The following is a 55,227-nucleotide window of genomic DNA, read 5'->3' on the forward strand; positions in this document are numbered from 1 at the left end:
GGCACGCCATGGGGGACGGCGTCCGGCTCGTACGGGTCCTGCTCACCGCGACGGACGCCACGGCGGGGGAGCGGCTGACCGCACGGGAGATCGGCTCGGGGCTCACCCCGGAAGCCCGGGTGACCGTGCGGCGGACGGCGCCGCCCACCCCGTCGCCCCCACGACCTCCCGCGCGAGATCGACCACGGTGCGTCCGTCCGTCGCCAGCCGCACGGTGTCGTCGGGCGCCCGCGCGTCCAGCAGGCGTGCCTTGCGTGCGCTGCCCGCCAGTTCGGCGGTGAGCTCCGAGCCGATCTCCCGTGCGGTCAGCCGCTCCCCCGCCGTGGCGTCCGTCGCGGTGAGCAGGACCCGTACGAGCCGGACGCCGTCCCCCATGGCGTGCCGGTCGGCGTAGTTCGACCAGACGGCCGCGAGATTGCGTGTGGTGAGCGCGGTGCGGTGCGGGTCCCCGTCCGGCGCGGGGTGGGCCTGTCCCAGGTAGTCGCCGTCGATGACGCAGTGCCGGACCGCCGCGGCCCGCAGCTGCGCCGAGACCTCCCAGCCCACCGTGGTCTTCCCCACGCCCGCGCGCCCGCCGATGAGCAGTACCTCTGCCGTGTCCATGGCGGGCACCCTGCCACGGTCGGACGGACCGACGCAGGCGGATTTCCCCGCGGCGCGCGCCCCGGTACGGCCGAGGGCCGGAGACCGCGCGACGGACGCAGCGCGTCCCGTCACCGGCCCCGGCCCTCGGTATCCGGCTGTCGGCTCCCGGCCCTCGGATTCCGCCCCTCGGCGGGGTCCGCTACGCCGCGCCGTTCGCGGAGGTGCGGCAGTCCGGGTGGCCCCAGCCGTCCGGGTTCTTGGCGATGGACTCACCCGCGGCGTACGAGCGGCCGCAGCGGCAGCGGCCGGGGAACTTCGCCTTCAGCGTCCGGGACGAGCCGCCCCCGGCACTGCGCGTACGGGAGGCGCCGCCGCTGCGGACCGGCTTGGCGCGGGCGGCGGTGGGCGAGGAGGGCGGCGGTTCCGGGGAGCCCTGGGCGCTGCCCGCGGCTTCCTGGTCGACGGCGGCGCGGCTCGCGGCGCGGTCGGCGAAGTCGTTGAGCCGGTCACCGTCCACCTGGTGCGCGGGGACGTACCGGAACGTGACGGAGCGGTCGGTCAGCAGCGCGTCGATGCGCACCACCAGCTCCTGGTTGGCGACCGGCTTGCCCGCGGCGGTCTTCCAGCCCTTGCGCTTCCAGCCGGGCAGCCAGGTCGTGACCGCCTTCATCGCGTACTGCGAGTCCATCCGGATTTCCATCGGGATCTGCGGGTCGGCGTGGGTCAGCAGCCGCTCCAGCGCGGTCAGCTCGGCGACGTTGTTGGTCGCCGTGCCCAGCGGTCCCGCCTCCCAGACGGCCGGTTCACCGGCCTCGTCGGCGATGACCCAGGCCCAGCCCGCCGGTCCCGGATTTCCCTTCGACGCCCCGTCACACGCGGCGATTACGCGTTCAGCCATGCCCCGATCATCCCAGGCCGACGGGGTGCCGGACGCCACGCCCCCGTTCCCGGCGCCCGCCGTGACTCAGCGCGGCGGGGCGGTGGCGGGACGCCAGGACGTCAGCCCGTCGGTGGCGGTGCGGGCGCGCCAGGCGGTGAAGGCGGGATAGCCGCGTACCCCGTCGGCGACGACCGCGCGGTAGACCCAGACGCCCGGCAGCGGCTCGCCCTCGGCTGCCGCCGCCTCCTTGATCGTGAGGATCGCGTCCCGCATCTCCTCGGTGAGCGCCGCGCGCAGCGGTGCGACGAGGTCGGCGGCGCGGGGGCCCGGATGGTCGTCGGCCAGCCACCACATGTCGATCTGCCAGGTGTCGCCGGACGCCGCCTCGTAGTCCAGGCGCCAGTACAGCCCCTGGTCGGGCAGGTCGAGGGCGTGGGTGAACCGCAACCGGCGGACGCCCGGCAGCTCGGTGCAGGGCACGAGGGCGGCGAAGCCCCGGGCGGCGGACGGGGCCGGGGAGTAGATCTCCAGGTCGATGTCCGGTTCGACGACGAGGTCCAGCGCCACCGACCCGACGACCACCGGCCGCCCGAGGGGACGCCAGCGGTCGACCAGACCGAGCGTGCCGAGGATGTCGAGGGCGGTGGCCCGGCGGTGGGCGGCGCGGTCACGGCGGGCGGCGGCTTCCGGAGCGGGCATACGCCGACCCTATGCGGACGCGCCGCCCGCCACCTCGGAGACCGGCGGGAAGCAACGGGTGCGGCCCGGATCCCGGCCCCGGACCCGCCGCTGCCGCCTACGGGGCCGGGGCACGGAGCCGCCACACCACCCCGCTGCGGCCACGACCGGGGCCCGCCCGGAGCGGGGTCCGCTACGGATGGAAGGTGTCCAACAGGCGGGGCGGGGCGGCCTGTTGCCAGGAGTCGGTCAGGATGTCGCGGAGTTCCGTCTCGTCGTCCAGGGCGGCGAGGCGGACGCGCACCCAGTTCGAGCCGGCCTCGTGCGGCGGGACCCAGAACTTCTCCGGCTCCGCCGCGATCAGCTCCGCGCGCTCGTGCATCGGGCAGCGGACGGCGAACGACGTCTCGTCGTCCGGCACGGTCACGAACATCTTCCCGGCGACCCGGAAGGTCGGCATCCCCCACGCCAACCGCTCCTCCGTCCCGGGGAACGAGAGCGCGATACGGCGTACGTCGTCGGAGTCGGGCGGAGCCGGGGTATCGGTCATGCCCCGAGAGTACGAGGGCGGCGCGGGAATCCGCACGGCGAGCAGCCACCGCCCGCGCGGAGGGCGTACGAGCCGCGGAATTGGAAGGCGTACGGCCCCCGGAATCGGTCCAGTTGTGCGCAGGTGGACCGGGCCGTGGCCGCGCGCACCGCCCTAGCGTGACGGCGAACCCGAGAATGGAGACCCCATGCACCCTCGTCTCGCCGACGACCTCGCCGACCTGCCCGCCCTGCTGGAGGCCGCCCGCGAACGCGCCGTGACCTTCCTGGACGGCGTGGCCGAGCGGCCGGTGATCCCGGCCTGGCAGCCGCCGCCGGAGGTGCCGCTGCCGGAGTCCGGGGCGGGGCTGCGGGCGGCGCTGGCGGAGTTCGGCGAACACTGGGAGCCGGGCCTGTCGGGGAGCGCGGGCCCCCGGTACCTGGGGTTCGTGACGGGCGGGGCGACGCCCGCGGCGCTGGCCGGTGACTGGCTGACCGCCACCGCCGACCAGAACTCCAACACCTCGCTGGACGCCACCGGCCAGGTGCTGGAGCGGCGGACCGTGGCCTGGCTGCGGGAGCTGTTCGGCCTGTCGGACGCGCACGCGGGGACGTTCGTGAGCGGGGCGACGATGTCGAACACCGTCGGCCTGGCGGTGGCCCGCGAATGGCTCGGTGAGCGGCGCGGGGTCTCCCCGGCGCGCAGCGGTGTGGCGGCGCTCGGTCCCGTACGGGTGCTGTCGGGGGCCGCGCACGCGAGCGTGACCAAGGGGCTGTCGGTGCTGGGGCTCGGGCACGACGCGCTGGTGGCGGTGGGGACGCTGCCGGGGCGGGAGTCGGTCGATCTCGTGGCGCTGGAGCGGGAGTTGGCGGCGCAGGACGGGCCGTGCGTCGTGGTGGCGAACGCCGGGACGGTCAACACCGTCGACTTCGACGATCTGACGGCCCTCGCCGCGCTGCGCGACCGCTACGGCTTCTGGCTGCACGTCGATGCCGCGTTCGGCGCGTTCGCCGCCCTCTCCCCCGCGTCGGCGCATCTGGTGGCCGGGTTGGATCTGGCGGACTCGATCTGTGTGGACCTGCACAAGTGGCTCAATGTGCCGTACGACAGCGCGGTGCAGTTCACCCGGCGGCCGGATCTGCAGGCGGAGGTGTTCCGCAGCGCCGCGGCGTACCTGGGGCCCCTGGGCGCGAACCCGGACCTCGTCCATCTGACGCCGGAGAACTCGCACCGGCTGCGGGCGCTCGCCGCGTGGTTCACCCTGCGGGCCTACGGGCGGGAGGGGTACCGGGAGATCGTCGAACGGTGCGTGGCCGGTGCCCGGGCCCTGGGACGGGCGGTGGAGGCGGCGCCGGAGCTGCGGCTGCTGGCGCCGGTGCGGCTGAACGTCGTCTGCTTCACGCTGGCCGACGAGCCGACGGAGCAGTCGCTGCGCGCGCTCGCGGACGCGGTCTCCACCGAGGCGTTCATGACGCCGACGGTCTACGACGGCACCCCGGCGCTGCGGGCGGCGTTCAGCAACTGGCGTACCGGCGAGGCGGATGTGGCCCGGATCGCGGCGGCGCTGGAGGCGGCGGCGCGGAAGGTGACGGCCGAGCAGGCGTGACCACACGCTCCCGGGCCCCGGGCGGGCGCCCGGGAGAAGACGTCCGCCCGGGGGGAGGCGCCGGGCCGGACGGAGCCGGATGACGAGGCGGGGGCCCACGGACCGACGGGCCCCCGCCTCGCGGCACTTCCCCGCCTCGCGGCGTACCGCCGGGCCCGCGCCGCCCGTCCGCCGCGCCCCACGTCGGCGCACGGCCGCGCGAAACCGCCGGGCGGCGCCGGGCGACCGGCGGCCACGGCGGGCCCGGCCCGTCGCCTCGAAGTCCGCTTCGTCAGTCATGCTCCCGACCGTAACGCCGGGGTCTGACAACGGCGTTCGGCCCGGCGAGGTGGCGGAACGGTGATCGGTGGGCGCCGCGAGAGGCTAGACTTGCTGGATACAAGCAATATGCCGGGTCGGCCGACGTGCGCCGACGCACTTTCGCAAGGATTCATCATGAGCAAGGGGACGGTCCCCCCTGTCGGCCACACGGACCAGCGGGTCACCGCCGCCTCCGGGCTGGACGAGGCGGCCGCCGGACTGGGGTCGGAGATCGTGCGGTTCACGCGGCTGATCGCGGCGTGGAAACAGCGCGCGAAGAACGACGCGAGCGCCGCCGACCGGGTGCTGCTGGCCCGACTGGTGATCGGCGGCGACCGCCGGGCGACCGATCTGGCCGCCGACGCGTTCCTGGACCTGTCGACGGTCAGCCGTCAGGTGCGGGCACTGGTCGACCGGGGTCTGGTCGAGCGGCGCCCCGATCCGGACGACGGGCGGGTCACCCTGCTGAGCGCCACCCCGTCCGGCCGGGACACCTTCGAGCACTACCGGCGTCAGCGCGACGCCGAACTGGCCGGGCTGCTGGAGCCATGGACGCCGCAGGACCGGGCGGACCTGATCCGGCTGCTGGGCCGCCTCAACAACGACTTGGTGAAACACCAACACGCGCGACCGTGCTCCGGGGGAGACCAGGGCGGCGCCGCGCAACAGGGAGAGCACAGCGCATGAGCACATCCACCTCCCCACCCACGGCGGGGGCCAAGGCGATACCGGGGACCGGTGTCCTCACCCACCGTCAGATATTGACCATCCTCAGCGGTCTCATGCTGGGGATGTTCCTGGCGGCGCTCGACCAGACCATTGTCAGTACCTCGATCCGGACCATCGCCGACGACCTGCACGGGCTGAGCCAGCAGGCGTGGGCGACCACCGCCTATCTGATCACCTCGACGATCTCGACCCCGCTGTACGGCAAGCTGTCCGACCTGCACGGCCGGAAGCCGTACTACCTGACGGCGATCAGCGTCTTCGTCGTCGGCTCGGTGGCCTGCACCTTCTCCACCTCGATGACCGAACTCGCGGCATTCCGCGCGGTGCAGGGGCTGGGCGCCGGCGGTCTGATGTCGCTGGCGCTGGCCATCATCGGTGACGTCGTCCCGCCCCGCGAACGGGCCCGCTACCAGGGCTACATGCTGGGCACCTTCGCGACCTCCAGCGTGGCGGGCCCGCTGATCGGCGGCGCGCTGGCCGGTCAGGAGCATCTGCTGGGGATCACCGGCTGGCGCTGGGTGTTCCTGGTGAACGTGCCGATCGGCATCATCGCGCTCTTCGTCGTCGCGCGGGTCTTGAACATCCCGCACACCCGGCGCGACCACCGCATCGACTGGTGGGGCGCGCTGACCATCGCGATCGGTGTCGTCCCGCTGCTGCTCGTCGCCGAACAGGGCCGCGAGTGGGGCTGGGGGTCGAACACCTCGATCGCCTGTTATGTCATCGGCGGCCTCGGCATCATCGCGTGGATCTTCGTCGAGCGGTGGATCGGGGACGACGCGCTGATCCCGATGCGGCTCTTCCGCAACAGCACGTTCAGCATGACGAGCCTGCTGTCCGTGCTGATCGGCATGGGGATGTTCGGCGGGATGCTGATGATCCCGCAGTACCTCCAGATCGTGAAGGGCGCGAGCCCCACCCGCTCGGGCCTGGAGATGCTGCCGCTGATGGCGGGCATGCTGATCGCCTCCGTGGCCTGCGGCCAGATCACCGCGAAGACCGGCCGCTACAAGATCTTCCCGATCTTCGGTACGGCGCTGATGGTCGCGGCGATGCTGCTCTTCCACTTCCGGGTCCAGTGGGACACCCCGCTGTGGGAGACCATGATCTACATGCTCGTCTTCGGCCTGGGGCTGGGCGGTTGCATGCAGACGCTGGTGCTGGCGGTGCAGAACGCCGTACCGCCGCGGGACATGGGCGTGGCGACCGCGTCGTCGACGTTCTTCCGGCAGATGGGCGCCACCGCCGGTACCGCGATCTTCCTGTCGGTGCTGTTCAGCACCGTCGGCGACAAGATCGCGGACGCGTTCGGCTCGGCCGTGCACACCGAGCGGTTCCAGGCGGCGCTGCACGACCCGAAGGTCCTCCAGGACCCGGCCAACAAGCCGGTCCTGGACATGCTCAAGGCGCCCGGGGGCGGCGGGAACTCCTCCGGTGTGCTCAGCGACTCGTCGTTCATCCAGCACCTGGACCCGCGGCTGGCCGAGCCGTTCAAGCGCGGGTTCGCCGACTCGATGCACACGGTCTTCCTGATGGGCGCGATCGTCGTCGCGGTGGCGTTCCTGCTGGTGCTGTTCGTCAAGGAGGTGCCGCTGCGGCAGATCTCCGGTCTGCAGGCGCGCGCCCAGGCCGATGCGGAGGCCGCCGGTGCGGCCGGTGCGGGCGAGGGCGCCGCGGCGCAGGCCGAGGTCACCGCCGCGGCGGTGGCGCCCGCCGCGCCGGTGCCGACCGCGCCCGTGGAGCTGTCGGGCCCCGGCGTCACGGGCACCGTGCACGACGGCGGCGGCACCCCGGTGGCGCAGGCCGTGGTCACGATGATCGATGTCGGCGGGCGGCAGTTGGGCCGGACCGCCACCGGCGACGACGGCCGCTATGCGCTGGCCGCGCCGGGCGCCGGGACGTATGTCCTGATCGGCTCGGCGGGCGCCCGGCAACCGCAGGCGGCGACGGTCGTGGTGGCGGACGAGCCGGTGCGGTTCGACATGGCGCTCGGCGGCGCGGCCGGACTCTCCGGCGAGGTCGTCGCGGATCTGGACAGCGCTCCGCTGCCGGGTGCGCTGGTCGTCGCCACGGATGTCCGCGGTGAGGTCGTGGCGTCCGGGGTCGCCGGTGCGGACGGCGGCTTCGCCTTCGGGGAGCTGGCGCAGGGCGGCTACACCCTCGCGGTCAGCGCCGAGGGTCACCGCCCGGCCGCCCTCCCGGTGGAGGTCGCCTCCGGCGGCCGCAACCACTACGAGGTCCGGCTGACACCCGGCGCCCGCATCCGGGGCACCGTACGGTCCGCGCACCACGGGCCGCTGGGCGACGCCCGGGTGACGCTGCTCGACCCGGCGGGCAACGTCGTGGGCACGGCGACGACCGGCGGTGACGGCGCGTATGTCTTCACCGACCTCGACCAGGGCACCTACACGGTGATCGCCAGCGGCTATCCGCCGGTCGCCACGCCGCTGCGGGTGGACACCGACGGACACACCGAGTTGGACATCGACCTCGGTCACGACACGGTCGGCTGACCGGTCGCCGACGGGACTTCGGGCCCGGCCCCTGCTCCAGGGGTCGGGCCCGCTCCTTTCCCCGGCCCGCCGCCCGGACCGCGCCACGCGGCACCACCCCTCCGACGCCTCTTCACGCTCCGTACGGCTCCATCGACACGCAGAACACACGAAACCCACCCCAAAAGCCCACCCTTTGTGGCCATCAAGTCACTCTCTGTGTAACGTCGAAGGGTGGCCGCCGAGTTCCGCATCCGGTCCGGTCGGTCACCACTTGTCAGTCATCCATCGTCTGTCGCGGCCTCCCGCACGGTGCGGGAGGTCTTACGAGTTCCCGTGGAGGGCATATGAAGAGCGGCATCGTGAAGTGGTTCAACGCGGAGAAGGGGTACGGCTTCATCCAGCAGGACGGCGGCGGACCCGACGTCTTCGCCCATTACTCCCACATCAACGCCACCGGTTTCCGGGAGCTGCGGGAGGGCCAGCTGGTCTCCTTCGACGTCACCGAGGGCCACAAGGGCCCGCAGGCCGAGAACATCGTGGTCAACACCGTCGACGCCTGAGCCGCCGCCCGGCCCCCCTTTCCAGGGCCCGTCGCCGCCCCGCTCCCTGAAGGAGCGGGGCGGTCCGCGTCGGGGGACGCGCCGATCCGGCCGTCAACCGCCCGTGCACCGCGCGACGTACTTCTCGTACGCCTCGCTTTCTGCCCCGGCGCCGCGCGTCGCCCCGGTCGGGCTCCGTACCGGGCCACGGCCCCTGATCCACCTCGGCGCGCTCGCCCGGTGTCGGGCGATGGAAGAATGCGGCTCCACGGCCCAGGGAAAGGTGAGCAGGGTGGAATCTCCAGTTCCGAGCGTGCTGTGCGATGTCGGCGCGCTTGCCGCGGACGCCTCGGAGGGCGCCGCGGTGCGGTGGAAGCTGGCCGAGTCCGGGCGCCAGCTCGACGCCAATGTCGTCCGTCTGACGGCCGGGCAGCGCGTGGACGCGCACACCGAACCGGACCTGGACGTTCTCCTCCTCGTCCTGACCGGGGACGGCACCCTGGAGTCCGCCGGTCCGGACGAACCGCTGGCCGCGGGCGGGCTGGTGTGGCTGCCGCACGGCTCCACCCGCGCCCTCGTGGCGGGCGCGGCGGGCCTGTCGTATCTCACCGTGCACCGCCGCCGCCCCGGTATGCGGATCGGCAGCCGTCCCCCGGGTACGGCGGGCCCGGTCACCGGCTGACGGCGGCGCCGGGTCAGGGCGCGGCGGTGTGGTCGGGGTGGCCGTGGGTGCGGCGGCTCTCCTTCAGCTCCGCCTCGTTGAGGTGTTCGCGGCCCGCGACCAGTTCGCCGCGTACCTGCGCCTCGACGGCGGCGAAGGGCCGGTAGTAGGTGGCGTTGTACTCCTCGACCACCTGGAACGTCCAGCGGCCCGGGAGGACGTTCCGCCCGACGATCTCGCGCTCGACGAGATCCGCCAGATCGAGGTGACCGGCGGCCCGCAACTGGTGGACGCTCTCCCCCACCGTGCGGTCGGCGCCCCCGGTGAGCTGGTGGAAGGCGTAGAGGTGGCCGCGGGCCCGTTCGACGGTCTCCAGCGCTTCCGAGAGGGTGCCCAGCGCCCGGACCGTGGCGTCGCTGACCCCCTCGGGCCTGCGGTGGGCGGCGTCCGGGCCGGGCCGGTCGGCGTCGTGCGGTACGGAGTGACTGCTCATGCCCCTCCTGTGCCCCGGAATCCGGCCGCTGTCCGCACAGGTACGGCCAGCGGAGTGAACGTGGCCGTCCCCGGGGGCGAAGGGCCGCCCTGCGGCGACCGGCGGCCGGTGCCAGACTTGAGGAACTGCGCCCGGCCGCCGGCCGGTGCCCCCGTCACCCGAGGGGGAATTCATGACCTGGGCTTCCTGGACCACCGTCGGCATCCACGCACGGCCGGGCACCGTCCACACCGTGGAGGGGCGGGACCTCAACGGCGATGTGACCATCCATACGACCTGGTCGGAGAAGCAGGCGGATGTGACGGTGCAGTACACCGGCTCCGCGGACTGGTTCACGATGGTCGGCAGTCCCGTCCCCTGCTTCTCCGAGGAGGACAGCCGCAGCTTCCACCAGGCGGTGGTGGAGGCGGTACGCGGCGGCGAGGACACGGAGCGGGAGCTGGAGCGGCTCTTCGAACGGCAGCGGTAGCGTCCGCGCGGTGCCGCCCGGTCGGTGGGTCCGGCCGGGCGGCCCGCCGCGTCCGGGTCCGGTGACCGCCCGCCCGCGCCGCCCGGTTCCCGCCGCGTACGGTGCGCGCCGCCGCCGTTCCCGGCCGTCCTCGGCGTTCCGTCCCCGTGGGGCGCGCGCGGCCTCTACCGTCCCTGGGGAGCGACGACTTCGGGCCCGCCGGGCCGGTCGCGGGACGAGAGAGGGCCGCCATGGCGCAGATGCGTACGGAGCACGACTTCCTTGTGGTGGGAGCCGGTTCGGCCGGGAGTGTGCTGACCCGCAGACTGCTGGACCAGGGGTACTCCGTGCAGGTGCTGGAGGCCGGGCCGCCGGACGACGACGCGCTGGTGCACAGCCCGCAGGGGTGGCCCGCGCTGCTCGGGTCGGCGCTGGACTGGGCGGCCGTGTCCGTCCCGCAGCGGCACGCCAACCACCGGCGGTTGGCCTGGCCGCGCGGGAAGGTGCTCGGCGGTTCCAGCTCCCTCAACGGCATGATCTACATGCGCGGACACCGCAGCGACTACGACGGCTGGGCCGCCGACGGCTGCCCGGGGTGGGACTGGGACAGCGTGCTGCCGCTGTTCAAACGGTCCGAGGACCATGTGGACGGCGCCGGTGACTGGCACGGCGCGGGCGGGCCGCTGCCGGTCGGCCGGATCACCGCACCGCATCCGACGGCCGCCGCGTTCGTCGAGGCGGCGACCGCGCTCGGCCACCCCCTCACCGACGACTTCAACGGCGCGCGGATGACCGGCGTCGGCTACAACCACGTCACGGTCCGCGGCGGGCTGCGGATGAGCGCCTGGCAGAGCTTTGTCGCGCCCGTCCTGGGCAACCCGGCGCTGACGGTGACGACCGGTGCGCGGGTGCACCGGGTGGTGCTGGAGAAGGGCCGGGCCGTCGGGGTGGAGTACGCGGCCGACGGGCGGCTGCACCGGGTGCGCGCCGCGCGGGAGGTGCTGCTCTGCGGCGGGGTGCTCGGCTCGCCGCAGACGCTGCTGCACTCCGGCATCGGCCCGGCGGACGCGCTGGGCGCGGTCGGGGTGGAGACGGTGGTGGACCTGCCGGGCGTGGGCGCCAACCTCCACGACCATCTGCTGGTGAGCAACGTCTACGAGGCCACCGCGCCGCTGCCCGCCGGTACCGCGAACCTGCTGGAGGCGCAGCTGTTCGCCGCGTCCGACGCGACGTTGCCGGGGCCCGACCTCCAGCCGCTCTTCCTGCACCTGGTGTATCCGGCGGAGTCCTATCCGGTGCCCGAGCACGGCTACACCATCGCGCCGGGGCTCGTGCGGCCCCGGTCGCGCGGCACGCTGCGGCTCGCCTCCGCGGACCCGGAGGCGGCGCCGCTGATCGACCCGAACGTGCTGGCCGACCCGTACGACCTGGAGGCGCTGGTCGACGCGGTGGAGCTGAGCCGGGAGATCGGCGGGCAGCGGGCGTTCGACGTCTGGCGCAAGGCGGAGGTGGCGCCGGGCCCGGAGGCCCGCACCCGAAACGACCTGCGGGCCTATGTGCGGCGGGCGGTGGGGACGTACCACCATCAGGTGGGCACCTGCCGGATGGGGCGGGGCCCGGAGGCGGTGGTCGATCCGTCGCTGCGGGTGTACGGCGTGGCCGGGCTGCGGGTGGTGGACGCGTCGGTGATGCCGTCGGTGCCGTCCGGGAACACCAACGCGCCGACGATCATGGTCGGCGAGAAGGCGGCGGACATGATCCTCGCGGACGCGGGCTGAGGCGGCGGTCCGGGGCCGCGCGGTCCGGCCCGCCGGGCGCGGGCGGCCCCGGGCCCGCCGGGGAGGCGCGGGTCCGGTGCGCCGCGGCGTGCCGGACCGGCCCGTACGGTGCTCCGGTCGGTGCGTCCGCCCGGCACCGTGCGGCCATGGTGCCGGGCGGGCGGGGCTCAGCCCTCGCGGTCCCGGAGGTCCTTGATGCGGCGGATCTTGCCGACCGAGCGCTCCAGGGTCTCCGGGTCGACGACGGTCACCTCGACCGTGACGCCGACGCCGTCCTTGACGCCCTTGGCGATCCGCGCGGCGGCCGCGGCGCGCGCCTCGGGGGCGGCGTCCGGCCTGGCCTCGACGAGGACGGCCATGTGGTCCATCCGGCCGCGGCGGCTCAGCCGTATCTGGAAGTGCGGGGCGACGCCGGGGGCGGCGAGGACGATCTCCTCGATCTGGCTGGGGAAGACATTGACCCCGCGCAGGATGATCATGTCGTCGCAGCGGCCGGTGATCTTCTCGATCCGGCGGAAGGCCGGGCGGGCGGTGCCGGGCAGCAGGCGGGTCAGGTCGTGGGTGCGGTAGCGGATGATCGGCAGCGCCTCCTTGGTGAGGGAGGTGAAGGTCAGCTCGCCGTCGCCGCCGTCGGGCACCGGATCGCCGGTGACCGGGTCGACGATCTCGGGGTAGAAGTGGTCCTCCCAGACGTGCAGCCCGTCCTTGGTGTCGACGCACTCCTGGGCGATGCCGGGGCCGCAGACCTCGGAGAGGCCGTAGATGTCGACGGCGTGGAGGTCCATCCGCTCCTCGATCTCGCGCCGCATGCCCTCCGTCCACGGCTCGGCGCCGAAGACACCGACGCGCAGCGAGGTGGTACGCGGATCGATGCCCTGCCGCTCGAACTCGTCGAGGAGGGTGAGCATGTAGGACGGCGTGACCATGATGATCTCGGGGCGGAAGTCCTGGATGATCTGCACCTGGCGGGCGGTCATCCCGCCGGACGCCGGGATGACCGTGCACCCGGCCCGCTCGGCGCCGTAGTGGGCGCCGAGGCCACCGGTGAAGAGGCCGTAGCCGTACGAGATGTGCACCTTGTCGCCGGGGCGGGCGCCCGCGGCGCGCAGTGAGCGGGCGACGACGTCGGCCCACATGGAGAGGTCGTTGTCGGTGTAGCCGACGACGGTGGGGCGGCCGGTGGTGCCGCTGGAGGCGTGGACGCGGCGCACCCGGTCCATCGGGACGGCGAACATCCCGAAGGGGTAGGTGTCCCGCAGGTCCGCCTTGGTGGTGAAGGGGAAGCGGGTCAGGTCCTCCAGGGTGCGGCAGTCCTCGGGGCGGACCCCGGCGCGGTCGAACTTGGTGCGGTACAGCTCGACGTGGTCGTACGCGTGGCGCAGCGTCGCGCGCAGCCGCCGGAGCTGGACGGCGCGCAGCTCCTCGCGGGTCATCCGCTCGCCGTCGTCCAGCAGGGCGTCCGGCAGGGGCTCCCCGAGACGGGGGCTGTCGGTGGCCCGGGCCGTCGGTTCGCTGCTCATCGCGGCTCCTTCGTCGTCGTTCTGCGGATGCTGCGGCTGCGGCCGCGGAATTCCGCGATCAGCTCGTCGCCACGGCGGATGGTCACGTCGTAGAGGCCGCTGCGTCCGAAGCGGGTGCGTTCGACCGCGATCGCGTGCAGGACGTCGCCTTCGTGCGCGGGGGCGATGAAGTCGATGTCGGCGGCGGCCGCGACGGTGACCGGGCCGTGGCTGTTGCAGGCGCAGGCGAACGCGGTGTCGGCGAGCAGGAAGAGGCAGCCGCCGTGGGCGGTGCCGTGGCCGTTGACCATCGTCGCGGTCACCGTCATCCGCAGCCGGGCGTGTCCCTCGCCGTGTGTCAGCAACTCGATACCCATGGCGCGGGACGCCTGGTCCGCGGCGAGCATGCGCTCGACCGGGCCGGGGGCGGCGTCAGCGGTCTGGCTCACCTGTCCACAGCTCCTCTCCGCGTCTTGTGCACCGACCGAACATTCGGTTAGCGTGCGGCCCAGTCAAGTAATCAAGCATCAGCACTGCCTGTCAAGAGGTGGAACGCATGCCCCAGTACGCCCCGGGAAGCCCCGGCTCCCCCGCCCGCCGCCGACCGCCGCGGTCGGCCCCGACCGCCGCGTACCGCGCGCCGGGAGCGGTGTGCCTCCCGGGCGGCGCCCGCCGCGCGAAGGAGACCGGCCGTGGCTGACGAGGTCTATCTCATCGACGGTGCCCGCACCCCGCAGGGCCGCTTCCGCGGCGCGCTGGCCTCCGTACGCCCGGACGACCTCGCGGCCCTGGTGGTCGGCGAGGCGGTGCGGCGCGCGGGGATACCGGGCGAGGCGGTGGACGAGGTGATCCTCGGCGCCGCCAACCAGGCGGGCGAGGACAACCGCAACGTGGCGCGGATGGCGGTGCTGCTGGCGGGCCTGCCGCACACAGTGCCCGGCCACACCGTCAACCGGCTGTGCGCCTCGGGGCTGACCGCGGTCGCCTCCGCGGCCCAGGCGGTGCGGGCGGGCGAGGCCGACGTGGTGGTGGCGGGCGGCGTGGAGTCGATGACCCGCGCCCCGTGGGTCATGGAGAAGCCGGGCACGCCGTGGGCGAAGCCCGGCGAGATCCAGGACACCTCCCTGGGCTGGCGGTTCACCAATCCGCGCTTCGCGGCGGCCGATCGCGCGGTGGCGGCGGACGCGGGGCCCGAGGAGCCGCGGGTGACGCTGTCGATGGGCGAGACGGCGGAGCAGGTCGCGGCGCTCGACGCCGTCGACCGCACCGCGTCCGACGCGTTCGCGCTCCGCAGCCACCGGCGGGCGGTCGCCGCCCAGGAGGCGGGCCGCTTCGACCGGGAGATCGTGCCGGTGGAGACGGCGGACGGCGTGGTGACTCGGGACGAGGGGCCGCGCCCGTCCACGACGGCGGAGAAGCTCGCGGCGCTGCGCCCGCTCTTCCGCGCCGGGGGCGTGGTGACGGCGGGCTCCGCCTCGCCGCTCTCGGACGGCGCGGCCGCGCTGGTGGTGGCGGGCGCCGCCGCGGTCGAGCGGTACGGGCTGACGCCGCGCGCCCGGATCGTCACCTCGGCGGCGGCCGGGGTGGCGCCGCAGCTGATGGGGCTCGGCCCGGTGCCCGCCACCGAGAAGGCACTGGCCCGGGTCGGCTGGCGGACCGCGCAGCTGGACGCGGTCGAGCTGAACGAGGCGTTCGCCGCGCAGGCGCTGGCGGTGATCCGGCGGCTGGAGCTGGACGAGGAGAGGGTCAACGCGGACGGCGGCGCGCTGGCGCTGGGCCATCCGCTGGGGTGCTCGGGCGCCCGGATCCTGCTGACGCTGCTGGGGCGGCTGGAGCGGGAGGACGCCCGGCGCGGGCTCGCCACGCTGTGCGTGGGCGTCGGGCAGGGCGTGGCGATGCTCGTGGAGCGGGTGTGAGCGGCGTACGGACAGGCCCCGGGAAGGTCCGGGCGACACAGGGTGCGAGCAGAGGAGTCGGGCATGACCAGCACATCTGAGGCGTCGGCGCCGGAGGTCGTCGGGGTGATCGGCGGCGGCCGGATGGGCGCGGGCATCGCGCAGTCGTTCGCGGCCGCCGGGGCGTCGGTGACGGTCGTGGAGAGCGACGAGCGGGCGGCGACGGCCGCCGTGGAGCGGGTCGCCACGGGGCTGCGGCGCGCCGCCGAGCGCGGCAAGCTCGCGGAGCCGGTCGAGGAGGTGCTCGGCCGGGTGGCCACGGTGGCGTCGATCGGCGCACTGCCGTCGGCGGCCGGGCTGGTCGTCGAAGCGGTGCCGGAGGACGCGCGGCTCAAGGCCGAGGTGCTGGCCGCCGCGGAGCGGGCGGTCGGCGCGGGGACGGTGTTGGCCACCAACACCTCGTCCCTGCCGGTCACCGAGCTGGCGGCGGCGCTCGACCGCCCCGGCCGCTTCCTGGGGATGCACTTCTTCAACCCGGTACCGGCCTCCGCGCTGGTGGAGATCGTCGTCGGTCCGGCCACCGAGGAGGCGACGGTCGAGCGGGCGCTGGGCTGGACGCGGGCGCTGGGCAAGAAGGATGTCGTGGTCAAGGACTCCCCCGGGTTCGCCAGCAGCCGCCTGGGCGTGGCGCTGGGTCTGGAGGCGATCCGGATGGTGGAGGAGGGCGTGGCCGCCCCGGAGGCCATCGACGACGCGATGACGCTCGGCTACCGCCACCCGATGGGCCCGCTGCGCCTGACGGACCTGGTCGGGCTGGATGTCCGGCTGGCCATCGCCGAGCATCTGCACACCACGCTCGGCGACCGCTTCGCCCCGCCGGAGCTGCTGCGCGCCAAGGTGGCGCGGGGCGAGCTGGGGCGCAAGGCGGGCCAGGGGTTCTACCGCTGGGAGTGAGGGCCGGACGCGGGCGCCGGAGCCGTCCGGCCGTGCGCGGCCCCGGGGACGCCGGGCACCCGGCCCGCCGGTCCCCGTCCGGCCCGTACGGCGCGGAGGCTCCTCGCCATCGACAGGGGCTTGCCCGCGCCGGGGAAACTCGTCAGAATATGAACCGAACGAATGGTCGGTAGGGAAGTTGGTAGCGATGACCACGACAGACTCCGCCCCGTCGGCCACCGGCGGCGCCGAGCAGGAGCTGCAGGAGCGGTTCGACACCTCGATCGCCAAGGACAGGCGCATCGAGCCGCGCGACTGGATGCCCGACGGTTACCGCAAGACCCTGGTCCGGCAGATCGCGCAGCACGCGCACTCCGAGATCATCGGGATGCAGCCCGAGGGCGAGTGGATCACCCGGGCGCCCTCGCTGCGCCGTAAGGCGATCCTCTTCGCCAAGGTCCAGGACGAGGCGGGGCACGGTCTGTATCTGTACTCCGCGGCCGAGACGCTGGGCGCCGAGCGCACCGAGCTGACCGAGCGGTTGATCTCCGGCCGCCAGAAGTACTCCTCGATCTTCAACTACCCCACGCCGACCTTCGCCGACGTCGGCGTCATCGGCTGGTTCGTGGACGGCGCCGCGATCTGCAACCAGGTCCCGCTGTGCCGCAGTTCGTACGGCCCCTACGCCCGCGCGATGGTGCGGATCTGCAAGGAGGAGTCGTTCCACCAGCGGCAGGGCTACGAGCTGCTGATGACGATGGTGCGCGGCACCGAGGAGCAGCGGCGGATGGTGCAGGACGCGGTGGACCGCTGGTGGTGGCCGTCGCTGATGATGTTCGGCCCGCCCGACGGCGACTCCCCCAACTCCGCCGCCTCGATGGCCTGGAAGATCAAGCGGCACACCAACGACGAGCTGCGCAGCCGGTTCGTCGACATGACCGTCCCGCAGGCGGAGCGGCTCGGCGTGACCCTGCCCGACCCGGAGCTGCGCTGGAACCCCGAGCGCGGACGCCATGACTTCGGCACCCCCGACTGGTCCGAACTCCAGCGCGTCATCAAGGGCGACGGGCCCTGCAACGCCGAGCGGATGACACGCCGCCGCACGGCACACGAGGACGGCGCCTGGGTGCGCGAGGCGGCCACCGCCCACGCGGCCAAGCAGGCGGCCCGCGGACCGCGCGGGTCCCACACCGAGGAAGGAACGGCGGCATGAGCGACACCGACGACCCGAAGGCCGGCTGGCCGCTGTACGAGGTGTTCATCCGCGGCAAGCGCGGTCTCAACCACGTCCACGTCGGCTCGCTGCACGCCGCCGACGACCGGATGGCCCTCACCCACGCCCGCGATCTGTACACCCGGCGCAACGAGGGCGTCAGCATCTGGGTGGTCCTCTCCGGCCACATCACGGCCTCCACCCGCGACGAGAAGGACCCGTTCTTCGCCCCCAGCGCCGACAAGATCTACCGCCATCCCACCTTCTACGACATACCCGATGACGTCCCGCACATCTGAGGCCGGAGAGGAGCAGGACATGGCCGACACCGACGACGACCACATCTATCTGTCCCTGGCCGAGGAGCACGGCGACGGCGACGCCCGCTGGGCGTTCGGCACCGGCTTCGAGGACCCGCTGCACGGCGTGGAGACGGCCGTGCCCGCCGGGGTGGACGCGGTACGGCTCGCCGCCGACTGCGCGGCCCTCGCCGATGACGCGCTGGTCGGCGCGCAGCGGCTGGCCGAGTGGTGCACCCGCGCCCCGGAGCTGGAGGAGGAGGTGGCGCTCGCCAACATCGGCCTCGACCTGCTGGGTCAGGCCCGGCTGCTGTACACCCGCGCCGGACAAGCCGACGGCTCCGGGCGGGGCGAGGACGCCTTCGCCTACTTCCGCGACGCCGACGCCTTCCGCAGCCTCCGGCTGGCCGAACTCCCCAACGGCGACTTCGCGTTCTCCGTCGTACGGCTGCTGTGGCTGTCGAGCTGGCGGCTCGCGCTCTTCACCCGGCTCGCGCACGGTGCGCCGGACCCGGTGCTGGCCGCCGTCGCCGAGAAGGGCGTCAAGGAGCTGACGTACCACCGTCAGTACGCCGCCGACTGGGTGGTGCGGCTGGGCGACGGCACCGAGGAGTCGCACCGCCGGACGGTCGCGGCGCTCGCCGGGATCGCCCCGTACACCGGGGAGCTGTTCACCGGCGCCCCCGTGTGCGGGGTCGCCCCGGCGGACCTGCGGGACGAGGTGACCGGCGTGGTGCGGCAGGTCTGTGCCGCGGCCGGACTGGAGCTGCCGGAGGCGGAGCCGCTGCCCGGCAGCGGACGCGACGGGGACCGTACCGACCATCTGGCGCCGCTGCTGGCGGAGTTGCAGAGCGTGGCGCGGGCCCATCCGGAGGGGGTGTGGTGACCATGGCGACCGTCACCGGTCCCGACGCCGCGCTGGCCCGGCGGGTCGCGGCGGAGGTGCCCGACCCGGAGCTGCCGATGCTGACCCTCGCCGACCTCGGGGTGCTGCGGGGTGTGGAGGTCGCCGCGGACGGCGCGGTCACGGCCACGCTCACGCCGACGTACTCGGGGTGCCCGGCGATGGCGGAGATGCGCGCCGCGGTCGCGGCACGGCTGCGGGCCGCCGGGTTCCCGCGGGTCACGATCCGTACGGCGCTGGAACCGGCGTGGACCACCGACTGGATCACCGCCGAGGGCCGCCGCAAGCTCGCCGAGCACGGCATCGCCCCGCCGCATCCCGCGCCCCGGCGCACCTCGGGCCCGGTTCCGCTGGAGCTGTCCGGGGTGCGGCGCGCGGTGCGGTGCCCGCACTGTGGGTCGGCGGAGACCCGGGAGACCTCCCGCTTCGGCGCGACCTCCTGCAAGTCCCTGTGGCGGTGCGGGAGTTGCCGCGAGCCTTTCGAGTACGTCAAGGAGATCTGATGGCCCCGACCTCGTCCGAGCTGACCGCGGCGACGCCGCCGGAGGCGTCCGCGGCCGACCGGTCCGGCGCCCGCCCGCGGCGGCGGCGTCCCGTCTTCCACCGGCTGCGGGTCGCGGAGGTCGAGCCGCTGTGCGACGACGCCGCGGCGATCGGCTTCGAGGTGCCCGAGGAGCTGGCGGCGGAGTTCGCGTTCCGTCCCGGTCAGTCGCTGACGCTGCGCCGGGAGGTCGAGGGGCGCGACGAACGGCGCTCGTACTCCATCTGCGCGCCGGTGGGCTCCCGTCCGCGGATCGGGGTGCGGGTGGTGCCCGGCGGACTGTTCTCCTCGTGGCTGGTGCACGAGGTCCGGCCCGGGGACACCGTCGAGGTGATGGCACCGACGGGCGCGTTCACCCCGGATCTGTCGCACCCCGGCCACCATGTGCTGATCGCGGCGGGCTCCGGTATCACCCCGATGGTCTCGATCGCGGAGTCGGTGCTCGCCGCCGACGACCGCTCGCAGGTCACCCTCTTCTACGGCAACCGCCGGACGGATTCGGTGATGTTCGCCGACGAGCTGGCCGATCTGAAGGATCTGCATCCGGCCCGCTTCCAGCTGGGCCATGTGCTCTCCCGGGAGCCCCGCGAGGCGGAGCTGCTGTCCGGCCGACTGGACGCGGAGCGGCTGGCGGCGCTGATCGACGGGCTGGTGGACGTCGCGTCGGCCGACCACTGGTGGCTGTGCGGTCCGCACGGCATGGTCCGCGACGCCCAGCGGGTGCTGGCGGATCTCGGGGTGCCCGGGGAGCGGGTCCACCAGGAGCTGTTCTTCGCCGACGACGAGCCGGTCCGCGCGGTGCGCCACGAGGACGCGCCCGCCGAGGGGCCGGTCAGCCGGGTCACGCTGGTCCTGGACGGCCGCTCCACCACCGCCCCGCTCCCCCGCGACACCACGATCCTGGACGGCGCCGCGCGGGTCCGCCCGGACACCCCGTTCGCCTGCAAGGGCGGCGTCTGCGGCACCTGCCGGGCGCTGGTCACCGACGGTAGGGCGGACATGCGGCGCAACTATGCGCTGGAGGAGGCCGAGGTGTCCGCCGGATACGTCCTGACCTGCCAGACCTTCCCGGTGTCCGAGGAGCTGACGGTCGACTTCGACAGCTGACGCGGGGGGGCGCGGGCGCGCTCCGACGGGCCGGGGGCGGCGGGCGGGCGGTCCGCCGCCCCCGGCCCGTCCCTCCGCCGCTTCCGGGCGCCGCTTCCGGTGGGCACATGCCGGAAGCGGCGGATCCGGCCACCCTGGAAGGGAGAGGGTGCGTCGCTCCGCCGGGCAGCCGCCGGGAGGGCGCCGTCCGGAAGGGAGTGCCGTGATGCAGAGCCGTACACGAGGCGGCCCCAGGCTCCGGGGAGCGGCGCCGTGACGGGGTCGACCGCCGCGGCGGGCACCGTGACGGTGGGGCTGGACGGCAGCCCGGAGTCGCTGGCGGCGGTGGTGTGGGCGGCGGACGAGGCCGCGGCGCGCGGTGCGCGGCTGCGGCTGGTGCACGCCTGGACGCTGCTCGTACCGGAGCGGTCCGAGCCGCCGGAGCCGGACGCGGAGGCGGGCCCGGCGCCGGGGACGGCCCAGGCTCCGGGGACGGGGGCCCGGCAGTCGGCCGGGGCGTCGCTGCGCCGGATCCGCCCGGGTCGGAAGGCCCGTGCGGCGGAGCAGAACCAGTGGTCCCACCGGATCGTCGACCAGGCACGCACCGCGGTGCAGACCCGTCACCCGGACCTTCCGGTGGACGAGGAGCTGGTGCCCGGCGACCCGCTGGAGACGCTGTCGGGTGCGGCGGACCGTTCGGACCTGCTGGTGCTCGGCTCCCGGAATCTGGGCCCGGTGGCCCGCTATGTGCTGGGCGATGTCGCGTTGAAGCTGGTGACGCGGGTGAATGTGCCCACGGTGCTGGTCCGGGCCCGGCCGGGCGCCGCCCCGGACGGGCCGCGGGGCAATGTCGTGGTCGGGGTGAGCCTGCACGAGCCGTGCGCGGCGATGATGGACTTCGCCTTCGCGACCGCCGCCCGGCGCGGGGTCACCCTGCGCGCGGTGCACGGACGCCATCTGCCCGCCCACGCCTACAACCGGGGCGGCGGGGTGGAGCCGTACGTGGTGGAGCAGACCGCGCAGGACGCCCGGAAGGAGCTGGCCGAGGCGCTGCGGCCCTGGCGGTCGCGGTATCCCGCGGTGCAGGTGGAGGAGCGGGTGGATCTGGAGAGTCCGGCGCAGGCGCTGCTGGACGAGGCCGGGCGGGCCGGGTTGCTGGTCGTCGGGCGCCGCCACCGCCGGCCCCGGATCCCGTCGCGGATCGGCCACCTCGGACAGGCGGCGCTGCACCACGCGCCGTGCCCGGTGGCGGTCGTCCCGCACGAGTGACGTCACCCGGCCGGACGCGCGCCCACCGCCGTCCGGCGGGTGATCCGAGAAGCGGAGGTGCGTCATGACGCGAACCACCGAATGGACGGTGCGGATCGTGGTCTTCGAGGAGGACGGGACGACGAAGGCGCGGGCGGTGCTGGATACCGGCTCGGCCACGCTCTCCGGCCGGGGCACGGCCCACTGCAACCCCGAGGACGTGGACATCCCCGAGATCGGCGACGAGTTGGCGTCCGGTCGGGCCCTGAAGGACCTCGCCGGGCGGCTGCTGCGGGAGGCCGACCGGGATCTGGCCGGAGTCGGGGCACCGCCTCCCCCGGCGCCCCGCCCGACGGTGTACGGCTGGGCGGACGCGTCGGCCTGAGCAGGAGCGACGAGGAGATTTCCCGGGGGCGGCGGGGTGCGGCCCGGTCGCGTCCGCCCGTGCCCCCGCGCCCGCGCCGTACACGGCTCCCGCACGGCGCGGACCCCGCGCTCGTACACGGTTCGGACACCTCCGGCGGCGGGGCGCGGAAGGGCGGTGGGGCCGTTCGGGGGATCCGGGAGGGGCGGGGGTGTGCGACCGTCGGCCGAGGGGGCCGGGCGACGTGGACGAGGTGGGCCATGCGGGGCGCGGGGCGCTTCGGGCGGGTGCGGCGGGGGCCGCTGCGGCGCGGGACGGATGTGGCGGAGTTCTGGCTGACGCCGGTGACCGCGGTGCTGATCGCGGTGGGCGCCCCGGCCGCGGGCGTCGCGGCGGCGCACGCGGTGCAGGCCCGGGCCCCGGTCGCCCGGGGTGCGCACAGCGTGCGGGCGGTGCTGGTGGAGGATCCCCCGGCGCGGATCGGGGTGGACGCGGCGGCCGCGGCGGGGGCGCGGGTCTCCGCGGCGGTGCGGTGGACCGCGCCGGACGGTTCGGTCCACCACGGCCGGGTCGCGGTTCCGGCCTCGGCGCGGGCGGGGGCACGGACCACGGCCCGGCTGGACGGTTCGGGCCGGTTGCTGCGCGGCCCGGCGGACCCGGCGCGGGCGGCGGCGGAGAGCATCGCCGTGGGGGTGATGGCCACCGCGTCCGGTGCGCTGCTGGTCCTCGGGGCGGCGCGCGGCGTCCGGCTGCTGCTGGACCGGCGGCGCGCGGCGCAGTGGGAGCGCGGCTGGGAACGGGTCGGCCCGGAGTGGGGCGGGGCACCGGAGTGAAACCGGCGCGGGCGGCCTCCGGCGGGCCACCCGTACGGACGGCGGGCGGGCGGACCGTGGGGGTCCGCCCGCCCGCCGTATCGCCCGGGTCAGCCGCCGTCGGGCCGGTTCAGGACGCCTTCTTGGACGAGGAGAGGTGGGCGAAGACCACGACGTTGTCCGTGTAGTCCTTGGCCGCCTTGTCGTAGGCGCCGCCGCAGGTGATCACCCGGAGCTGCGGGTTGGCGGTGTCGTTGTAGACCCGGTCGCTGGGGAACTGGGCCTTGCTGAAGGTTTCGACGTTGTCGACGGTGAAGGTCGCGACCGACTTGTCGGCGCGGGTGATGTCGATGGTGTTGCCCTTTTTGAGGGAGTCGAGTTCGAGGAAGACGGCGGGGCCGGTCTTGGTGTCGACGTGTCCGGCGACGATGGCGGCGCCGTTCTCGCCGGGGGTGGCGCCGTCCTTGTACCACCCGGCGAGGTTGCTGTTGTTCGGCGGCGGGGCGTTGAGCTGACCGGTGGGGCCGAGGGAGAGCGGGGTGAACGGCGCGTCGACGCCGATCTGCGGGATGCGGATACGGGTCGGGGCGGAGCGGGGCAGCTCCGCGGAGGTCTTCGGTTCGGCCGTCGGGGCGGCGAGGTTCGGCGCGACGGGCGCCTCGGCGGCGGGCGGGGCGGGCGGTTTGGAGTCGGCCGAGGTGTCGAGGGAGTTGAAGACGAGCAGGGCCCCCACGCCCACGGCCGCCGCCGGCCACATCAGGGCCCGGGCGAACGGGCGGGGAGCGGCGCCGGTCTGACGCGGGGTCGACGGAGGCTGATGCCGGGGAGGAGTCGCGGGAGCCATCGAACGTGCCTTTCTTCCACACGAGGTGAGCTGTTCCGGCCCACGTACGGGGCGGGGCACCGGAGGCCGGGGCGTCCGTCGCGCGTACGGGTGACCATCGGGGCGCAACGCAAGCGCCGCGACCACCGCCGGTGAGGACGGTGGCCGCGACAGCTCAGCGATCTACGCCGGGCGGGAGGGGTCAGGCGGCCGCACCGGAGTTACGGCGGCGCAGGACGTACGCGCCGGCGCCGAGGCCACCGAGGAGCAGGACCGAACCGGCGGCGAGGCCGCTGCCGGAGAGGGCCATGCCGCCACCGCCGGTGTGCATACCGCCGCGCGGGCCGCCGTCACGGTCGCCGTGGTCACCGTGGTGTCCGCGACCGCCGCGGTCGCCGTGGTCGCCCCGGTCGCCGCGGTCCCCACGGTCGCCCCGGTCCCCACGGTCACCGCGGTCACCCTTGTCGCCCTTGTCGTGGTCGCGGCCGGAGTCGTTGCCCTGGCCCCACTCGTTGGCGACGACGCTGGCGAGGGCGCCACCGCCGGTGTGCATACCGCCGCGCGGGCCGTCCTCGCGGCCGCCGCGGTCGCCACGGTCGCCGTGGTGGTGACGGCCACCGCGGTCGCCGTGCTCACCGCGGTCGCCGCGGTCCCCACGGTCGCCCCGGTCGCCGCGGTCACCGCGGTCGCCCTTGTCGCCCTTGTCGTGGTCGCGGCCGGAGCCCTCGTCGTCGCCCATCACCTTGGCGAGGAAGCCACCACCGGTGTGCATACCGCCGTGCGGGCGGTCGCCACGGCCGCCGTGGTCGCCGCGACCGCCGCGGTCCCCACGGTCACCGTGGTCGCCACGGCCGCCGCGGTCCCCACGGTCACCGCGGTCGCCGCGGTCGCCGCGGTCCCCACGGTCACCGCGGTCGTTGCCCTCGTCGCCCGTCACCTTGGCGAGGAAGCCACCGCCGGTGTGCATGCCACCGCGCGGACCGCCGTCGCGGTCGCCGTGGTCGCCGTGGTGGTGACGGCCGCCGCGGTCGCCGTGGTCACCGCGGTCGCCGCGGTCACCCCGGTCCCCACGGTCGCCGCGGTCACCGCGGTCGCCCTTGTCGTGGCCGCCCTTGTCGTGGTCGTTGTCGCGACGTTCGCTGCTGGAGTGGGAGGAGCCGCCGTCGTCGCCCGTGACGGTGAGGGCGTACGCGGCGGGAGTCGTGATGGCGAGGACCGCGCTGATGGCGGCCGAGGCGAACAGGGTGCGGGAAGTGCGCATGAAAACGTGTGTCCTTTCACGTACGGCACCGCGAAGGCAGACAGGTCGTCGGCGCATCGGATTCGCGGTGGCGACGTGATCACCGTCATCCGAAATCCGGGGGCGCACCACCGGAGAGAGCCGCATTCGAGCGACACCGTGGGCTCATCGAGTGGCCCGGGGCCCGTTCATCACCCGTTGGACGGCGTCGGACGCCGCCGCACGTCACCGGACCGGGGTAATCCCCGCTCACCCCGGGGGAATCGGACCCCGAACCGGCCCCGGACCGGCCCCTGACCAGCCTTCCGGAGCCGTCCCACCCTGCGCCGGAAGCCCGTAACAACAAATCTGACACGCCGTCACTTTTGCGTTCACAAAGCCGCGTTGAGCGTTTTCGGGCGGCTGTCCACGTACGACGGCGCCCGCCGCGGCCGGGTGGGCCGTGGCGGGCGCCGTGGGGTGCGGGCGCGGGCGGACGCCGTCAGGTGCGGTGCAGAAGCTGCCCCAGCGCATCGCGCAGCGCCGCCTCCGGATCGTCCACCGCGCCCGGGGCGCGCCAGGCCACGAAGCCGTCCGGGCGGACGAGGACGGCTCCGGCGGGGGTCGTGCCGTGGGCCTCGGCCCAGTCGGCGCCGCCCTCGGGGGCGAAGTCGTCCCCGGGGTCCTCACCGACGGCGTAGCAGTCCAGCGGGAGCGACCACGCGGCGGCGAGCGCGGCGGCGGCGATCCGCCAGGCGGCGCCCGCGGAGCCGGTGAGCAGCACGAAGGAGCGCTCGTAGAGGTCGAGGGTGGAGCGGCGGGTGGTGCCGGAGCGCAGCCACAGGTGCGGGGCGCGGGTGCCGGGGGCGCCGGTGAGCTGCATCCGGTCGGGGACGACGGGCAGGTCGGGGGCGGCGCCCACCACGGCGCCGCGGGGGTAGGCGTAGCCCAGGGCGACGGTCAGGACGCCCTTCTGGCGGGCGCCGGTGGCCGCCGGTGCCGGGTCGTAGCCGGGGTGGCTGTGTTCGGCGGAGCGGGCCGAGGCGCGGGCGCTGGTCGCCTGCGCGACGGGGCGGCGTTCCGCCTCGTAGCTCTCCAGCAGCCCGGGTCCGGCCGAGCCGTCGAGGACGGCGGCGAGCTTCCAGGCGAGGTTGTGGGCGTCCTGGATGCCGGTGTTGGAGCCGAAGGCGCCGGTGGGCGACATCTCGTGGGCGGAGTCCCCGGCGAGGAAGACCCGGCCGGAGCCGTAGCGCTCGGCGACACGTTCGGCGGCGTGCCAGGGGGCCTTGCCGGTGATCTCGACGTCCAGGTCGAGTGCGCCGGTGGCGCGGCGGATGTGGTCGGCGCAGCGCTCGTCGGTGAAGTCCTCCAGGGTCTCGCCGCGGTCGGGGTGCCAGGGGGCGTGGAAGACCCAGTGGGTGTGGTTGTCGACGGGCAGCAGGGCGCCGTCGGCGTCCGGGTCGGTGAGGTAGCAGGCGATGAAGTGGCGGTCGCCGACGACCTCGGCCAGACCCGGGGCGCGGAAGGTGATGCTGACGTTGTGGAAGAGGGCGCCGGGTCCGGCCATGTCGATGCCGAGGCGCTCGCGGGCGGGGCTGCGGGGGCCGTCGGCGGCGATGACGTAGTCGGCGCGGACGGTCAGGTGCTCACCGGTCTCGCTGCTCTTGACCAGCGCCGTCACCCCGTCGGGGTCCTGGTCGAAGGAGAGCATCTCGTGGGAGAAGCGCAGGTCGCCGCCGAGTTCGCGGGCGGCGCGGACGAGGACCGGCTCCAGGTCGTTCTGGCTGCACAGGCACCATCCCGCGGGGCTGAAGCGGGCCAGTCCGCCACCCGGGTCCATCTCCCGGAACAGCCACTGCTGGTCCTCACCCGTCAGGGAGGGTGCCTGAAGGATGCCGTGGTTGTCGGCGAGGACGGATGCCGCCTCGCGGATGCGGCCCTCGACCCCCGCGGTGCGGTACAGCTCCATGGTGCGGACGTTGTTGCCGCGTCCGCGTGGATGGCGCGAGGTGTCCGAGTGCCGCTCCACCAGGAGGTGTTCGACGCCCAGACGTCCCAGGAACAGCGAGGCCGACAGACCCACCAGGGATCCGCCGACGACCAGTACCGGAACCCTGACGGTTGCCGTTGATTTCATTGCGTGCTCCAGCTCCTACGGCGGCGCGTACGGGCTGGATTTCCCCTGATGACAGGCGATTCGATCATGCTTCACCCGCATGGGTCACAGATCTCGCGGACCTCGCGCGCCCCGTCCACGATCGACGAGACGGCCACCCCAGGCGCGGTGCCGTCGGCGACCGCTGGGCACGACGCCCCGGTGCACCAGGGCCTGATGGCCCGTCACACGATCTGCCGCAAGGAGTTGCACAGCGATGACCATGCTGTCGGAACGAATATCTCAGTCCGCCTTCGACGGCTCGCGTCTGCGGGTCGTTCTCCTCCTGGACCTTCACGACGGTGCCCAGCAGCGATTCCTGGAAGCGTACGAACACCTCTGCAATCAGGTCGCCTCCGTCCCCGGTCACCTCTCCGACCAGCTGTGCCAGTCCATCGAGAACCCCTCGCAGTGGCTGATCACCAGCGAATGGGAGAGCGCCCCGCCGTTCCTCGCCTGGGTCAACAGCGAGGAGCACGTCGAGATGGTGCAGCCGCTGCACGGCTGTGTCCGTGACACCCGTTCGCTGCGGTTCAGCGTGATGCGGGAGACGGCGCACGGCGCGGACTCCACCCCCGAGCCCGTCAAGGGCAATTTCCCCGCCTCCCCCCGCGTCGGCGACGGCATCGTCCGGCACGCCCTGACGTTCACCGTCAAGCCGGGCAGCGAGCCGAAGGTCGCGGAGATCCTCGCCGGATACACCTCGCCCGAGGCGCGGGTCGACGACACCACCCGGTTGCTGCGCACCACCCTCTTCCTGCACGGCAACCGCGTGGTCCGCGCCGTCGAGGTGCAGGGCGACCTGGTCGCCGCGCTGCGGTACATCGCCCAGCAGCCGGAGATCCGGCGGGTCGAGGAGGCCATCAACCCGTACCTGGAGCAGGACCGGGACCTGTCGGACCCGAACTCGGCGCGGATGTTCTTCACCCGCGCCGCCCTGCCCGCCGTGCACCATGTGGCGGCCGGAGCGGCGACGCCCGCCGAGGTCTCCCGCCACGCGCTGTTCTACCCGGCCCGGGAGGGCTGCGGGATGGCGCTGGCGCGGCTGCTGGCGCAGCAGGACGAGGCGGCGGCCGGTGACCCGGCGAGCCCCGTCGCCGCCAGCACCGTCTTCCAGCGCGACGACGTCGTCGTCCGCCTCGTCGACCTGACCGCTCCCCCGGAGCGCGACCCGGCGGCGGTGCTCGGGGTGCGCGGCCCCCGTAAGACCGATGTGCTGCGGCGGCTGCTGGACACCGGGGAGGCCGGTGAGCTGTCCGACGACCGCGAGCTGGCCCGGTTCCTCGCCCGCTGCGACATGCGGCTCATCACCGACCGCCGGTCCCCGCGGTCCTGACCGCACCGGCCCGCCGCCCGCCGCCACGCGGTCGGGGCGGCGCCCACACCATCCCGCACACCTGGAGGAAGACAGCCATGAGCACCCACCGCCCACGCATCGTGGACCTCGGCGAGACGCAGCCCAACCGCCGGCGCGGAGGTGATCTGCGCGCGATGCTGACGCCCAGCGCGGTCGGCGCCACCAGCGGCTTCATGGGCATGGCCCTCGTCGAGCCGGGCGAGCGCATCGGCGAGCACTACCACCCCTACTCCGAGGAGTTCGTCTACGTCGTGGACGGCGCCCTGGAGGTCGATCTGGACGACGAGACGTTCTCGCTCGTGCCGGACCAGGCGTTGCTGATCCCGCTCGGGATGCGGCACCGCTTCCGCAACGTCGGGGACGTCCAGGCGCGGATGGTGTTCCATCTGGGCCCGCTGGCGCCGCGTCCGGAACTCGGCCATGTCGACACCGAGGTCACGGAGGTGTCCGCAGCAGGTGCGCAGGCCGGCCCACCCGAACGAACGGAGGCGGTTTCATGACGCGCCGTGTCGCGGTCACCGGCATGGGGATCGTGGCGCCGGGCGGGGTGGGGGTCCCGGCCTTCTGGGACCTGCTCTCCGCCGGGCGCACGGCGACCCGGGCGATCTCGCTCTTCGACGCGACGGGGTTCCGTTCCCGGATCGCCGCCGAGTGCGACTTCGACCCGGTGGCGCTCGGCCTGAACGGCGAGCAGATCGCCCGCTCGGACCGGTACATCCAGTTCGCGCTGGTCGCCGCCGCCGAGGCGCTGCGCGACGCCGGTCTGGACATGGCGGCGCAGGACCCGTGGCGGGTCGGGGTGTCCCTGGGCACCGCGGTCGGCGGCACCACCCGGCTGGAGAACGACTATGTGGCGGTCAGCGCCGCCGGCTCCCGCTGGGACGTCGACCACCGGCCGTCCGGGCGGTACCTGGAGCGGGCGTTCGCGCCCAGTTCGCTGGCGTCCGCGGTGGCCGAGGAGGTGGGCGCCCACGGGCCGGTGCAGACCGTGTCCACGGGCTGCACCTCCGGTCTGGACGCGATCGGGTACGCCTTCCAGTCGATCGAGGAGGGCCGGGCCGATGTGTGCGTCGCGGGCGCGTCGGACTCCCCCATCTCCCCGATCACGGTGGCGTGCTTCGACGCGATCAAGGCGACCTCGGCCAACAACGACGACCCCGAGCACGCCTCGCGGCCGTTCGACGCGCACCGCGACGGCTTCGTGATGGGTGAGGGCGGCGCCGTCCTCGTCCTGGAGGAGCTGGCGCACGCGCGGGCCCGCGGCGCCACCGTGCACTGCGTCATCGGCGGCTACGCGACCTTCGGGAACGCGTACCACATGACGGGGCTGACCCAGGAGGGCCTGGAGATGGCCGAGGCGATCAACCACGCCCTCGACCACGCCCGGCTCGACGCCTCGGCGGTCGACTACGTCAACGCGCACGGGTCGGGCACCAAGCAGAACGACCGGCACGAGACCGCCGCGGTCAAACGGTCCCTGGGGGCGCACGCCCGCAAGGTGCCGATGAGCTCCATCAAGTCGATGGTGGGCCATTCGCTGGGCGCGATCGGCGCGATCGAGATCGTCGCGTCGGTGCTGGCGCTGACCCATCAGGTGGTGCCGCCCACCGCCAACTACGAGACGCCGGACCCGGAGTGCGACCTGGACTACGTCCCGCGGACCGCCCGGGAGGCCCGGCTGCGGTCCGTGCTGTCGGTCGGCAGCGGATTCGGCGGCTTCCAGTCCGCCGTGGTCCTGACCGACCCGGGAGGGAGAGCGTCATGAGCGCAGGTGAGCAACGCCGCTGCGCCGTCACCGGCATCGGTGTGGTGGCCCCCAACGGCACCGGCACCGAACCGTTCTGGAAGGCGACCCGGGAGGGCATCAGCGTCCTGGACCGCGTCACCCGCGAGGGCTGCGGGCAGCTGCCGCTGAAGGTGGCCGGCGAGGTCCGGGACTTCGACCCCGGCGGGCTGGTGGAGGAGCGGTTCCTGGTCCAGACGGACCGCTTCACGCACTTCGCGATGGCGGCGGCGGACCTCGCGCTGGAGGACGCCGGGCTGGTGCCCGACGACGACCGCTCGCCGTTCGCGGTGGGCGTGGTGACCGCCGCGGGCTCCGGCGGCGGCGAGTTCGGCCAGCGGGAGCTGCAGCAGCTGTGGGGCAAGAGCCCGCGCCATGTGGGGCCGTACCAGTCGATCGCGTGGTTCTACGCGGCGAGCACCGGTCAGGTCTCCATCCGCGGCGGCTTCAAGGGGCCGTGCGGGGTGGTGGCGAGCGACGAGGCCGGTGGTCTGGACGCGCTGGCGCACGCCGCCCGCACCCTCGCGCGCGGCACCGACGCCGTGGTCGTGGGCGCCGCGGAGGCGCCGCTCGCGCCGTACTCGATCGTCTGCCAGCTCGGGTATCAGGACCTCAGCCTGGTGCCCGACCCGGACCGCGCCTACCGGCCGTTCACCTCCCGGGCCTGCGGGTTCGTGCCTGCCGAGGGCGGCGCGATGCTCGTCGTCGAGGAGGAGCGGACGGCGCGGGAGCGGGGCGCCGCGGTGCGTGCGGTGGTGGCCGGGCACGGGGCGACGTTCACCGGCGCGTCCCGGTGGGCGGAGTCCCGGGCCGGGCTGGCGCGGGCGATCGAGGTCGCGTTGGCGGCGGCCGACTGTGCGCCGGAGGAGATCGATGTGGTCTTCGCCGACGCGCTGGGCGTTCCGGCGGCCGACCGTGCCGAGGCGCTGGCGCTCGCCGACGCGCTCGGCGGGCACGCGGCGCGGGTGCCGGTGACCGCGCCCAAGACCGGGACGGGGCGGGCGTACTGCGGCGCCCCGGTCCTGGACACGGCGGCGGCGGTGCTGTCCCTGGAGCACCAGGTGGTGCCGCCGACGCCGAACGTCGTGGACGTCTGCCACGACCTGGACGTGGTGACCGGCTGGGCGCGCCCCGCCGAACTGCGCACCGCGCTCGTCCTGAGCCGGGGGCTGATGGGTTCCAACGCGGCGCTGGTGCTGCGGCGGGCCGACGGCTCCCCCTCATGAGAAGGAGAACTGCCATGACCGACCGACTGACCTTCGACGAACTCGCCGCGCTGATGAAGTCGGCCGCGGGGGTGACCGTCGATCCGAAGGAGCTGGCGGCCCGCCCCGACGTCCTCTTCGCCGAGCTAGGTCTCGACTCGCTCGGCCTGCTCGGCATCGTGGGTGAGCTGGAGAACCGCTACGACCACCCCATGCCGGAGGACGCCGAGCGCTGCCGCTCCCCCCGCGACTTCCTCGACCTCGTCAACACCGCATCCCCGACAGGAGCCTGACATGCCCGGCCACACCGAGAACGCCATCACCATCGCCGCCCCCCTCGACCTGGTCTGGGAGATGACCAACGACCTGGAGAACTGGCCGCAGCTCTTCAGCGAGTACGCATCGGTCGAGATCCTCTCCCGGGAGGGCAACAGCACGACGTTCCGGCTGACGATGCATCCGGACGACAACGGCAAGGTCTGGAGCTGGGTGTCGGAGCGGACCGCCGACCGCGAGGCCCTGAGTGTGCGGGCCCGCCGCGTGGAGACCGGTCCGTTCGAGCACATGGACATCCACTGGACGTACGCGCCGAACAAGACCGGTACGACGATGCACTGGACGCAGGACTTCGCGATGAAGCCGCAGGCGCCCGTCGACGACCAGGGCATGACCGACCACATCAACCGCAACTCCCGCATCCAGCTGGAGCTGATCCGGGACAAGATCGAGCAGCGCGCCCGGGAGCTGCGCGGCGCCGTCCCCGCCAACTGACGGGCCGCCGCCCCACGTTCGCCACGCCGCCTTCGGGGCGGCGGGAAAGGTGTCTGACCGATGCACCACGCACTGATCGTCGCCCGGATGTCCCCGGAGTCGGCGCCGAAGATCGCGGATGTGTTCGCCGCGTCCGACCGGACGGAGTTGCCGCATCTGGTCGGCGTCACCCGGCGGACGCTGTTCCAGTTCGGCGACGTGTATCTGCACCTCATCGAGTCGGAGCAGCCGCCCGGGCCGGAGATCGCCAAGGTGACCTCGCACCCGGAGTTCCGTGCCATCAGCGACCGGCTGTCGTCGTTCGTCAGCCCGTACGACCCGGAGACCTGGCACGGGCCGAAGGATGCGATGGCCCATCAGTTCTACCGGTGGGAGCGCGACGGGCTGGGCTGACCGGTCGCCGTCGCCGCAACGGGCCGCCCGCCGGGGAAGTTCCCCGGCGGGCGGCCCGTTGTCGTGGCGGCGCGCCCGCGTCAGAGCGGGACGGTGCACTCGAAGGCGTGCAGATACGGGTTGACCTCCAGGATGTCGTGGAGCACCAGCCCCGCCTCGGTGACCCGGCGGACCAGGCTCTCCTTGGTGTGCTTGGCGCCGCCGACGTTGAGGAGCAGCAGCAGGTCCATGGCGGTGGTGAACCGCATCGACGGGCTGTCGTCGACGAGGTTCTCGATGACGATGACGCGGGCGCCGGGGGCGGCGGCGTCCAGGACGTTCCGCAGGGTGCGGCGGGTGGACTCGTCGTCCCACTCCAGGATGTTCTTGATGAGGTAGGTGTCGGCGCGGACCGGGATGGCGGTGCGGCAGTCGCCGGGGACGACGGTGGCGCGGTCGGCGAGGGGTCCGCCGTCGCGCAGCCGCGGGTCGGCTCCGGCGACGACCGCGGGGAGGTCGACGAGGGTGCCCTCCAGGTGCGGGTGCTTCTCCAGGAGGGCGGCGAGGACATGGCCCTGGCCGCCGCCGATGTCGGCGACGGTGGTGGCGTCGGAGAGGTCGAGGAGGGCCGCGACGTCCTGGGCGGACTGTCGGCTGGAGGTGGTCATGGCCCGGTCGAAGATCTGCGCGGAGTCGCGGGCGTCCTGGTGGAGGTAGGTGAAGAAGTCCTTGCCGTAGAGGGTGTCGAAGACGTCGCGGCCGGAGCGGACCGCCTGGTCGAGGAGGGGCCAGGCCGCCCAGGTCCACGGTTCGGTGCACCACAGGGAGATGTGGCGGAGGCTGTGCGCGGTGTCGTCGCGCAGCAGACGGGACATCTCGGTGTGGGCGAAGGTGTTCTCCTCCGTCTCGGTGAAGATGCCGTAGCAGGTCAGGGCGCGCAGCAGACGGGCGAGGGGCCGGGGTTCGGTGCGGACCGCGGCGGCGAGTTCCTCGGCGGTGGCCGGGGTGTCGCCCAGGGCGTCGGCGACGCCGAGCCGGGCGGCGGCGCGGACGGCGGCGGCGGGCGCGGCGCCGAAGATGATCTCCCGGAGCCGCATCGCCGCCTGCGGTGCGGACGGCTGCTCCGCGGGGGTCTGAGGTGGGTCGCTGAGGGTGGTCATGGAGTCTCGTCTCTCCTGGTGAGGTGGGGCGCGCGGATCAGCACAGGCCCGCGGGCTGCGAGGTGCGGCAGGTGTTGCGGGTGAAGTGGTTGCTGGTGGCGGTGTCGCGGTTGGCGAGGTCGGGCTTGTTGCCGAGCAGGACGTTGCCGCTGACCTCGTTCCGTTCGTTGCGGACGCCGACGAAGCTGTGGAAGAGGACGACGCCTCCGGCCAGCGGGGAGTCGCCGACGTTGTCGCGGACGAGGTTGCCGGTGACCTGGGTGCCCTCGGCGCCGGTGAGGACGATGCCGACGCCCTGGAGGGCGGGCAGCCGCTTGGTGGCGGCGCACTTCCTGGTGTTCTGCGAGACGTTGTTCTCGCGGACGGTCAGATCGCCGCCGCGGGGGCGGGACTCGTCGCCGACGACGAAGACGCCGCTGCAGTTGCCGGTGATGTCGTTGAGGGCGATGTCGAGGTGGCGGACGCGGCGGGCGGTGATGCCGATGCGGTTGCCGGTGACGGTGTTGCCGCGGATGTCGGTGCCGAGGGTGTCGAGGGCGCCGCCCTCCTGGTCCACGGTGTTGGCGAGGAAGATCCCGGCGTCGCCGTTGCCGGTGGCGGTGTTGCCGCGTACCGAGGCCCGGACGGACTCCTGCTGGGCGATGCCCCACTGCCCCATGTCGCGGGCGGTGACGTCGCGGACGCTGAGCCGGTCGGTGCCCGAGGCCCAGACACCGCTCTTGCGGAAGCCCTCGACGGTGAGGGAGCGCAGGGCGACGTCGGCGACGCGGTGGCCGGAGCTGCCCAGGACGCAGATGCCGTTGCCGTCCTTGCCGCAGTCGTTCGCGGCGCGGGTGGCGGCGGGCCGCAGCACGGTGCGCTCCCCCGCGCCGCGCAGCGTCAGGCCAGGCTTGTCGATGCGGACGCTCTCGCGGTACGTGCCGGGGGCGAGGCGGATGGTGTCGCCGGGTTTCGCGGCGTCCACGGCCTTCTGGATGGACTCGCCCGGGTGGACGGTGTACGCGTCGTCGGCCTGGCCGGGCGGGGCGGCGGCCACTCCGGTGACCAGCATCGTGACCAGGCAGCCGGTTGCTGTCAGTTGTCGTTTCACCATGAGGCGAAGCTATGGGCGCGCGCCGGAGCCCGCCACACGTGGTAACCCGAGGGGTACGCTCCGTGCGCGACCGGGTGGTGGCGTTCCCCCGGTGGTGGCTCCGGCGGGGCCCGCGCATCATGGAACGGGCCGCCCCGCGGGGCCCGGCGCCGCGCCCGGCCCCGCCCTTCCCTCAGGAGCCGCGTATGAGCGCCGGAACGGACCTGCTCAGCGATGCCTTCGGCCGGATCCGGGAGACCGTCGAGGAGGTGGTCACCGGGCTGGGCCCCAAGGAGCTGGCCGCCTCGCCGCACGGCGGCAACCCGGTGGGCTGGCTGGTGTGGCACCTCACCCGGGTGCAGGACGACCACATCGCCGACGCGGCCGGGACCGAACAGGTGTGGACGGCGCAGGGCTGGGCGCACCGCTTCGGGCTGACGCTGCCCGCGCACGACACCGGCTACGGCCACTCCCGGCGCGAGGTGGCGGCGGTCCACGACCTGACGGCGCTCCAGCTGCTGGGCTACCACGACGCGGTGTACGCGGTGACCCTCCGCTTCGTCGAGGATCTCCAGGTCAAGGATCTGACGCAGGTGATCGACCGGTCCTGGGACCCGCCGGTCACCCTCGCCACCCGGCTGATCAGCGTGGTCTCCGACGATCTCCAGCATGTGGGGCAGGCGGCGTACGCGCGGGGGCTGCTGGGCGGCTGAGACGGGCCGGGCCCGCCGCGGGAGGATCCACGGCGGGCCCGGTGCACGCCCACGGGGGGCGGTGGTGTCAGCTCTGTGCGGCGGCGGCGCGCTGCTCGTAGCCGACCAGGCGCACGCAGACGGCGAGGCCCTCGATGGCGGCCTCCAGCTCGGCGAGACCGGGGTAGCTGGGGGCGATACGGATGACGGCGTCGCGCGGGTCGTCGCCGTACGGGTGGGTGGCGCCCGCCGGGGTCAGCACGATGCCCGCCTCGGCGGCGCGGCGCACGACCTCCTTGGCGCAGCCGTCGGGCACGGTCAGGGTGACGAAGTAGCCGCCCTTGGGCGCGGTCCACCCGGCGAGACCGGTGCCGCCCAGCTCGGCGTCGAGGATGCGGGCGACGGCGGCGAACTTGGGCTCCAGCAGGGCGCGCTGACGCTCCATGTGGGCGCGGACGCCGTCGGCGTCGCGCAGGAACATCACATGCCGGAGCTGGTTGATCTTGTCCGGGCCGATCGAGCGCTTGCCGTTGTTGGCGAGCAGCCAGGAGACGTTGGCGGGCGAGGAGCCGAAGAAGGCGACACCGGCACCGGCCGCGGTGATCTTCGAGGTGGAGCCGAAGACGAACACCCGGTCGGCGTGGCCGCTCTCCGCGCAGGCGGCGAGCACGTCGGCGATCTGGACCTGCTCGTCGGTGAGGTGGTGGGCGGCGTAGGCGTTGTCCCAGAAGATGCGGAAGTCCGGGGCGGCGGTGGGCATCGCGGCGAGGCGGCGGACGGTCTCGTCGCTGTAGACGACGCCGTCGGGGTTGCTGTACTTCGGCACGCACCAGATGCCCTTGACGGCCGGGTCCTCGGCGACGAGGCGCTCGACGGTGTCCATGTCGGGGCCGTCGGCGGTCATCGGCACCGGGATCATGTCGATGCCGAAGCGCTCGCAGAGCGCGAAGTGGCGGTCGTAGCCGGGGACCGGGCAGAGGAAGGCGATGCGCTCCTGGTCGACCCAGCGGGACTCGGCGCCGGGCAGGACGCTCAGCAGGGCGTGCACGATGCTGTCGTGCATCAGCTCCAGGCTGGAGTTTCCGGCGGCGAGGAGCTGCGGGACGGGGACCTGGAGCACATCGGCGAAGATCTCGCGCAGCTCCGGGAGGCCCTGGAGACCGCCGTAGTTGCGGACGTCGGTGCCGCTTGCGGCGGTGTGACGGCCGCCGGGCAGGCTGAGCAGGTCCTCGGAGAGGTCGAGCTGCTCGGGGGCCGGCTTGCCGCGGGTCAGGTCGAGGGCGAGGCCGCGTCCGGCGAGCTCCTTGTAGTCACTCCGTGCCTGGTCAAGGAGCTCGCTGAGGGTGGCGGCGCTCAGCTCGGTGGTCATGGTGTTTCCTCTCGACCGCGATGTTGCCGGGATGGCTCGGCTTGCCCTGAAGAGGATACAAACCGCCGGTCGGGCGGTGGCGGGCGCGGTCGGCCGGGGCCCGGGGCCACCGGCCGACCACCGCCCGCCGGTGCGCTACCCGTGGCGCAGCGCGCCCAGGCTGCCCGGGTAGAGGTACTGCTTCGGCGGGATCTTCGTCCCGTGGGCCCAGGCGTCGAAGAAGCCCTTGAGGTCCTTGCCGGAGACCTCCGCCGCCAACGCCTCGAACTGCGGGAACGAGGCGTTGCCGTAGGCGTGGTCGTGGGTCCAGCGCTTGAGGGTGGCGAAGAACGCGTCGTCGCCGACGGTGCGCCGCAGCGCGTGGAGCATCAGGGAACCCTTGTCGTACAGGGCGGGGTCCAGTTCCTTGCCGACTCCCGGGTCGTAGAGCTTGGTGGCCCAGTACGCCGGGTCGTCCTTGTTCTCGTCGACCACCCAGGCGTAGAAGCTCTTGTCGAGGTCGGAGCCGTTGTGCTCCTCCCACAGCTGGTTGGCGTACTGGGCGAAGCACTCGTTGAGGCAGCCGTCGCGCCAGTCCTTGATCGAGACGCTGTCGCCGAACCACTGGTGGGTGATCTCGTGCGGCCCCGAGGCGTCGTTGAGGGACCCGGGGTAGGTGGGTCGGCTCTGTGTCTCCAGGGCGTTGGGGCCCTCCTGGCCGGTCACCCCGTTGATGGCGATGCTGCCCGCCGAGGAGAACGGGTACGGGCCGAACTTCGAGGCGAGGAAGGTGAGGATCTCCCCCTGCTGGGCCTCGGCCGCCTCGTCGATCACGGCGCCCGGGCTGTAGGCGGTGATGGACGGCGTGCCGTCGGGCAGCTCGGTGCGGTGGACGGTGAACTTGTCGATGGCGACGGTGCTGGCGTACGTCACCATCGGCTTGTCCTCGTGCCAGCGGAAGGTCGTGCGGCCGCCCTCGGTGGTGGTCGGTCCGGGCAGCCCGTTGCCTATCGCGGTCCAGCCCTTGGGGACGGTCGCGGTGAGGGAGAAGGTGGCCTTGTCGGACGGGTGGTCGTTGGCGGGGTACCAGGAGGTCGCGGCGTGCGGTTCGCCCGTGGCGTCCGCGCCGCCGTTCTTCAGGGTGTGCCAGCCCTCACTGTCGGGCTTCCCGGCGTACTTCACCCGGACCGCGAAGGTGGCGCCGTCGGCCACCCGGTGGGCCGGGACGACGGCGAGTTTGTGGGCCCCGGAGCGGGAGAACGCCTTCGCCGGGGTGCCGTCCACCGTGACCGAGGCGACCGTGAAGCCCTTCAGGTCGAGGGTGAAGCGGTCCAGCGCCTCGGTGGCCCGGGCGGTGACGGTGGTGTCGCCGTCCAGGTGGTCGGTGCGCGCCGGGTCGTAGGCGATCCGGACGTCGTAGTGCGTGACGTCGTAGCCGGGGTTGCCGTCGTCGGGGAAGTAGGGGTCGCCGATACCGGTCGCGGCGGAGGCGGGGGTCGCCGCCAGGGCGAGGGTGAGGGCGGTCGCGGTGGTCAGCACGGCGGTGGCGCCGCGGTGCCGGTGGAGTGTTCTGCGCATCGCTGCTTTCCGGTTCGGGGGTCAGTTGCGGGCGGTGGCGGCGAGTTTCCAGACCACGCCGAGCAGGGCGTTGGTGCTGGTCGCCTCGGTCTCGGGGTCGACGTTGGCGAGGTTGTCGCAGGCGTTGTGAAGGCAGTCGGAGATGCCGGTGCTGAAGCCGGACGACGGGATACCGGCGTTGCCGAACGACTCGTGGTCGGAGCCGCCCACCCCGATGTCGAAGGTGCTGAGACCGCGGTCGGCGAACCATGCCTCGAACGCCCGCTGGGCCTCGGTCTCGTGGTGCGCGTCGTCGTGCACCACGAGCCACTGCCGGACGTTCTTGCTGCCCGCCTGGTCGAGGTTGAGGTAGACGTCGATCGCCTTGCGGTCGGCGGCGGAGAGCGAGCGGACGTAGTCCGCGGAGCCGACCAGCCCCTCCTCCTCCGCGCCCCACCAGGCGAACCGCAGGTGCCGGGTGGGCTTCAGCCCGGCGTCGGCCACCCGCAGGGCCGTGGTCAGGACGGCCGCCGCGCCGGAGCCGTTGTCGTTGATCCCCGGCCCCTCCTTGACGCTGTCCAGGTGGGCGCCGGTGAACAGCACATGCTTCGGGTCGCCGCCCGGCCAGTCGGCGATCAGGTTGTAGCCGGTCGCGCCGGCGTGCGAGAAGCGGCGCAGCTCGGTGTGGAATCCGGCCCGGTCCAGCGCCTTGCGGACGTACGTCACCGAGTCCGTGTACCCCTGGGTGCCGTGCGCGCGGTTGCCGCCGTTGCGGTCGGCGATCTCCTGGAGTGCCCGCAGGTGGGGCATGACCTCGCCCGCCCGGACGGTCGGCGCGCCGGGTCCCGGGGGTGCGGCGGCCGTGGCCGCGGGCGCCGGGACCGCGGCCAGGACGAGGACCGCGCCGAGGATCCGGGCGGCGAGGGACGGCAGGCGGCGGGACGGCATGGCGGGGCACCTTCCAGTACGGCCCGGGGCGCTCGCCCCGGTGGACCGCACCCACCCTCGCCCGCCGGTGTCAGGGAGTTGTCAGGAAGCTGTGGCGAGGCGGTAGGGGTGCCGGGCGCCCCGCCCGTCCCGTACGGAGGGGAGGGCGTCAGGGCGCGTCCGGTGCCTCCAGGACGACGACCGCCTCGTCGGTGTAGGTGAGGAAGGTCAGCGTCTCCTGGAGGTACAGCTCGATGCCGTGGGCGTCGTGGGCGGTGTAGCCGATGGCAACGTCCCGGCCCAGGCGCAGGGCGAAGTCGCCGCCGCGGGTGGAGAGGACGAACGCGCCGTCGACGGCGGGCGCCCAGATCGGTTTGCCGTCCAGGATCCGGGCGAGGTGGGCGGCGATCGGGTAGCCGTGGTCGGAGGTCTCGCTGACCGCCGTGTACGCGTCGGCGCCGAGCAGCAGCGCGTACGGGCCGTCGACCCCGGCCAGCCGGAGCGCGGTGAGGGCGCCGCTGACCGCGTCGGGGTAGTCGCGGGCCTCGGCGGGCAGCCGCAGCACCGGGTTGGAGCTGCGGGCGCGCAGTCCCTCCACCCCGGCGGCCGGGTAGCCGTCGAAGACGGCGTGGTCCTCGGCGAGGGCCAGGGCGCGGGCGGCGTCCTTCACCGGCTGCCAGTCGGAGTCCTGGGAGCCGCGTTCGACGTCGTCGACGGCGGCGCGGGTGACGGTGAAGGAGCTGCGCAGTTCGACGAGGGGCCGGGCCTCGCGCAGCCGGGCGGTGACGCCGGGGGTGGGCGGTTCGATGCCGGTGGTGTGGCCGGTGCCGACGGCGGCGAGTTCCGGTCCGCCCGCATCGGGGACGTCGACGACGCGGCGCCCGGCGACATGGCGGCGGAAGGTGCGGCGGGCCTCCTCCTCGATCTCCGCCCACGCCTGCGGGGTGATCGGGGCGAGTTCGCGGTGCAGGTTGTCGGTGCCGCAGGGCACCGTCGTGGCGGTGGTGGCGGTCATGGCGCTCAGGCTCCTTTCAGGCTGCCGATGCCGAGGGAGCCGCCCGGGGCGACGCCGGTCGGCGGGCCGGGCGGATCGTCGAGGAAGTCGGCGGCGGGCACGTAAAACAGACCGCCGGTGACGGCGCGGGAGAAGTCGAGGATGCGGTCGGTGGTGCCCGGCGGGTCGCCGAGGAACATGTTGTCGAGCATCCGCTCGGTGACCTCGGGGGTGCGGGCGTAGCCGATGAAGTAGGTGCCGAACTCGCCCTGCCCGACCCGGCCGAACGGCATGTTCTCCCGGACGATCTTCCGTTCGGTGCCGTCGGCGTCGGTGATCGTGTTGAGCGCGACATGTGAGTCGGCGGGTTTGACGGCGTCGTCCAGCTCGACGTTGGCGGTCTTGGTGCGGCCGATGACGCGCTCCTGCTCCTCGACGGTGAGCGCCTGCCAGGCGGGCATGTCGTGGAGGTACTTCTGCACGATCACATAGCTGCCGCCGCGGAACGGCGGGTCCTCGTCACCGGTGTGGACGGCGTCGTCGGCCGCGCGGTCGGTGGGGTTCTCGCTACCGTCGACGAAGCCGAGGAGGTCGCGGGTGTCGAAGTAGCGGAAGCCGTGGACCTCGTCGACGACGGTGACGGCGGCGGCGAAGTGGTCGACGAGCAGCCGGGCCATCTCGAAGCAGAGGTCCGGGCGGGCGGACCGGAGGTGGAAGAGGAGGTCGCCGGGGGTGGCCGGGGCGTGGTGGCGGGGGCCGTGCAGCGGCCGGAAGGGGTGCAGATAGCGGGGGCGCGGGCCGTCGAAGAGGCGGTCCCAGCCGGTCGAGCTGATCCCGGCGACGCAGGTCAGGGCGGCTTCGGGGGCGCGGAAGGCGACCGAGCGGACCAGCCCCGCCAGGCCCGCGAGCCCGTCCCGGACGGCCGCCTCACCGCCGGGGGCGACGGTCGCCACGAGGAACACGGCGGCGCGGGCGGGCGGCATGACGACGGACTGCGAGGTGACCATGGGGCTCCCGGCGGGGGACGGGGAGGTGGCGGGGGCGGCGACCCCACCGACGGACCAATCACCCCGAAGCAGACATAACGGCTGGGACGGGGTCAGCGTATCCGTGCCCGGTACGGCCCGCAGTCGGGCGACGCGCCGGGGCCCGGCACCGGTTCCGCCGGGCCCCGCGCACCCGGCACCCGCGGCGCGGGCCGCGTCCCGCCCGCCTCGCCCGGCCCCGCCGCCACACCTAGCCTGGCCGGAAAGGCCCGCTGCGGGCCGGGCCCGGACGACGGAAAGGGTGGACGCGGTGAGCGCCTCCGAGGAACGGGAACAGCCGACGCACCGGGTGGGGCCCGTCCCCGAGGGCGAGCCGTCGGCCCGGCCCTACCGCCACCCCGCCGCCGGATGGGGCGCCGCGAAGAGCGTGGGCCGGATCCTGGCCCGGGAGAAGCAGTGGGTGGACGGGCCGCGGGCGATCTTGCGGATGAACCACGAGAACGGCGGCTTCGACTGCCCCGGATGCGCCTGGCCGGACGACACCAAGGGCCTGCACCTGGACATCTGCGAGAACGGCATCAAACACGTCACCTGGGAGATGACCCGTAAGCGGGTCGGCCGGGAGTTCTTCGCCGCGCACTCGGTGACCGAGCTGTCCGGGTGGAGCGACTTCGCGCTGGAGGACCAGGGACGGCTGACCGAGCCGATGGTCTACGACCCGGACACCGACCACTACGTACCGATCAGCTGGAAGGACGCGTTCGCGCTGTTCGGCCGGGTGGTGCGGGGGCTCGGCAGCCCGGACCGGGCGGCGTACTACACCTCCGGGCGGCTGGGGAACGAGGCGACCTTCCTCTACCAGCTGATGGCCCGGGAGCTGGGCACCAACAATCTGCCGGACTGCTCCAACATGTGCCACGAGGCGAGCGGGCGCGCCCTGAAGGCGTCGCTGGGCACCGGCAAGGGCACCGTCGACCTCAAGGACTGGGAGGCCACCGACGCGCTCTTCGTGATGGGCGTCAACGCCGCCTCCAACGCGCCCCGGATGCTCACCGCGCTCGCCGCCGCGTACGACCGGGGTGCGCAGATCGTGCACATCAACCCGATGGTCGAGGCGGCCGCCACCCGCACGATCGTGCCGCACGACTTCACCGACATGGCCCTCCTGAAGGCGACCCGGACCGGCACGCTCGACCTCCAGGTGCGCATCGGCGGCGACATGGCGCTGCTGCGCGGTATGGCCAAGGCGGTCCTGGAGCAGGCACGGACCGACCCCAAGGCGCTCGACCAGGAGTTCATCGACCGGCACACCACCGGCTTCGCGGCGTACCGGGTGGTGTGCGAGGCCACGCCATGGGAGGAGATCGAGCGGCAGTCGGGCATCGCCCGCGCCGACCTCCTCAAGGCGGCGCGGATCTACGGCGACGCGGACCGTTCGATCATCAGCTGGTGCCTGGGCATCAGCCAGCACGAGCACGGCGTCGACACCGTCCGGGAGATCGTCAACCTGCTGCTGCTCCGCGGCAATCTGGGCCGCGAGGGCGCGGGCCCCTCCCCCGTCCGCGGGCACAGCAACGTCCAGGGCAACCGCACCTGCGGCATCGACCACCGGCCGGACGGGGCGTTCCTCGACCGGCTCGCGGAGGTCTGCGGTATCGAACCGCCGCGGGCGGAGGGGCTGGACACCGTCGCCACCGTCGCGGCGATGCACCGCGGTGACGTGGAGGTCTTCGTCGGGATGGGCGGCAATTTCGCCATGGCGGCGCCCGACACCCCGTACACCTTCGCGGCGCTGCGCGCCTGCGCGCTGACCGTGCAGGTCAGCACCAAGCTGAACCGCAGTCATCTGGTCCACGGGAGGCAGGCGCTGATCCTGCCGTGTCTGGGCCGGACCGAGAAGGACCAGCAGCGCGGCGGGGTGCAGAGCACCTCGGTCGAGGACTCGATGAGCATGGTCCATCTCTCCGTCGGCATGAAGCGGCCCGCCTCGCCGCAGCTGCTGTCGGAGCCCGCGATCATCGCCGGGCTGGCCCGCGCGGCGCTGCCGGACAGCGCCACGCCCTGGGAGTGGTACGTCGAGGACTACGACCGGATCCGCGACACGATGGCGCAGGTCCTGGACGGTTTCGAGGACTTCAACCGGCGGGTGCGGCTGCCGCTGGGTTTCCGGATCAAGCAGCCCGCGCGGGAGCTGGTGTTCCGCACGCCGTCGGGAGCGGCGGAGTTCTCCGCGGCGCCGCTGCCCGACGTGGTCCCGGCGCCCGGCACGCTGGCGCTGGGCACGCTCCGCTCCCACGACCAGTGGAACACCACCCTGTACTCGGACAACGACCGCTACCGCGGCATCCGCAACCTGCGCACGCTGGTCTTCATGAACCACGACGACATGCGCGAACGCGGTATCGCCCGGTTCGACCCGGTCGACATCACCGCCACCGCGAAGGACGGCTCCACCCGCGCGCTGCACGGCTATCTCGCCGTCCCGTACGGCCTCCCCCGGGGCTGTGCGGCCGGGTACATGCCGGAGATGAACGTGCTGATCGCGCTCTGCGACTACAGCGTGCAGAGCGATCAGCCGCTGATGAAGCATCTGAAGGTCACCATCGCCCCGGCGGCGTGAGCGGCGCTCAGCCGCGGGCGAAGCGCTCCAGGAGGAGATGGGCGCGGGCCTCCGCGGCGGCGAGTTCGGCGGGGTCGATCTCGGCCCGCCACACCTCGCCCGCCGCGGCGTCGTCCGCCTCCCGCAGCTCGACGACGGCCACCGCCAGCCGCGCCTGGGCGTCCCCGAACGCCGCCGTGGCGCCGCCGTCGAGCGCCCGCTCGGCCTGTGCGGTGGCCGCCGCGCACGCGGTCAGCGCGCGCTCCGCCCGCACCACGGCCCGGTCGTGGACCACCAGCAGGCCGCAGAGCAGTCCGACGACGATGCCCAGGACGCTGGCGAGCGCCCGGTCCGCGACGAGCGTCCCGGCGGCCTCCGGCGCGGTCAGGTCGGTCATCAGCAGCGCCAGCGGCGTCAGGAACACCACGCCGAGGCCGTAGTTGCGCGGTACGACGTACTCCAGCAGGAACTCCAGCACCACGATCACCGCGACCAGCACCCCGGGGCCGGGCGCCAGGGCGAGGATCGCCAGCGCGAGCACCAGCCCGGCGGCGGTGCCCAGGGTCCGCTGCACCGCGCGCTGGGTCGCGGTGCGGACATTGATGGAGTGCAGCACCGCGGCTGCCGACACCGCGGCCCAGTAGCCGTGCCCGAGGCCCAGCGCCGGCGCGGCGCCGCCCGCGAGGGCGGTGCCGAGGGCCATCCGCAGCGCCGGGACGAGCAGTACGGAGCGGTGGCCGGGGCCGCCGGGGTGGCGGCCCGCGAGGAGTTCGGCGGCGCGGAGCCCGGCGCCGCTCGGCGGGGCGGTCGGCGGCGCCCCGGCGTCCCGACCGGTCCGGTCGCCGACCGTCCAGGACGCCGGGCCCGGCAGCAGCGGCGGGACGCGGCGGCGCCGGTCCGCCAGGGCCCTGGCCTGCTCCCGCAGCTGCCGGGCGAGGGCCGCCGGATCGTCCGGCGGCCGGGTCGCGGAGCCGATCAGCAGCGACCAGGACAGCTCGGTCAGCCGGACGCACACCCCGCCGTGCCGCTCCCCGCCCGCCGCGCGCGGCAGCAGGCCGAGGGCGTGGTGGGCGCGGAGCACCGCGGCGGTCGCCCGGTGGCGCCGTCGGCCGTCGTGGTCGGCGCCCGGGGCGTCCCAGAGTGCGGCGAGCGCGCGGAGCGCGGCGGCCACCGCGAGGCGCTGCGGGCGGTCGGGGTGGACGAGGCGGCCCGCCATCGCCAGCGCCCAGGCGAGCGCGGCGCCCGCGGCGGCGAGCGCGGTGTGCGGCAGGACGTCGGCGGGACCGGCCGTGCCGTTGGCCGCCGCGGCGAACGCGAAGAGCAGCAGCACCGCGCCGAGCCCGCCCAGCCGCGCGGCGTCGCAGGCGTACTTCGCGGCGCCCGCCACCAGCGCGGTCGCGGCGACCACCACGGCGGCGCCGCCCGGCCGGGGCAGCGCCCAGGCGGCGAGCGCCGAGCCGACGCCCACGCACGCCGTCATGGCGAGGGCGACCAGCGCCAGCGCACCGGCGCGCCGCCGGTAGGGCAGATTGCGGCCGAAGGTGGTGGTGAAGGCGCCGAGCATGGCGTAGACGGCCTGTTCGGTGCGGCCGGTCGCGGCGAGCACCAGCGCCGGGAGCGCCATCGCGAGCGCGGCGCGCAGCGCGAAGGTGAACGCCCCGTCCACCGGGTGCAGGGTCAGCGACCCGCGCGGTGAGAGCACCCGCACCACCCCGGCCACCGCCTGCCGCGGGCCGCGCGCGGCGGGGGTGCGGCCGTCGTCACCGGCCCGGGTCATGACGGAGTGCGGGGGTCGTGCGGGCGGGGCAGTGCGTCCATCTCTCCGGTTTCCGGTGCCGAACGGGCGTTTCGCCATGACCCGGCCAGGTACCGGTATTCCGTTCTCCGTTCACCTTCCGGGAATTCCGGGGGCCTGTCAAAGAGCGGCCGTACGGCTCTGACCTGCGGCGTCCGCCCGGCGGCGCGGGGCGCGGCCGGGCGGGCACCCGTCAGGCCGCCGCGTCCTCCGTGCCTCCGGCGCCCTTGCGGACGGTGCAGTGCAGCGAGTCGTCGTCGCCCACGTCGGCGACGATCGTGTCGCCGGGGCCCGCCTCGTCGGCGAGGAGGAGGGAGGCGATGCGGTTGTCCAGCTCGGTCTGGATGGTGCGGCGCAGCGGGCGGGCGCCGAACTCCGGCTGGTAGCCGTGGGCGACCAGCAGCTTCTTCGCCGCCTCGGTGACCTCCAGCGTCATGTCCTGGGCGTGGACGCGGCGCTGGCTGCGGTCGAGGAGGTGGTCGACGATCCGGGTCAGATCGTCCTCGGTGAGGCTGTGGAAGAGGATGATGTCGTCGATGCGGTTGAGGAATTCCGGCAGGAAGCGCGCCCGCAGATCCGCCATCAGCTCGTCCTTCAGCTCCGACACCTCGCCCTCGTGCGCGATGATCCGCTGGGCGCCGATGTTGGACGTCATGATGACGACGCAGTGGCGGAAGCTGACGGTCCGGCCCTGGGCGTCGGTGAGACGGCCGTCGTCGAGGATCTGCAGCAGCGTGTTGAAGATGTCCGGGTGGGCCTTCTCCACCTCGTCGAAGAGGAGCACGCAGTACGGGCGGCGGCGCACCCGGTCGGTGAGCTGACCGGCCTCCTCGTAGCCGACGTAGCCGGGCGGCGCCCCGACGAGCCGGGCGACGGTGTGCTTCTCCTGGAACTCGCTCATGTCGAACCGGATCATCCGGTCCTCGTCGCCGAAGAGGAGTTCGGCGAGGGTCTTGGCGAGTTCGGTCTTGCCGACGCCGGTGGGTCCGAGGAAGAGGAAGGAGCCCACCGGGCGGTTCGGGTCGCCCATGCCGGAGCGGTTGCGGCGGACGGCCTCGGAGACGGCGGTGACGGCCTCGCTCTGGCCGACGATCCGCTCGTGCATCGCATCCTCCAGCTTCAGCAGCTTCTCCTTCTCGCCCGCGGTGAGCTGGGCGACGGGGATGCCGGTGCGGCGGGAGACGACGTCGGCGATGTCGGCGGCGGTGACCGAGACGACGCCCTCGCGGCGCTCCTCGATCCCGGCGAGTTCGCCCTCCGCCTCGGCGATCTGCCGCTTCAGTTCGGCCGCCTTGTCGAAGTCCTCGGCGGCGACCGCCTGGTCCTTCTCGCGGCCCAGCTTCGCGAGGCGGTCCTCGCGGCTGACGACCTCGGTGGAGCGTCCGGCGCTGCGCAGCCGCACCCGGGCGCCCGCCTGGTCCATCAGGTCGATGGCCTTGTCGGGCAGGAAACGGTCGCTGATGTAGCGGTCGGAGAGTTCGGCGGCGGCGGTCAGCGCGCCGTCGGCGAAGCGGACCTGGTGGTGCGCCTCGTAGGAGTCGCGCAGCCCCTCCAGGATCTGCACGGTCTCCTCGACGGTCGGTTCGGGGATCATCACCGGCTGGAAGCGGCGTTCCAGGGCGGCGTCCTTCTCGATGTGTTTGCGGTACTCGTCGATGGTGGTGGCGCCGACCACGTGCAGTTCGCCGCGGGCGAGGGCGGGCTTGAGCATGTTGCCGGCGTCCATGGCGCCCTCGCCGGTGGCGCCCGCGCCGACGACGGTGTGGAGTTCGTCGATGAAGAGGATGATCTCGCCACCGGCCTGCTGGACGTCCTCGATGACCTTCTTCAGCCGCTCCTCGAACTGGCCCCGGTACTGCGCCCCGGCGACCATCCCGGACAGGTCGAGGGCGACGACCCGCTTGTCCTTGAGGGTCTTGGGGACCTCACCGGCCACGATGCGCTGGGCGAGCCCCTCGACGATGGCGGTCTTGCCGACGCCGGGCTCGCCGATGAGGACCGGGTTGTTCTTGGAGCGCCGGGAGAGGATCTCCACGGTCTGCTCGATCTCGTCGGAGCGGCCCACCACCGGGTCGAGCCTGCCCGCCTTCGCCTCCTCGGTGAGGTCACGGCCGTACTCGTCGAGGGTGGTGGCCGGGGGTTTGGCGGCGGCGGGGGTGCCCTCGGCGCGGGCCGCGTCATCGGCCTGCCGCCGCACCTTGTCGACGTCGAGGTCCTCGGCGCGCAGCAGCCGGGCGGCGCCGGACTCGGCGCCCGCGCCGGAGGTGTCGAGGAGGGCCCCGAGGATGTGTTCCGGGCCGATGTAGGAGACGCCCGCGGCCTGGGAGCGGTCGTAGGCGGCGGCGAGGGTGCGTTTGGCGGCGGGGGTCAGGCCCGGTTCGGCGGAGGGTTCGCCGGATTCGCGGGGCAGCACGGTGGCGATACGGGAGCCGAGGCCGTCGGGGTCGACCCCGGCGCGGGTGAGGAGGCCGCGGGCCGGTTCGACCTGGGTGGCGGCCCACAGCAGATGCTCGGTGTCGAGGTCGGAGGTGCCGTCCTCGGCGGCGCGCCCGGCGGCCAGGTTGATCAGCTCCTGGGACGACTCGGTCAGCAGCCGCCCGATGGGGACGCGCTGGACGGCGGGGGGCGAGGACGCGGGGGACATCCCGAAGAACCGGTTCAACAGGTCGCTGAACGGATCGGACGCGCCGAAAGCGGAACCGAACGGCATCGACATGGTTGCTCCTGGTGCGTGGGGGTCGCTCTCACTCAAGCGCGGCCCCCGGCGCTCCGCAAACGGAGGACGGCCCCGCCCCGGAGCGCCCCCCGCCGCCCGGCGCACCGGCCCGCACCGGCCGGTGCGCCGCCTCGCCTCGCAGGTCAGGCGGGGTCGTCCGCGAGGGTGTCGGTGACCCAGCGGTGGAAGGCGCCGATGTGATGCTCGCTGGGGACGAGGACGCCGCCGTCGCGGTAGGCGCGGGAGTCCATGGCGGGCTGGGTGCGGGCGCAGGCGTCGAAGTCCTGGGTGTTGACGCGGTGGAACAGCTCCACCGACGGGGTGATGTCGGCGCCGTCCGCCAGCACCTCGGGCCGATAGAGCCAGTCGCACTCGACGGTGGTGCGGTCGGCGGCGACCGGGAACATCCGGTGGACGATGACGTGGTCGGGGACGAGGTTGACGAAGACCTGGGGGCGGAGGGTGAGTGCAAAGTAGCGGCGGTCCTGGGTGTCGTCGATGCCGGGCAGCCGCCCGAAGCCGCCGGTGCCGTCGACGGTGAACCCCTCGGCCTCCGCGGCGAAGGCGGCGCCGTGGCCGACGTAGTACTGGGCGGCGAGCCCGTCGGCGAACTCCGGGAGGACGTCGGTGAGTTCGGGGTGGATGGTGGCGCAGTGGTAGCACTCCATGAAGTTCTCGACGATGAGTTTCCAGTTGGCGGGCACGTCGTAGGTGATCCGGCGGCCGAGGGCGAGGGTCTCGGTGCCGTAGCGGTCGAGGGCGGTGGGGTCGCCGAGGCGTTCGGTGGCGGCGCCGATCACGCTCTCCTCGAAGGACGGCGGCTCGTCGGCAAGGCAGACCCAGAGGTAGCCGAGCCATTCCCGCAGGTGGACGGCGAGGAGCCCGCGTTCGGTGCGGTCGATGCCGGGCATCTGCCGCAGGTTGGGGGCGGCGGTGAGGCGGCCGTCGAGGTCGTAGGTCCAGGCGTGGTAGGGGCACTGGAGGGCGCGGCGGACGGTGCCGCTCTCCTCGGTGCAGAGGCGGGCGCCGCGGTGGCGGCAGATGTTGAGGTAGGCGCGGGGCTCGCCGCGCCGGTTGCGGGTGAGCAGCACGCTCTCCCGGCCGACCTGGACGGTGCGGAAGGCGCCGGGTCCGGTGAGGTCGGCGGCGCGGACCGCGCAGAACCACAGCCGCTCGAAGATCCGCTCCTGTTCGCGGCGGAAGACGGCGGGGTCGGTGTAGGCGGCGCCGGGCAGGGTGGCGCGCAGTTCACCGCTCGGCGCGGGCACATCCGCCCGGGGGCCGGTGACGGGGGTGGTGGTCATACGGGTCTCCTCGGGCGGTGCGGCGGGCGGTGGCGGTCAGCGGCGCAGGCGGGCCGCCTCCGGGGCGACGAGCGGTTCCGCGGCGACGGTCGCGGCGTACCGCTCGCCGAAGTAGCCGAGGTGGACGGCGGTGCCGGGCGCGGTGTGGGCGGCGGGCAGCCAGGCGTGGGCGACGCAGCGGCCGACGGTCGGTCCGTGGGCGGCGGAGGTGACGTACCCGACCGTCTCCCCGCCGACGTCCACCGGTTCGCCGCCGAGGACGGCCGCCGCCGGGTCGTCGAGGGTGAGACAGACCAGCCGGCGGCGGACGGCGGAATCGCGTCCGGCGAGGGCGGCGCGGCCGAGGAAGTCGCCCTTGGCGGGGCGGACGGCGAAGCCCAGGCCCGCCTCGTAGGGGTCGTGTTCGGTGTGCATGTCCTGGCCCCAGGCGCGGAACCCCTTCTCCAGGCGGAGGGCGTCCAGGGCGCCGCGCCCCGCGGCGACGGCGCCGAGGCCGCGGCCCGCCTCCCACAGCGTGTCCCACAGACAGCGCCCCAGGTCGGCGGTGGTGTACAGCTCCCAGCCGAGTTCACCGACGTAGGAGACGCGCTGGGCGAGGACCGGGACGGGGCCGAGGTGGGTCCGGCGGGCCCGGAAGCGGCCGAAGCCCGGGTGGGAGAAGTCCTCGCGCGTCAGCGGCTGGACGAGGTCGCGGGCGAGCGGGCCCCAGACGCCGATGCCGCAGGTGCCGGGGGTGAGGTCGCGGACGTGGACGCCGTCGGGGGCGTGGCGGCGCAGCCACACCAGGTCGGCGCCGCTGTTGGCGCCGATCCGGAAGCGGTCCTCGGTGAGGCGGGTGACGGTGAGGTCGGAGCGGATGCCGCCGTGCGTATCGAGCAGCAGGGTGTAGGTGACCGTGCCCGGCTCCCGGTCGAGTTGATTGGTCATCAGGTATTGCAGGAAGGCGAGCGCGCCGGGGCCCTCGACCTCCAGGCGGCGCAGCGGGGTCAGGTCGTACAGGCCGACGCGTTCGCGGGTGGCGCGGGCCTCGGCGACGACGACCGGCGACCAGTGGCGGGCCGCCCAGGCGTCGCGCGGCGGCAGGGCGAGCCCCTCCGCGAGCGGGGCGTTCGCCTCGTACCAGTGGGGGCGCTCCCAGCCGCCGGACTCCAGGAAGTACGCGCCGAGTTCCCGCTGCCGGTCGTGGAAGGGGCTGACCCGCAGTGGGCGGGGGTCGGCGGGCGGTTGGAGGGGGTGGACGACGTCGTAGACCTCGATGAAGCTGCGGGCGCCGCGTGCGGCGGCGTACGCGGGTGAGCGCTGGGCGCCCTCGAAGCGGTGCGGATCGCAGGCGTGCAGGTCGAGGGTGGTGTGACCGTCGGTCATCAGCTCGGCGACGGCGCGGGCGGCGCCCGCGGAGTGGGTGACCCAGACGGCCTCGGCGAGCCAGAAGCCGCGCAGTTCGGCCGCCTCGCCGAGGAGCGGCATCCCGTCCGGGGTGAAGGAGAAGACGCCGTTGAAGCCGTCGGCGACCTCCGCCCCGCCGAGCGCGGGCAGCAGTGCGGTGGCGTCGCGCCAACTGGGGGCGAAGTCCTCGGCGGTGAAGGGCAGCGAGGACGGCATGACCGGCGCGTCGTCGAAGGCGGGCACGGTGTGCGGGTCGACGGGCATCGGGCGGTGCGCGTACGAGCCGATGCCGAGCCGGTCGCCGTGTTCGCGGAAGTAGAGGTCGCGGTCCTGGAAGCGCAGCAGCGGACGGACCGCCTCGGGCCGCGGGCCGCCCGGGACGGCGAGTTCGGGCAGCGGCGCGGTCGTCGCGTACTGGTGGGCGAGGGGCAGCAGCGGGACGGTGACCCCGGCCATCGCGCCGATCACCGGGCCCCAGAATCCGGCGGCGCTCACGACATGGTCGGCGGGGAAGGTGCCGCGGTCGGTGACGACGGCGGTGACCCGGCCGTCGCGCCGCTCGATGCCGGTGACGGTGTGCCGGTCGAGGACGCGGGCGCCGCGGGCGGTGGCGCGGGCGAGCTGCGCCCGGCAGGCGGGCACCGCGCGGGCGATCCCGTCGTCCGGGGTGAACCAACCGCCGTACAGCAGCGAGGTGTTCAGCATCGGCCAGTGGCGGGCGCACTCCTCGGGGGTGATCAGGGTGCCGCGGATGCCCCACGAGGCGGCGAGGCGGGCCTTGCGGTGGAGGTCGGCCCAGCGCTCCTCGGTGGTGGCGACCTCCAGCCCGCCGACGGCGGAGAAGCAGGGCGCGCCGTCGGTCTCCAGGGCGGTGAACTTCTCAACGGTGTAGGCGGCGAAGCGGGTCAGGGTCCGGGACGGGCCGGTGGCGAAGACCAGTCCGGGGGCGTGCGAGGTGGAGCCGCCGGGGGCCGGGAGGGGGCCCTGTTCCAGGACGGTGACGTCGCGCCAGCCGCGGGCGGTGAGTTCGTCGGCGAGTGAGCAGCCGACGATGCCGGCGCCGATGACGACCACGCGGGCGTCGGTCGGGGATGCGGAAGGCATGTCCCTCCTTCGGGAGGTCGGGGCGGACGGTGCCGGGGCGCGCCGAGGCGGCGGGGACAAACGGAGAACACGGGGCGGAAGAGAGCCGTGGTGTTGCGCACTGCACTATCGGTTGCGCGATGAGAGACATAGTGGGAACGCCGCACCGGCACCGTCAAGGGGCGTGGAGGGCGCGGCCGGGAATCGCCCGAGGGGCCCCGAACGATCCCGGGGAACCGCTTGACGGGCCCGCGGCGCGCCGGGATTCTGTTGCGCAGAACGCTCCGTCGTGCGCATCGCGAAACGCCGTCCGGATGCAGGGCGGTGCGGTGCCCGCATGTCCGCACCGGCGCGACCGGCCGCCACCCGACCGGCGCCGCCGTCCCCCAGCCGCGCGGGACATCCCCGTCGCCGCAGGTGAGCCCGCATTTCCCGCGCGTCGAGGAGGACGCCCCATGCACACCGTCACGGTCATCGGCGCGTCACTGGCGGGGCTCGGCGCCGCCCGCGCGCTGCGCACCGAGGGGTACACCGGCCGACTCCTCCTGATCGGCGAGGAACACCACCGGCCGTACGACCGGCCGCCGTTGACGAAGGCGTTCCTCACCGGCACGGTCGACGCGTCCGCCCTCGCGCTCGCCGACGACGAGGAGACCGCCGCGCTCGGCCTCACCCTGCGGACCGGCGCCCGCGCCGTCCGCCTCGACCCGCGGGCCCGGTCGGTGACCCTCGCCACCGGCGAGGAGATCCGCACCGACGGCGTCGTCGTCGCCACCGGCGCCACGCCCCGCACCCTGCCCGGACCGGTGCCCGGCGGGGTGCACACCCTGCGCACCCTCGACGAGGCGCGGGCGCTGCGCGCCGCGCTGACCGCCGGACCGGTGCGGGTGGTGGTGATCGGCGGCGGTTTCCTCGGCGCGGAGACCGCCTCGTCGTGCGCCGCGCTCGGCCATGACGTGACGGTGGTGGAGACCGCGCCGCTCCCCCTCGTCCCGCAGTTGGGCGAGGCGATGGCCGGGGTGTGCGCCGCGCTCCACGCCGATCACGGGGTGCGGCTGCTGACCGGCACCGGGGTGGCGGGGCTACGGGCGGACGGTGCGGCGGACGCCGTCACCGGTGTCACGCTGGCCGACGGGCGGCTGCTCCCCGCCGACGTGGTCGTCGTCGCCATCGGGGTACGGCCGTGCACCGACTGGCTGGCGGACAGCGGACTACCGCTCGACGACGGGGTGATCTGCGACGCGGGCGGGGTGACGCCGCTGCCGCAGGTGGTGGCCGCCGGGGACGTGGCGCGGGCGGCGGGTGCGCGCGGCGAGCACTGGACCGCCGCCACCGAACAGGCGGCGTGCTGCGCCCGCAACCTCCTCGCGGGCCGCACCGTCGCCACCTGCCGGTCGCTGCCGTACTTCTGGTCCGAGCAGTACGGCGTCCGCCTCCAGTTCGCCGGACGCCGGGCCCCCGGGGACCTGCCGCGCCTCGTCGAGGGCTCCCCCGACGACCGCTCCTTCCTCGCCGTCTACGAACGCGACGGCCGCCCCACCGCCGCCCTCGCCCTCAACCGCCCCCGCCCCTTCGCCCGGCTGCGGCGGGAGTTGGGGCGGGCGGCGGATCCGGTGGGGTGAGGTAGGCGGTCAGGCGCCGTGCCGTGCAGAAGCCACCGCATCGGCACACAACTGGGTGATGCGGTGATCAGGGCCAAGAATTCGTTGTGCATCGACGTACGCACGATGCGCAATGCCTGCGGCTTCCTCCTCCGCTCCCGTCAGCGCCAGCATGTGCGCCAGCATGGCGCTCGCCTCCATGCAGAAGGGATGCTCATCGCCCCATTCCGAGGACCGGATACGAGCGACTTCTCGTGCTTCGGCGACCGCAAGGTCCCTGTCACCAAGATGCCAGGAAACCAGTGCGAAGGTGGTGCGGGCCGAGGTCGTCATCGGATGAGCCGAGCCAAAGTACGACCTGCAGGCCTGCAGCGCCGCCTGTGCCTCTGCGCCGACGTCGTCCCAGGACGGCAGGGGCTCCGTCAGATGCACTGAGGAAGCATCCGAGAGGATCTCACGCAGAACCCAGGCACGCATCAGCAAACAACGGCATGCGATCTCCTCACTCCGCCCGCCCTGCAGCTCAGTGACCACGTCCCTGAGCTTCTTGGCCAGCCGGAGTGCAATGTCCAGGTCACCGTTCAGGCAGTAGTTGTCCAACTGCACATAGAGGGTCTCGGCAGTCTCCGCGTGCGTGGGGCCTAGCAAGCGCTCTCTGACCTCCTGGGCACGGTGCGCGAGCTCCAACGCCTCAACGTAGCGTCCGAGCCTCCCGTAGACCCCTGCCAGCTGAATGCAGGCATCCCCCACCAACAGCGGCGCCGCCGCTTCATGATTCGTCGCTGCGCGGAGAGCCTCCTCCAGAAGAGGCTCCGCACCGGCGAAATCACCACTCTCGCTGGTGATCTTGCCCAAGGCGATGGCGTCGGCGGCCGCTGTTGCGTTCACCTCACCATCCATCGACCGCACGATTCCCTCGGCGAACGGCAGCGCGTCCTCCCAGCGTCCGGCAACGTCATAGCGGTGCCTCACTTGACGAGCCGCGCCTCGCACAAGAGCAGCGGTATCGTCGCGATGCAACAGAACCAGCACATGTGGCTCCGCAAGGCGCCTCGTAGCCTCCGTCACTGCGGCGTCTGATACAGCCCGGCTCACCAAGTGGGCCGCCGCCGTGGCCAGCTCCGCCCGCAACTCTCCCGGCATCCCCGCAGCAACCGTTTCGAGCAGCAGACCATGCGCAGTCACACAGCGAATGGGCCGCGACCCGTTCCCGACCGGTATTTCTACCAGGGCCACGAGAGATGCCGAGAGTAGCCCATGGAGAGCCGCCTCCAGCCGTTCTGGCCTGATCTTCGGTACGTGCGCTGCCTGCACCACCGAGGGGGCCAGCAGCGACAGCGGCACCGGGGCGTCTCCCCAACATGACAGTAATTGCAGGACCGCCTGCGATTCGGGGAGACCGCGGGAGGTCAGCGCATCGAGCGAAAGCTGCCAAGTCCTGCTCAGCATCTCCCGAGCACCACTGCCGACGCCCGCGCCTCGGTCCAGCAGAGCCACGGGGTTCTCACCAAGTCGTTCCAGATACTCCTCCACGGACCAGTTCTCCAGCAATTGCTGAGCAAGAAAGCCACCCGCCAGCGTCAAAGCCAGCGGATGACAACCGAGCCGCTGGGCCAGGATCATCGATGCCTCGTGATGGTGTGGCCCCGGCGCGAGGTCGTGCAGCAGTTGTGCCGCCTCCGCCACGGGCAGCACATCGACCTGGTGCAGCCGGGCCTTGACCGCCCCCCAGACCGTGCCGGTTGCCTGACGTGACGTCACTACTACCGTGCCTCGTCGCGAAGCCCGCAACCAGCCTCCGTGTAGG

49 protein-coding genes (1 of these 49 only partly in view) are annotated in these 55,227 nt (G+C 73.8%); 27 read left to right on the top strand and 22 right to left on the bottom strand.

Annotated features, from left to right (window positions below; all coding sequences use genetic code 11):
• Positions 1-102 precede the first annotated feature (102 nt).
• The 4 genes from IF23_RS0111490 to IF23_RS0111505 all read right to left on the bottom strand — a co-directional run bounded on the left by IF23_RS0111490 (position 103) and on the right by IF23_RS0111505 (position 2,693).
• The gene (locus IF23_RS0111490) at positions 103-603 is read right to left on the bottom strand and encodes a P-loop nucleotide/nucleoside kinase family protein (protein WP_030282563.1); all 501 of its coding nucleotides are present in this window, start codon (positions 601-603) and stop codon (positions 103-105) included.
• Positions 604-784: 181 nt separating this feature from the next.
• The gene (locus tag IF23_RS0111495) at positions 785-1,483 is read right to left on the bottom strand and encodes a ribonuclease H family protein (RefSeq protein ID WP_030282565.1); all 699 of its coding nucleotides are present in this window, start codon (positions 1,481-1,483) and stop codon (positions 785-787) included.
• A 66-nt stretch (positions 1,484-1,549) separates the two neighbouring features.
• Entirely contained in the window at positions 1,550-2,164 is a 615-nt protein-coding gene (locus IF23_RS0111500) for a hypothetical protein (protein ID WP_051739505.1), read from the bottom strand.
• A 172-nt stretch (positions 2,165-2,336) separates the two neighbouring features.
• On the bottom strand, positions 2,337-2,693 hold the full coding sequence (locus tag IF23_RS0111505) for an MmcQ/YjbR family DNA-binding protein (RefSeq protein ID WP_030282569.1): 357 nt from the start codon (positions 2,691-2,693) through the stop codon (positions 2,337-2,339).
• Positions 2,694-2,880: 187 nt separating this feature from the next.
• Here IF23_RS0111505 and IF23_RS0111510 point away from each other — a divergent pair, with 187 nt between their 5' ends.
• The 5 genes from IF23_RS0111510 (at position 2,881) to IF23_RS0111530 (ending at position 9,023) form a co-directional block, all read left to right on the top strand.
• Entirely contained in the window at positions 2,881-4,278 is a 1,398-nt protein-coding gene (locus IF23_RS0111510; protein WP_030282570.1) for a pyridoxal phosphate-dependent decarboxylase family protein, read from the top strand.
• A gap of 435 nt (positions 4,279-4,713) precedes the next feature.
• Entirely contained in the window at positions 4,714-5,265 is a 552-nt protein-coding gene (locus IF23_RS0111515) for a MarR family winged helix-turn-helix transcriptional regulator (protein ID WP_030282572.1), read from the top strand.
• Positions 5,262-7,820 carry an MFS transporter gene (locus IF23_RS0111520; RefSeq protein ID WP_030282573.1) on the top strand — a complete coding sequence of 853 codons (2,559 nt, stop codon included), beginning with the start codon at positions 5,262-5,264 and terminating at the stop codon, positions 7,818-7,820. The genes IF23_RS0111515 and IF23_RS0111520 overlap by 4 nt, the downstream gene beginning before the upstream one ends.
• A gap of 326 nt (positions 7,821-8,146) precedes the next feature.
• Complete coding sequence (locus IF23_RS0111525) at positions 8,147-8,362, top strand: cold-shock protein (RefSeq protein ID WP_030282575.1); 216 nt, start codon at positions 8,147-8,149, stop codon at positions 8,360-8,362.
• Positions 8,363-8,633: 271 nt separating this feature from the next.
• Positions 8,634-9,023 (top strand): hypothetical protein, encoded by a 390-nt coding sequence (locus tag IF23_RS0111530; protein WP_245654955.1) that lies wholly within the window; start codon positions 8,634-8,636, stop codon positions 9,021-9,023.
• 13 nt (positions 9,024-9,036) lie between these two features.
• Here IF23_RS0111530 and IF23_RS0111535 read toward each other — a convergent pair whose 3' ends face one another.
• A complete protein-coding gene (locus IF23_RS0111535; RefSeq protein WP_030282578.1) occupies positions 9,037-9,495 on the bottom strand; it encodes a hypothetical protein in 459 nt (152 codons plus the stop codon).
• 172 nt (positions 9,496-9,667) lie between these two features.
• On the opposite strand from IF23_RS0111535, the gene IF23_RS0111540 reads away from it, so the two are divergent.
• Both IF23_RS0111540 and IF23_RS0111545 read left to right on the top strand, forming a co-directional pair.
• Positions 9,668-9,964: a hypothetical protein gene (locus IF23_RS0111540; RefSeq protein ID WP_030282580.1), complete on the top strand. Its 297-nt coding sequence runs from the start codon at positions 9,668-9,670 to the stop codon at positions 9,962-9,964.
• A gap of 230 nt (positions 9,965-10,194) precedes the next feature.
• On the top strand, positions 10,195-11,721 hold the full coding sequence (locus tag IF23_RS0111545; RefSeq protein WP_030282582.1) for a GMC family oxidoreductase: 1,527 nt from the start codon (positions 10,195-10,197) through the stop codon (positions 11,719-11,721).
• A 167-nt stretch (positions 11,722-11,888) separates the two neighbouring features.
• On the opposite strand, the gene paaK is transcribed toward IF23_RS0111545, so the two are convergent.
• Both paaK and paaI read right to left on the bottom strand, forming a co-directional pair.
• The gene (gene paaK, locus IF23_RS0111550; RefSeq protein ID WP_030282583.1) at positions 11,889-13,241 is read right to left on the bottom strand and encodes a phenylacetate--CoA ligase PaaK; all 1,353 of its coding nucleotides are present in this window, start codon (positions 13,239-13,241) and stop codon (positions 11,889-11,891) included.
• Entirely contained in the window at positions 13,238-13,627 is a 390-nt protein-coding gene (gene paaI, locus IF23_RS0111555) for a hydroxyphenylacetyl-CoA thioesterase PaaI (protein WP_211266155.1), read from the bottom strand. Before paaI ends, paaK begins: the two co-directional genes overlap by 4 nt.
• A 285-nt stretch (positions 13,628-13,912) precedes the next feature.
• Here paaI and IF23_RS0111560 point away from each other — a divergent pair, with 285 nt between their 5' ends.
• The 10 genes from IF23_RS0111560 to IF23_RS0111605 all read left to right on the top strand — a co-directional run bounded on the left by IF23_RS0111560 (position 13,913) and on the right by IF23_RS0111605 (position 22,536).
• Positions 13,913-15,136: a thiolase family protein gene (locus IF23_RS0111560; protein ID WP_030282586.1), complete on the top strand. Its 1,224-nt coding sequence runs from the start codon at positions 13,913-13,915 to the stop codon at positions 15,134-15,136.
• Between the two features lie 63 nt (positions 15,137-15,199).
• On the top strand, positions 15,200-16,069 hold the full coding sequence (locus tag IF23_RS0111565) for a 3-hydroxyacyl-CoA dehydrogenase family protein (protein ID WP_030282587.1): 870 nt from the start codon (positions 15,200-15,202) through the stop codon (positions 16,067-16,069).
• 187 nt (positions 16,070-16,256) lie between these two features.
• A complete protein-coding gene (paaA, locus tag IF23_RS0111570) occupies positions 16,257-17,261 on the top strand; it encodes a 1,2-phenylacetyl-CoA epoxidase subunit PaaA (protein ID WP_030282589.1) in 1,005 nt (334 codons plus the stop codon).
• Positions 17,258-17,560 carry a 1,2-phenylacetyl-CoA epoxidase subunit PaaB gene (paaB, locus tag IF23_RS0111575; protein WP_030282591.1) on the top strand — a complete coding sequence of 101 codons (303 nt, stop codon included), beginning with the start codon at positions 17,258-17,260 and terminating at the stop codon, positions 17,558-17,560. The genes paaA and paaB overlap by 4 nt, the downstream gene beginning before the upstream one ends.
• A gap of 19 nt (positions 17,561-17,579) precedes the next feature.
• Positions 17,580-18,446: a 1,2-phenylacetyl-CoA epoxidase subunit PaaC gene (paaC, locus tag IF23_RS0111580; protein ID WP_030282593.1), complete on the top strand. Its 867-nt coding sequence runs from the start codon at positions 17,580-17,582 to the stop codon at positions 18,444-18,446.
• A 2-nt stretch (positions 18,447-18,448) separates the two neighbouring features.
• Positions 18,449-18,967, top strand: a complete 519-nt coding sequence (gene paaD / locus IF23_RS0111585; protein WP_030282595.1) for a 1,2-phenylacetyl-CoA epoxidase subunit PaaD — start codon at positions 18,449-18,451, stop codon at positions 18,965-18,967.
• Positions 18,967-20,112: a 1,2-phenylacetyl-CoA epoxidase subunit PaaE gene (gene paaE, locus IF23_RS0111590; protein ID WP_030282596.1), complete on the top strand. Its 1,146-nt coding sequence runs from the start codon at positions 18,967-18,969 to the stop codon at positions 20,110-20,112. Before paaD ends, paaE begins: the two co-directional genes overlap by 1 nt.
• A 252-nt stretch (positions 20,113-20,364) precedes the next feature.
• Positions 20,365-21,360, top strand: coding sequence for a universal stress protein (locus tag IF23_RS0111595; protein ID WP_107126916.1), 996 nt, complete (start codon positions 20,365-20,367; stop codon positions 21,358-21,360).
• A 64-nt stretch (positions 21,361-21,424) separates the two neighbouring features.
• Positions 21,425-21,724 (top strand): DUF1876 domain-containing protein, encoded by a 300-nt coding sequence (locus tag IF23_RS0111600; RefSeq protein ID WP_030282600.1) that lies wholly within the window; start codon positions 21,425-21,427, stop codon positions 21,722-21,724.
• 239 nt (positions 21,725-21,963) lie between these two features.
• The gene (locus IF23_RS0111605) at positions 21,964-22,536 is read left to right on the top strand and encodes an Rv1733c family protein (RefSeq protein ID WP_030282602.1); all 573 of its coding nucleotides are present in this window, start codon (positions 21,964-21,966) and stop codon (positions 22,534-22,536) included.
• Positions 22,537-22,645: 109 nt separating this feature from the next.
• Here the strand turns inward: IF23_RS0111605 and IF23_RS0111610 are convergent, their stop codons facing one another.
• From IF23_RS0111610 to IF23_RS0111620, 3 genes are all read right to left on the bottom strand, one after another.
• Positions 22,646-23,359 (bottom strand): class F sortase, encoded by a 714-nt coding sequence (locus IF23_RS0111610; protein WP_030282604.1) that lies wholly within the window; start codon positions 23,357-23,359, stop codon positions 22,646-22,648.
• Between the two features lie 181 nt (positions 23,360-23,540).
• A complete protein-coding gene (locus tag IF23_RS31995; protein WP_051739507.1) occupies positions 23,541-24,599 on the bottom strand; it encodes a hypothetical protein in 1,059 nt (352 codons plus the stop codon).
• A gap of 460 nt (positions 24,600-25,059) precedes the next feature.
• On the bottom strand, positions 25,060-26,694 hold the full coding sequence (locus IF23_RS0111620; RefSeq protein WP_030282607.1) for an FAD-dependent oxidoreductase: 1,635 nt from the start codon (positions 26,692-26,694) through the stop codon (positions 25,060-25,062).
• A gap of 235 nt (positions 26,695-26,929) precedes the next feature.
• On the opposite strand from IF23_RS0111620, the gene IF23_RS0111625 reads away from it, so the two are divergent.
• The 7 genes from IF23_RS0111625 (at position 26,930) to IF23_RS0111655 (ending at position 32,221) form a co-directional block, all read left to right on the top strand.
• Positions 26,930-28,048: a SchA/CurD-like domain-containing protein gene (locus tag IF23_RS0111625; protein ID WP_030282609.1), complete on the top strand. Its 1,119-nt coding sequence runs from the start codon at positions 26,930-26,932 to the stop codon at positions 28,046-28,048.
• Positions 28,049-28,125: 77 nt separating this feature from the next.
• A complete protein-coding gene (locus tag IF23_RS0111630) occupies positions 28,126-28,569 on the top strand; it encodes a cupin domain-containing protein (protein ID WP_030282612.1) in 444 nt (147 codons plus the stop codon).
• Positions 28,566-29,834, top strand: a complete 1,269-nt coding sequence (locus IF23_RS0111635; RefSeq protein WP_030282614.1) for a beta-ketoacyl-[acyl-carrier-protein] synthase family protein — start codon at positions 28,566-28,568, stop codon at positions 29,832-29,834. Before IF23_RS0111630 ends, IF23_RS0111635 begins: the two co-directional genes overlap by 4 nt.
• Positions 29,831-31,078 carry a beta-ketoacyl synthase N-terminal-like domain-containing protein gene (locus IF23_RS0111640; RefSeq protein WP_030282615.1) on the top strand — a complete coding sequence of 416 codons (1,248 nt, stop codon included), beginning with the start codon at positions 29,831-29,833 and terminating at the stop codon, positions 31,076-31,078. Before IF23_RS0111635 ends, IF23_RS0111640 begins: the two co-directional genes overlap by 4 nt.
• A gap of 14 nt (positions 31,079-31,092) precedes the next feature.
• Positions 31,093-31,350, top strand: a complete 258-nt coding sequence (locus tag IF23_RS0111645) for a phosphopantetheine-binding protein (RefSeq protein WP_030282617.1) — start codon at positions 31,093-31,095, stop codon at positions 31,348-31,350.
• Between the two features lies 1 nt (position 31,351).
• Complete coding sequence (locus IF23_RS0111650; protein WP_030282619.1) at positions 31,352-31,828, top strand: SRPBCC family protein; 477 nt, start codon at positions 31,352-31,354, stop codon at positions 31,826-31,828.
• 60 nt (positions 31,829-31,888) lie between these two features.
• Positions 31,889-32,221 (top strand): TcmI family type II polyketide cyclase, encoded by a 333-nt coding sequence (locus IF23_RS0111655; protein WP_030282620.1) that lies wholly within the window; start codon positions 31,889-31,891, stop codon positions 32,219-32,221.
• An 80-nt stretch (positions 32,222-32,301) separates the two neighbouring features.
• Here IF23_RS0111655 and IF23_RS0111660 read toward each other — a convergent pair whose 3' ends face one another.
• Both IF23_RS0111660 and IF23_RS0111665 read right to left on the bottom strand, forming a co-directional pair.
• The gene (locus tag IF23_RS0111660) at positions 32,302-33,360 is read right to left on the bottom strand and encodes a methyltransferase (RefSeq protein ID WP_030282622.1); all 1,059 of its coding nucleotides are present in this window, start codon (positions 33,358-33,360) and stop codon (positions 32,302-32,304) included.
• A 37-nt stretch (positions 33,361-33,397) separates the two neighbouring features.
• Positions 33,398-34,453, bottom strand: a complete 1,056-nt coding sequence (locus IF23_RS0111665; RefSeq protein ID WP_030282623.1) for a right-handed parallel beta-helix repeat-containing protein — start codon at positions 34,451-34,453, stop codon at positions 33,398-33,400.
• Positions 34,454-34,638: 185 nt separating this feature from the next.
• Here IF23_RS0111665 and IF23_RS0111670 point away from each other — a divergent pair, with 185 nt between their 5' ends.
• Positions 34,639-35,145 (top strand): mycothiol transferase, encoded by a 507-nt coding sequence (locus tag IF23_RS0111670; RefSeq protein WP_030282625.1) that lies wholly within the window; start codon positions 34,639-34,641, stop codon positions 35,143-35,145.
• Between the two features lie 67 nt (positions 35,146-35,212).
• On the opposite strand, the gene IF23_RS0111675 is transcribed toward IF23_RS0111670, so the two are convergent.
• The 5 genes from IF23_RS0111675 to IF23_RS0111700 all read right to left on the bottom strand — a co-directional run bounded on the left by IF23_RS0111675 (position 35,213) and on the right by IF23_RS0111700 (position 40,957).
• On the bottom strand, positions 35,213-36,493 hold the full coding sequence (locus IF23_RS0111675; RefSeq protein ID WP_030282627.1) for an aspartate aminotransferase type Ic: 1,281 nt from the start codon (positions 36,491-36,493) through the stop codon (positions 35,213-35,215).
• Positions 36,494-36,628: 135 nt separating this feature from the next.
• The gene (locus IF23_RS0111685) at positions 36,629-38,050 is read right to left on the bottom strand and encodes a M1 family metallopeptidase (RefSeq protein ID WP_037677961.1); all 1,422 of its coding nucleotides are present in this window, start codon (positions 38,048-38,050) and stop codon (positions 36,629-36,631) included.
• Between the two features lie 21 nt (positions 38,051-38,071).
• Entirely contained in the window at positions 38,072-38,977 is a 906-nt protein-coding gene (locus IF23_RS0111690; RefSeq protein ID WP_030282631.1) for a M28 family peptidase, read from the bottom strand.
• Positions 38,978-39,125: 148 nt separating this feature from the next.
• Positions 39,126-39,971 carry a family 1 encapsulin nanocompartment shell protein gene (locus IF23_RS0111695; RefSeq protein WP_051739508.1) on the bottom strand — a complete coding sequence of 282 codons (846 nt, stop codon included), beginning with the start codon at positions 39,969-39,971 and terminating at the stop codon, positions 39,126-39,128.
• Positions 39,972-39,976: 5 nt separating this feature from the next.
• The gene (locus IF23_RS0111700) at positions 39,977-40,957 is read right to left on the bottom strand and encodes a Dyp-type peroxidase (protein ID WP_030282634.1); all 981 of its coding nucleotides are present in this window, start codon (positions 40,955-40,957) and stop codon (positions 39,977-39,979) included.
• A 289-nt stretch (positions 40,958-41,246) separates the two neighbouring features.
• Here IF23_RS0111700 and IF23_RS0111705 point away from each other — a divergent pair, with 289 nt between their 5' ends.
• On the top strand, positions 41,247-43,556 hold the full coding sequence (locus IF23_RS0111705; RefSeq protein ID WP_030282636.1) for an FdhF/YdeP family oxidoreductase: 2,310 nt from the start codon (positions 41,247-41,249) through the stop codon (positions 43,554-43,556).
• 7 nt (positions 43,557-43,563) lie between these two features.
• Here IF23_RS0111705 and IF23_RS0111710 read toward each other — a convergent pair whose 3' ends face one another.
• The 4 genes from IF23_RS0111710 to IF23_RS0111725 form a co-directional block, all read right to left on the bottom strand.
• Positions 43,564-45,312, bottom strand: coding sequence for an FUSC family protein (locus IF23_RS0111710; RefSeq protein ID WP_030282637.1), 1,749 nt, complete (start codon positions 45,310-45,312; stop codon positions 43,564-43,566).
• Positions 45,313-45,523: 211 nt separating this feature from the next.
• Positions 45,524-48,046 carry an ATP-dependent Clp protease ATP-binding subunit gene (locus tag IF23_RS0111715; protein ID WP_030282639.1) on the bottom strand — a complete coding sequence of 841 codons (2,523 nt, stop codon included), beginning with the start codon at positions 48,044-48,046 and terminating at the stop codon, positions 45,524-45,526.
• A 143-nt stretch (positions 48,047-48,189) separates the two neighbouring features.
• A complete protein-coding gene (locus IF23_RS0111720) occupies positions 48,190-49,350 on the bottom strand; it encodes an aromatic ring-hydroxylating oxygenase subunit alpha (RefSeq protein WP_030282641.1) in 1,161 nt (386 codons plus the stop codon).
• Positions 49,351-49,386: 36 nt separating this feature from the next.
• The gene (locus IF23_RS0111725; RefSeq protein ID WP_030282642.1) at positions 49,387-51,840 is read right to left on the bottom strand and encodes a GcvT family protein; all 2,454 of its coding nucleotides are present in this window, start codon (positions 51,838-51,840) and stop codon (positions 49,387-49,389) included.
• Positions 51,841-52,274: 434 nt separating this feature from the next.
• On the opposite strand from IF23_RS0111725, the gene IF23_RS0111730 reads away from it, so the two are divergent.
• Complete coding sequence (locus tag IF23_RS0111730; RefSeq protein ID WP_030282644.1) at positions 52,275-53,441, top strand: NAD(P)/FAD-dependent oxidoreductase; 1,167 nt, start codon at positions 52,275-52,277, stop codon at positions 53,439-53,441.
• 9 nt (positions 53,442-53,450) lie between these two features.
• Here IF23_RS0111730 and IF23_RS0111735 read toward each other — a convergent pair whose 3' ends face one another.
• A protein-coding gene (locus tag IF23_RS0111735) for a tetratricopeptide repeat protein (RefSeq protein ID WP_051739509.1) crosses the window boundary here: on the bottom strand, positions 53,451-55,227 show its 3' portion. Its footprint extends 509 nt past the window's final position; the window shows 1,777 of its 2,286 coding nt (coding positions 510-2,286); its start codon lies beyond the right edge, outside the window; it ends in the stop codon at positions 53,451-53,453.

The organism is Streptomyces catenulae (assembly GCF_000718015.1).
Taxonomy (GTDB): Bacteria; Actinomycetota; Actinomycetes; order Streptomycetales; family Streptomycetaceae; genus Streptomyces; species Streptomyces catenulae.

What these genes read in the sequence shown, in the direction of transcription:
- IF23_RS0111490 (WP_030282563.1), bottom strand. Translation starts at nt 603, where the DNA reads ATGGACACGGCAGAGGTACTGCTCATCGGCGGGCGCGCGGGCGTGGGG.
- IF23_RS0111495 (WP_030282565.1), bottom strand. Translation starts at nt 1,483, where the DNA reads ATGGCTGAACGCGTAATCGCCGCGTGTGACGGGGCGTCGAAGGGAAAT.
- IF23_RS0111500 (WP_051739505.1), bottom strand. Translation starts at nt 2,164, where the DNA reads ATGCCCGCTCCGGAAGCCGCCGCCCGCCGTGACCGCGCCGCCCACCGC.
- IF23_RS0111505 (WP_030282569.1), bottom strand. Translation starts at nt 2,693, where the DNA reads ATGACCGATACCCCGGCTCCGCCCGACTCCGACGACGTACGCCGTATC.
- IF23_RS0111510 (WP_030282570.1), top strand. Translation starts at nt 2,881, where the DNA reads ATGCACCCTCGTCTCGCCGACGACCTCGCCGACCTGCCCGCCCTGCTG.
- IF23_RS0111515 (WP_030282572.1), top strand. Translation starts at nt 4,714, where the DNA reads ATGAGCAAGGGGACGGTCCCCCCTGTCGGCCACACGGACCAGCGGGTC.
- IF23_RS0111520 (WP_030282573.1), top strand. Translation starts at nt 5,262, where the DNA reads ATGAGCACATCCACCTCCCCACCCACGGCGGGGGCCAAGGCGATACCG.
- IF23_RS0111525 (WP_030282575.1), top strand. Translation starts at nt 8,147, where the DNA reads ATGAAGAGCGGCATCGTGAAGTGGTTCAACGCGGAGAAGGGGTACGGC.
- IF23_RS0111535 (WP_030282578.1), bottom strand. Translation starts at nt 9,495, where the DNA reads ATGAGCAGTCACTCCGTACCGCACGACGCCGACCGGCCCGGCCCGGAC.
- IF23_RS0111540 (WP_030282580.1), top strand. Translation starts at nt 9,668, where the DNA reads ATGACCTGGGCTTCCTGGACCACCGTCGGCATCCACGCACGGCCGGGC.
- IF23_RS0111545 (WP_030282582.1), top strand. Translation starts at nt 10,195, where the DNA reads ATGGCGCAGATGCGTACGGAGCACGACTTCCTTGTGGTGGGAGCCGGT.
- paaK (WP_030282583.1), bottom strand. Translation starts at nt 13,241, where the DNA reads ATGAGCAGCGAACCGACGGCCCGGGCCACCGACAGCCCCCGTCTCGGG.
- paaI (WP_211266155.1), bottom strand. Translation starts at nt 13,627, where the DNA reads ATGCTCGCCGCGGACCAGGCGTCCCGCGCCATGGGTATCGAGTTGCTG.
- IF23_RS0111565 (WP_030282587.1), top strand. Translation starts at nt 15,200, where the DNA reads ATGACCAGCACATCTGAGGCGTCGGCGCCGGAGGTCGTCGGGGTGATC.
- paaA (WP_030282589.1), top strand. Translation starts at nt 16,257, where the DNA reads ATGACCACGACAGACTCCGCCCCGTCGGCCACCGGCGGCGCCGAGCAG.
- paaB (WP_030282591.1), top strand. Translation starts at nt 17,258, where the DNA reads ATGAGCGACACCGACGACCCGAAGGCCGGCTGGCCGCTGTACGAGGTG.
- paaC (WP_030282593.1), top strand. Translation starts at nt 17,580, where the DNA reads ATGGCCGACACCGACGACGACCACATCTATCTGTCCCTGGCCGAGGAG.
- paaD (WP_030282595.1), top strand. Translation starts at nt 18,449, where the DNA reads ATGGCGACCGTCACCGGTCCCGACGCCGCGCTGGCCCGGCGGGTCGCG.
- paaE (WP_030282596.1), top strand. Translation starts at nt 18,967, where the DNA reads ATGGCCCCGACCTCGTCCGAGCTGACCGCGGCGACGCCGCCGGAGGCG.
- IF23_RS0111600 (WP_030282600.1), top strand. Translation starts at nt 21,425, where the DNA reads ATGACGCGAACCACCGAATGGACGGTGCGGATCGTGGTCTTCGAGGAG.
- IF23_RS0111605 (WP_030282602.1), top strand. Translation starts at nt 21,964, where the DNA reads ATGCGGGGCGCGGGGCGCTTCGGGCGGGTGCGGCGGGGGCCGCTGCGG.
- IF23_RS0111610 (WP_030282604.1), bottom strand. Translation starts at nt 23,359, where the DNA reads ATGGCTCCCGCGACTCCTCCCCGGCATCAGCCTCCGTCGACCCCGCGT.
- IF23_RS31995 (WP_051739507.1), bottom strand. Translation starts at nt 24,599, where the DNA reads ATGCGCACTTCCCGCACCCTGTTCGCCTCGGCCGCCATCAGCGCGGTC.
- IF23_RS0111620 (WP_030282607.1), bottom strand. Translation starts at nt 26,694, where the DNA reads ATGAAATCAACGGCAACCGTCAGGGTTCCGGTACTGGTCGTCGGCGGA.
- IF23_RS0111625 (WP_030282609.1), top strand. Translation starts at nt 26,930, where the DNA reads ATGACCATGCTGTCGGAACGAATATCTCAGTCCGCCTTCGACGGCTCG.
- IF23_RS0111630 (WP_030282612.1), top strand. Translation starts at nt 28,126, where the DNA reads ATGAGCACCCACCGCCCACGCATCGTGGACCTCGGCGAGACGCAGCCC.
- IF23_RS0111635 (WP_030282614.1), top strand. Translation starts at nt 28,566, where the DNA reads ATGACGCGCCGTGTCGCGGTCACCGGCATGGGGATCGTGGCGCCGGGC.
- IF23_RS0111640 (WP_030282615.1), top strand. Translation starts at nt 29,831, where the DNA reads ATGAGCGCAGGTGAGCAACGCCGCTGCGCCGTCACCGGCATCGGTGTG.
- IF23_RS0111645 (WP_030282617.1), top strand. Translation starts at nt 31,093, where the DNA reads ATGACCGACCGACTGACCTTCGACGAACTCGCCGCGCTGATGAAGTCG.
- IF23_RS0111650 (WP_030282619.1), top strand. Translation starts at nt 31,352, where the DNA reads ATGCCCGGCCACACCGAGAACGCCATCACCATCGCCGCCCCCCTCGAC.
- IF23_RS0111655 (WP_030282620.1), top strand. Translation starts at nt 31,889, where the DNA reads ATGCACCACGCACTGATCGTCGCCCGGATGTCCCCGGAGTCGGCGCCG.
- IF23_RS0111660 (WP_030282622.1), bottom strand. Translation starts at nt 33,360, where the DNA reads ATGACCACCCTCAGCGACCCACCTCAGACCCCCGCGGAGCAGCCGTCC.
- IF23_RS0111665 (WP_030282623.1), bottom strand. Translation starts at nt 34,453, where the DNA reads ATGGTGAAACGACAACTGACAGCAACCGGCTGCCTGGTCACGATGCTG.
- IF23_RS0111670 (WP_030282625.1), top strand. Translation starts at nt 34,639, where the DNA reads ATGAGCGCCGGAACGGACCTGCTCAGCGATGCCTTCGGCCGGATCCGG.
- IF23_RS0111675 (WP_030282627.1), bottom strand. Translation starts at nt 36,493, where the DNA reads ATGACCACCGAGCTGAGCGCCGCCACCCTCAGCGAGCTCCTTGACCAG.
- IF23_RS0111685 (WP_037677961.1), bottom strand. Translation starts at nt 38,050, where the DNA reads ATGCGCAGAACACTCCACCGGCACCGCGGCGCCACCGCCGTGCTGACC.
- IF23_RS0111690 (WP_030282631.1), bottom strand. Translation starts at nt 38,977, where the DNA reads ATGCCGTCCCGCCGCCTGCCGTCCCTCGCCGCCCGGATCCTCGGCGCG.
- IF23_RS0111695 (WP_051739508.1), bottom strand. Translation starts at nt 39,971, where the DNA reads ATGACCGCCACCACCGCCACGACGGTGCCCTGCGGCACCGACAACCTG.
- IF23_RS0111700 (WP_030282634.1), bottom strand. Translation starts at nt 40,957, where the DNA reads ATGGTCACCTCGCAGTCCGTCGTCATGCCGCCCGCCCGCGCCGCCGTG.
- IF23_RS0111710 (WP_030282637.1), bottom strand. Translation starts at nt 45,312, where the DNA reads ATGACCCGGGCCGGTGACGACGGCCGCACCCCCGCCGCGCGCGGCCCG.
- IF23_RS0111715 (WP_030282639.1), bottom strand. Translation starts at nt 48,046, where the DNA reads ATGTCGATGCCGTTCGGTTCCGCTTTCGGCGCGTCCGATCCGTTCAGC.
- IF23_RS0111720 (WP_030282641.1), bottom strand. Translation starts at nt 49,350, where the DNA reads ATGACCACCACCCCCGTCACCGGCCCCCGGGCGGATGTGCCCGCGCCG.
- IF23_RS0111725 (WP_030282642.1), bottom strand. Translation starts at nt 51,840, where the DNA reads ATGCCTTCCGCATCCCCGACCGACGCCCGCGTGGTCGTCATCGGCGCC.
- IF23_RS0111730 (WP_030282644.1), top strand. Translation starts at nt 52,275, where the DNA reads ATGCACACCGTCACGGTCATCGGCGCGTCACTGGCGGGGCTCGGCGCC.